Source organism: Devosia sp. (assembly GCF_017307495.1).
In the GTDB taxonomy this organism is placed as follows: domain Bacteria; phylum Pseudomonadota; class Alphaproteobacteria; order Rhizobiales; family Devosiaceae; genus Devosia_A.
This window is the reverse complement of sequence record NZ_JAFKHE010000026.1, coordinates 1-55061: the sequence shown is the minus strand read 5'-3', so window position 1 is coordinate 55061 and position 55061 is coordinate 1. Positions and strand designations below refer to the sequence as shown.

Annotated in this window: 63 protein-coding genes (1 of these 63 running past the window's edge); 40 read left to right on the top strand and 23 right to left on the bottom strand. The window is 67.8% G+C overall.

Features of this window, described 5'->3' with window-relative positions; all coding sequences use genetic code 11:
* The 7 genes from J0I99_RS16690 to J0I99_RS16660 form a co-directional block, all read right to left on the bottom strand.
* A protein-coding gene (locus J0I99_RS16690) for an ABC transporter substrate-binding protein (RefSeq protein WP_291398679.1) crosses the window boundary here: on the bottom strand, positions 1–17 show its start. It extends 892 nt beyond the left edge of the window; 17 of the gene's 909 nt are visible here — the first part of the coding sequence; its start codon is at positions 15–17; its stop codon lies off the left edge, out of view.
* Between the two features lie 98 nt (positions 18–115).
* Positions 116–1669 (bottom strand): aromatic amino acid ammonia-lyase, encoded by a 1554-nt coding sequence (locus tag J0I99_RS16685; protein WP_291398678.1) that lies wholly within the window; start codon positions 1667–1669, stop codon positions 116–118.
* 100 nt (positions 1670–1769) lie between these two features.
* A complete protein-coding gene (locus tag J0I99_RS16680; RefSeq protein WP_291398677.1) occupies positions 1770–3626 on the bottom strand; it encodes an extracellular solute-binding protein in 1857 nt (618 codons plus the stop codon).
* 18 nt (positions 3627–3644) lie between these two features.
* Positions 3645–5279: an ABC transporter ATP-binding protein gene (locus tag J0I99_RS16675; protein WP_291398722.1), complete on the bottom strand. Its 1635-nt coding sequence runs from the start codon at positions 5277–5279 to the stop codon at positions 3645–3647.
* Positions 5279–6454, bottom strand: coding sequence for an ABC transporter permease (locus J0I99_RS16670; protein ID WP_291398676.1), 1176 nt, complete (start codon positions 6452–6454; stop codon positions 5279–5281). Before J0I99_RS16670 ends, J0I99_RS16675 begins: the two co-directional genes overlap by 1 nt.
* On the bottom strand, positions 6454–7572 hold the full coding sequence (locus J0I99_RS16665; RefSeq protein WP_291398675.1) for a microcin C ABC transporter permease YejB: 1119 nt from the start codon (positions 7570–7572) through the stop codon (positions 6454–6456). Before J0I99_RS16665 ends, J0I99_RS16670 begins: the two co-directional genes overlap by 1 nt.
* A 303-nt stretch (positions 7573–7875) precedes the next feature.
* Positions 7876–8733, bottom strand: coding sequence for an NAD(P)-dependent oxidoreductase (locus tag J0I99_RS16660; protein WP_291398674.1), 858 nt, complete (start codon positions 8731–8733; stop codon positions 7876–7878).
* Positions 8734–8926: 193 nt separating this feature from the next.
* Here J0I99_RS16660 and J0I99_RS16655 point away from each other — a divergent pair, with 193 nt between their 5' ends.
* The 4 genes from J0I99_RS16655 (at position 8927) to J0I99_RS16640 (ending at position 11886) form a co-directional block, all read left to right on the top strand.
* Positions 8927–9340 (top strand): hypothetical protein, encoded by a 414-nt coding sequence (locus J0I99_RS16655; RefSeq protein ID WP_291398673.1) that lies wholly within the window; start codon positions 8927–8929, stop codon positions 9338–9340.
* A gap of 172 nt (positions 9341–9512) precedes the next feature.
* Positions 9513–9854 (top strand): hypothetical protein, encoded by a 342-nt coding sequence (locus tag J0I99_RS16650; protein ID WP_291398672.1) that lies wholly within the window; start codon positions 9513–9515, stop codon positions 9852–9854.
* 161 nt (positions 9855–10015) lie between these two features.
* A complete protein-coding gene (locus J0I99_RS16645; protein ID WP_291398671.1) occupies positions 10016–11023 on the top strand; it encodes an asparaginase in 1008 nt (335 codons plus the stop codon).
* Positions 11024–11094: 71 nt separating this feature from the next.
* Positions 11095–11886 carry a hypothetical protein gene (locus J0I99_RS16640; RefSeq protein WP_291392557.1) on the top strand — a complete coding sequence of 264 codons (792 nt, stop codon included), beginning with the start codon at positions 11095–11097 and terminating at the stop codon, positions 11884–11886.
* Between the two features lie 22 nt (positions 11887–11908).
* Here the strand turns inward: J0I99_RS16640 and J0I99_RS16635 are convergent, their stop codons facing one another.
* Both J0I99_RS16635 and J0I99_RS16630 read right to left on the bottom strand, forming a co-directional pair.
* Positions 11909–12103, bottom strand: a complete 195-nt coding sequence (locus J0I99_RS16635; RefSeq protein WP_291398670.1) for a type II toxin-antitoxin system HicA family toxin — start codon at positions 12101–12103, stop codon at positions 11909–11911.
* Position 12104: 1 nt separating this feature from the next.
* Complete coding sequence (locus tag J0I99_RS16630) at positions 12105–12353, bottom strand: DUF1902 domain-containing protein (RefSeq protein ID WP_291392555.1); 249 nt, start codon at positions 12351–12353, stop codon at positions 12105–12107.
* A 175-nt stretch (positions 12354–12528) separates the two neighbouring features.
* Here J0I99_RS16630 and J0I99_RS16625 point away from each other — a divergent pair, with 175 nt between their 5' ends.
* From J0I99_RS16625 to J0I99_RS16615, 3 genes are all read left to right on the top strand, one after another.
* Complete coding sequence (locus tag J0I99_RS16625) at positions 12529–13998, top strand: M81 family metallopeptidase (protein ID WP_291398669.1); 1470 nt, start codon at positions 12529–12531, stop codon at positions 13996–13998.
* A gap of 226 nt (positions 13999–14224) precedes the next feature.
* On the top strand, positions 14225–15721 hold the full coding sequence (locus tag J0I99_RS16620) for a helicase HerA-like C-terminal domain-containing protein (RefSeq protein ID WP_291392549.1): 1497 nt from the start codon (positions 14225–14227) through the stop codon (positions 15719–15721).
* Positions 15711–16277, top strand: a complete 567-nt coding sequence (locus J0I99_RS16615) for a hypothetical protein (RefSeq protein WP_291392547.1) — start codon at positions 15711–15713, stop codon at positions 16275–16277. The genes J0I99_RS16620 and J0I99_RS16615 overlap by 11 nt, the downstream gene beginning before the upstream one ends.
* 157 nt (positions 16278–16434) lie before the next feature.
* Here J0I99_RS16615 and J0I99_RS16610 read toward each other — a convergent pair whose 3' ends face one another.
* The 4 genes from J0I99_RS16610 to msrB form a co-directional block, all read right to left on the bottom strand.
* Positions 16435–16935, bottom strand: coding sequence for a response regulator (locus J0I99_RS16610; protein ID WP_291398668.1), 501 nt, complete (start codon positions 16933–16935; stop codon positions 16435–16437).
* Between the two features lie 219 nt (positions 16936–17154).
* A complete protein-coding gene (locus tag J0I99_RS16605) occupies positions 17155–17763 on the bottom strand; it encodes a superoxide dismutase (protein ID WP_291398667.1) in 609 nt (202 codons plus the stop codon).
* A 238-nt stretch (positions 17764–18001) separates the two neighbouring features.
* The gene (locus tag J0I99_RS16600) at positions 18002–20095 is read right to left on the bottom strand and encodes a S9 family peptidase (protein ID WP_291398666.1); all 2094 of its coding nucleotides are present in this window, start codon (positions 20093–20095) and stop codon (positions 18002–18004) included.
* 170 nt (positions 20096–20265) lie between these two features.
* Positions 20266–20667, bottom strand: a complete 402-nt coding sequence (gene msrB / locus J0I99_RS16595) for a peptide-methionine (R)-S-oxide reductase MsrB (protein ID WP_291393043.1) — start codon at positions 20665–20667, stop codon at positions 20266–20268.
* Positions 20668–20840: 173 nt separating this feature from the next.
* Between msrB and mbhE the strand changes: the two genes are divergently transcribed.
* The 11 genes from mbhE to J0I99_RS16540 all read left to right on the top strand — a co-directional run bounded on the left by mbhE (position 20841) and on the right by J0I99_RS16540 (position 29487).
* Entirely contained in the window at positions 20841–23198 is a 2358-nt protein-coding gene (mbhE, locus tag J0I99_RS16590; protein ID WP_291398665.1) for a hydrogen gas-evolving membrane-bound hydrogenase subunit E, read from the top strand.
* Positions 23195–23617 (top strand): Na+/H+ antiporter subunit B, encoded by a 423-nt coding sequence (locus J0I99_RS16585; protein WP_291398664.1) that lies wholly within the window; start codon positions 23195–23197, stop codon positions 23615–23617. The genes mbhE and J0I99_RS16585 overlap by 4 nt, the downstream gene beginning before the upstream one ends.
* The gene (locus tag J0I99_RS16580) at positions 23617–23994 is read left to right on the top strand and encodes a Na+/H+ antiporter subunit C (RefSeq protein ID WP_291393049.1); all 378 of its coding nucleotides are present in this window, start codon (positions 23617–23619) and stop codon (positions 23992–23994) included. Before J0I99_RS16585 ends, J0I99_RS16580 begins: the two co-directional genes overlap by 1 nt.
* Entirely contained in the window at positions 23994–25571 is a 1578-nt protein-coding gene (locus tag J0I99_RS16575; protein ID WP_291398663.1) for a proton-conducting transporter membrane subunit, read from the top strand. The genes J0I99_RS16580 and J0I99_RS16575 overlap by 1 nt, the downstream gene beginning before the upstream one ends.
* Positions 25568–26047, top strand: a complete 480-nt coding sequence (locus J0I99_RS16570; RefSeq protein WP_291398662.1) for a Na+/H+ antiporter subunit E — start codon at positions 25568–25570, stop codon at positions 26045–26047. The genes J0I99_RS16575 and J0I99_RS16570 overlap by 4 nt, the downstream gene beginning before the upstream one ends.
* Positions 26044–26349 carry a monovalent cation/H+ antiporter complex subunit F gene (locus J0I99_RS16565; protein WP_291398661.1) on the top strand — a complete coding sequence of 102 codons (306 nt, stop codon included), beginning with the start codon at positions 26044–26046 and terminating at the stop codon, positions 26347–26349. Before J0I99_RS16570 ends, J0I99_RS16565 begins: the two co-directional genes overlap by 4 nt.
* Positions 26346–26675 carry a monovalent cation/H(+) antiporter subunit G gene (gene mnhG, locus J0I99_RS16560; RefSeq protein WP_291398660.1) on the top strand — a complete coding sequence of 110 codons (330 nt, stop codon included), beginning with the start codon at positions 26346–26348 and terminating at the stop codon, positions 26673–26675. Before J0I99_RS16565 ends, mnhG begins: the two co-directional genes overlap by 4 nt.
* A gap of 151 nt (positions 26676–26826) precedes the next feature.
* Entirely contained in the window at positions 26827–27249 is a 423-nt protein-coding gene (locus tag J0I99_RS16555) for a MucR family transcriptional regulator (RefSeq protein ID WP_291393059.1), read from the top strand.
* Positions 27250–27449: 200 nt separating this feature from the next.
* On the top strand, positions 27450–27800 hold the full coding sequence (locus tag J0I99_RS16550; protein ID WP_291398659.1) for a helix-turn-helix domain-containing protein: 351 nt from the start codon (positions 27450–27452) through the stop codon (positions 27798–27800).
* On the top strand, positions 27787–28551 hold the full coding sequence (locus tag J0I99_RS16545; protein ID WP_291398658.1) for a DUF6456 domain-containing protein: 765 nt from the start codon (positions 27787–27789) through the stop codon (positions 28549–28551). The genes J0I99_RS16550 and J0I99_RS16545 overlap by 14 nt, the downstream gene beginning before the upstream one ends.
* Positions 28552–28644: 93 nt before the next feature.
* A complete protein-coding gene (locus tag J0I99_RS16540) occupies positions 28645–29487 on the top strand; it encodes an AraC family transcriptional regulator (RefSeq protein WP_291398657.1) in 843 nt (280 codons plus the stop codon).
* 71 nt (positions 29488–29558) lie between these two features.
* Here the strand turns inward: J0I99_RS16540 and J0I99_RS16535 are convergent, their stop codons facing one another.
* Together J0I99_RS16535 and J0I99_RS16530 are read right to left on the bottom strand one after the other, a co-directional pair.
* On the bottom strand, positions 29559–29981 hold the full coding sequence (locus J0I99_RS16535; protein ID WP_291398656.1) for a SufE family protein: 423 nt from the start codon (positions 29979–29981) through the stop codon (positions 29559–29561).
* A gap of 32 nt (positions 29982–30013) precedes the next feature.
* Positions 30014–30340 carry an NIPSNAP family protein gene (locus J0I99_RS16530; RefSeq protein WP_291398655.1) on the bottom strand — a complete coding sequence of 109 codons (327 nt, stop codon included), beginning with the start codon at positions 30338–30340 and terminating at the stop codon, positions 30014–30016.
* A 94-nt stretch (positions 30341–30434) separates the two neighbouring features.
* Here J0I99_RS16530 and J0I99_RS16525 point away from each other — a divergent pair, with 94 nt between their 5' ends.
* Positions 30435–30587, top strand: coding sequence for a hypothetical protein (locus J0I99_RS16525; RefSeq protein WP_291393071.1), 153 nt, complete (start codon positions 30435–30437; stop codon positions 30585–30587).
* A gap of 74 nt (positions 30588–30661) precedes the next feature.
* On the opposite strand, the gene J0I99_RS16520 is transcribed toward J0I99_RS16525, so the two are convergent.
* Entirely contained in the window at positions 30662–31315 is a 654-nt protein-coding gene (locus tag J0I99_RS16520) for an outer membrane beta-barrel protein (RefSeq protein ID WP_291393074.1), read from the bottom strand.
* Positions 31316–31559: 244 nt separating this feature from the next.
* A complete protein-coding gene (locus J0I99_RS16515) occupies positions 31560–31856 on the bottom strand; it encodes a hypothetical protein (protein ID WP_291398654.1) in 297 nt (98 codons plus the stop codon).
* 387 nt (positions 31857–32243) lie between these two features.
* Between J0I99_RS16515 and J0I99_RS16510 the strand changes: the two genes are divergently transcribed.
* Genes J0I99_RS16510 through J0I99_RS16500 form a run of 3 tightly spaced genes read left to right on the top strand, consistent with a single transcriptional unit; the run spans position 32244 to position 35670 of the window.
* The gene (locus J0I99_RS16510) at positions 32244–34022 is read left to right on the top strand and encodes a PAS domain-containing sensor histidine kinase (RefSeq protein ID WP_291398653.1); all 1779 of its coding nucleotides are present in this window, start codon (positions 32244–32246) and stop codon (positions 34020–34022) included.
* A complete protein-coding gene (locus J0I99_RS16505; RefSeq protein WP_291398652.1) occupies positions 34019–35335 on the top strand; it encodes a peptidoglycan-binding protein in 1317 nt (438 codons plus the stop codon). The genes J0I99_RS16510 and J0I99_RS16505 overlap by 4 nt, the downstream gene beginning before the upstream one ends.
* A 5-nt stretch (positions 35336–35340) precedes the next feature.
* Positions 35341–35670 (top strand): DUF1491 family protein, encoded by a 330-nt coding sequence (locus tag J0I99_RS16500; RefSeq protein WP_291398651.1) that lies wholly within the window; start codon positions 35341–35343, stop codon positions 35668–35670.
* Positions 35671–35714: 44 nt separating this feature from the next.
* Here the strand turns inward: J0I99_RS16500 and J0I99_RS16495 are convergent, their stop codons facing one another.
* The gene (locus tag J0I99_RS16495) at positions 35715–36857 is read right to left on the bottom strand and encodes a DUF2336 domain-containing protein (RefSeq protein ID WP_291398650.1); all 1143 of its coding nucleotides are present in this window, start codon (positions 36855–36857) and stop codon (positions 35715–35717) included.
* 486 nt (positions 36858–37343) lie between these two features.
* Between J0I99_RS16495 and J0I99_RS16490 the strand changes: the two genes are divergently transcribed.
* Positions 37344–38150: a hypothetical protein gene (locus tag J0I99_RS16490; protein ID WP_291398649.1), complete on the top strand. Its 807-nt coding sequence runs from the start codon at positions 37344–37346 to the stop codon at positions 38148–38150.
* 6 nt (positions 38151–38156) lie between these two features.
* Here J0I99_RS16490 and J0I99_RS16485 read toward each other — a convergent pair whose 3' ends face one another.
* Genes J0I99_RS16485 through J0I99_RS16475 form a run of 3 tightly spaced genes read right to left on the bottom strand, consistent with a single transcriptional unit; the run spans position 38157 to position 41458 of the window.
* Entirely contained in the window at positions 38157–38705 is a 549-nt protein-coding gene (locus tag J0I99_RS16485; protein ID WP_291393367.1) for a hypothetical protein, read from the bottom strand.
* Complete coding sequence (locus J0I99_RS16480) at positions 38702–39280, bottom strand: DUF1214 domain-containing protein (RefSeq protein ID WP_291393368.1); 579 nt, start codon at positions 39278–39280, stop codon at positions 38702–38704. Before J0I99_RS16480 ends, J0I99_RS16485 begins: the two co-directional genes overlap by 4 nt.
* Positions 39281–39283: 3 nt before the next feature.
* Positions 39284–41458 (bottom strand): transglycosylase domain-containing protein, encoded by a 2175-nt coding sequence (locus J0I99_RS16475; RefSeq protein ID WP_291398648.1) that lies wholly within the window; start codon positions 41456–41458, stop codon positions 39284–39286.
* Between the two features lie 150 nt (positions 41459–41608).
* On the opposite strand from J0I99_RS16475, the gene J0I99_RS16470 reads away from it, so the two are divergent.
* The 9 genes from J0I99_RS16470 (at position 41609) to J0I99_RS16430 (ending at position 50461) form a co-directional block, all read left to right on the top strand.
* The gene (locus J0I99_RS16470; RefSeq protein WP_291393371.1) at positions 41609–42064 is read left to right on the top strand and encodes a YcgN family cysteine cluster protein; all 456 of its coding nucleotides are present in this window, start codon (positions 41609–41611) and stop codon (positions 42062–42064) included.
* Between the two features lie 184 nt (positions 42065–42248).
* A complete protein-coding gene (locus tag J0I99_RS16465; RefSeq protein ID WP_291398647.1) occupies positions 42249–43184 on the top strand; it encodes a hypothetical protein in 936 nt (311 codons plus the stop codon).
* The gene (locus J0I99_RS16460) at positions 43181–43975 is read left to right on the top strand and encodes a hypothetical protein (protein WP_291398646.1); all 795 of its coding nucleotides are present in this window, start codon (positions 43181–43183) and stop codon (positions 43973–43975) included. The genes J0I99_RS16465 and J0I99_RS16460 overlap by 4 nt, the downstream gene beginning before the upstream one ends.
* Positions 43976–44396: 421 nt before the next feature.
* Positions 44397–44774 carry a DUF2147 domain-containing protein gene (locus J0I99_RS16455; protein WP_291393376.1) on the top strand — a complete coding sequence of 126 codons (378 nt, stop codon included), beginning with the start codon at positions 44397–44399 and terminating at the stop codon, positions 44772–44774.
* A gap of 242 nt (positions 44775–45016) precedes the next feature.
* Positions 45017–46525, top strand: coding sequence for a globin-coupled sensor protein (locus J0I99_RS16450; protein WP_291398645.1), 1509 nt, complete (start codon positions 45017–45019; stop codon positions 46523–46525).
* A 114-nt stretch (positions 46526–46639) separates the two neighbouring features.
* Positions 46640–47050: a GNAT family N-acetyltransferase gene (locus J0I99_RS16445; protein WP_291393380.1), complete on the top strand. Its 411-nt coding sequence runs from the start codon at positions 46640–46642 to the stop codon at positions 47048–47050.
* A 491-nt stretch (positions 47051–47541) separates the two neighbouring features.
* Positions 47542–47898: a hypothetical protein gene (locus J0I99_RS16440; RefSeq protein WP_291398644.1), complete on the top strand. Its 357-nt coding sequence runs from the start codon at positions 47542–47544 to the stop codon at positions 47896–47898.
* Positions 47885–49126: a terminase family protein gene (locus tag J0I99_RS16435; protein WP_291398643.1), complete on the top strand. Its 1242-nt coding sequence runs from the start codon at positions 47885–47887 to the stop codon at positions 49124–49126. The genes J0I99_RS16440 and J0I99_RS16435 overlap by 14 nt, the downstream gene beginning before the upstream one ends.
* A gap of 186 nt (positions 49127–49312) precedes the next feature.
* Positions 49313–50461, top strand: coding sequence for a phage portal protein (locus J0I99_RS16430; RefSeq protein WP_291398642.1), 1149 nt, complete (start codon positions 49313–49315; stop codon positions 50459–50461).
* Here J0I99_RS16430 and J0I99_RS16425 read toward each other — a convergent pair.
* On the bottom strand, positions 50458–50721 hold the full coding sequence (locus J0I99_RS16425) for a DUF2442 domain-containing protein (RefSeq protein WP_291398641.1): 264 nt from the start codon (positions 50719–50721) through the stop codon (positions 50458–50460). The genes J0I99_RS16430 and J0I99_RS16425 overlap by 4 nt on opposite strands.
* Positions 50702–50938 (bottom strand): DUF4160 domain-containing protein, encoded by a 237-nt coding sequence (locus J0I99_RS16420; RefSeq protein ID WP_291398640.1) that lies wholly within the window; start codon positions 50936–50938, stop codon positions 50702–50704. The genes J0I99_RS16425 and J0I99_RS16420 overlap by 20 nt, the downstream gene beginning before the upstream one ends.
* A gap of 100 nt (positions 50939–51038) precedes the next feature.
* Between J0I99_RS16420 and J0I99_RS16415 the strand changes: the two genes are divergently transcribed.
* The 8 genes from J0I99_RS16415 to J0I99_RS16380 form a co-directional block, all read left to right on the top strand.
* Entirely contained in the window at positions 51039–51227 is a 189-nt protein-coding gene (locus tag J0I99_RS16415) for a hypothetical protein (protein WP_291398639.1), read from the top strand.
* Positions 51228–51231: 4 nt separating this feature from the next.
* Positions 51232–51369 (top strand): hypothetical protein, encoded by a 138-nt coding sequence (locus tag J0I99_RS16410; protein WP_291389990.1) that lies wholly within the window; start codon positions 51232–51234, stop codon positions 51367–51369.
* Positions 51369–51857 (top strand): HK97 family phage prohead protease, encoded by a 489-nt coding sequence (locus tag J0I99_RS16405; RefSeq protein ID WP_291389989.1) that lies wholly within the window; start codon positions 51369–51371, stop codon positions 51855–51857. Before J0I99_RS16410 ends, J0I99_RS16405 begins: the two co-directional genes overlap by 1 nt.
* A gap of 10 nt (positions 51858–51867) precedes the next feature.
* Positions 51868–53094 carry a phage major capsid protein gene (locus tag J0I99_RS16400; RefSeq protein WP_291398638.1) on the top strand — a complete coding sequence of 409 codons (1227 nt, stop codon included), beginning with the start codon at positions 51868–51870 and terminating at the stop codon, positions 53092–53094.
* A 177-nt stretch (positions 53095–53271) separates the two neighbouring features.
* Complete coding sequence (locus J0I99_RS16395) at positions 53272–53823, top strand: head-tail connector protein (RefSeq protein ID WP_291398637.1); 552 nt, start codon at positions 53272–53274, stop codon at positions 53821–53823.
* Positions 53820–54161, top strand: a complete 342-nt coding sequence (locus J0I99_RS16390) for a phage head closure protein (protein WP_291398636.1) — start codon at positions 53820–53822, stop codon at positions 54159–54161. Before J0I99_RS16395 ends, J0I99_RS16390 begins: the two co-directional genes overlap by 4 nt.
* Before the next feature lie 163 nt (positions 54162–54324).
* Positions 54325–54717 carry a DUF3168 domain-containing protein gene (locus J0I99_RS16385; protein ID WP_291398635.1) on the top strand — a complete coding sequence of 131 codons (393 nt, stop codon included), beginning with the start codon at positions 54325–54327 and terminating at the stop codon, positions 54715–54717.
* Positions 54718–54876: 159 nt separating this feature from the next.
* Positions 54877–55061 (top strand): phage major tail protein, TP901-1 family (locus J0I99_RS16380; RefSeq protein WP_291398634.1); only part of this gene is annotated, 185 nt, incomplete at its 3' end.

The following is a 55061-nucleotide window of genomic DNA, read 5'->3' as shown; positions in this document are numbered from 1 at the left end:
AGTGTCTTCGAAAGCATGATGGTCTCCTTATTGGTACCGGCCGTCTGTCAGGTCCCTGGGCCGGAATTGGCGCCAAACCTATACGGAGCCCGACGAAAAGTCATACTTCGCGATACTACGCGACCGGCCCCAGCGCGAAAAACTCGTCCAACCACGGAATAGGGGCGAGGGAAATCAGTTCCGACATGCTGCGCTCCGAGCCGAGGTCGCTCTCGATGATCTCGACCTCGACCGACAGGGGCCGGTCGATCTCGTAGTAGGCGGCATGCTGGCGGACCTTCTGGTAGATCAACGCCGGTACTCCGCTCGGCTGGTCGCCGAGGATGTCCATGGCCTGCGCCGACAACAGCCCCTCGAGCGCCGCGAGCCGTCGCAAGGCGCGCACCTGTCGCTCGAAGCGCTCGACCACCAGCGGCAGGAACGCCGCCTCGTCCTCGATGCCGGCGGCGACGACCATCGACTGCGCCGAGATCGAACCGGACATCGAGAGCACGCGGGCGAAGAGCTCACCCGCCAGCTTGATGATCGGCCCGAACCCGGTGGCGATGGCGCCCGGCGGCACGAGGTTGATCGGCAGGTCGCGGCGTGCGCCGTTCGACAGCAGCACGCAGCGGTTGAACGAGTTGCGGGCCGCATGCGCGAGGGCGAGCTGGGCGGTCTGCAGGTAGATCGTCACGTCGAGCGGCAACGACCCGCCCGAGGTCAGCACCTGGCCCTCGACCACGACCGGGTTGTCGTCGGTGCGGCCGGTGGCGGCGAGGATGGTCTCGCCGGCGACCCGCAGCGCGTCAAAGGTGGCGCCGAACACCTGCGGCATCATCCGGAGGCTGAGCGGATCCTGGATATGGGTGGCATCCGGCCAGTCCCAGCCCATGGCGTTGCGGTAGAGCCACGCGCCGATCTCGGCTTCGCGCTCGGTGCCGACATGCGCGACGGCCTTCCACGGGTCGCGCGAGGCGCCGAGCGCCCCGGCAGTCGTGAGGCTGGTCGCCAGCAGCATGCGAATGGCCGATGCCGCCGACCGCACGGCCTCGGCGGCGGCGGCGAAGCCGACGGCATTGACGCTGATCGAGGCGAGGCTGTCGCGCGGCGCCATGCGGCAGGGCTTGAGGCCGGCCTCGGCAAGCGCCGCCTCGGCCGACATGCGCCGGCTCTGGTAGACGGCCTCGCCGACCCCGGTCAGCACCGCGCCGATCTGGCCCATGAGGCCGATGTCGGCCGTGCCGATCGATCCGGTGCGCCGCACGACCGGCACCACGTCCTTGTCGAGCAGGTCGAGGTAGGCATCGACAAGCTCGCGCGAGCAGCCGACCCGGCCGGTCAGCGCCGTGTTGACGCGGATCGCCATGGCGTTGCGCACGACCGAATTGGGAAAGGGCGCGCCGGTGCCGAAATGGTGGGCCCGCACGAGGCCGAGGTTGAACGTCTCGAGCTGCTCGGGCGACCACTCCACATCCTTCATGGCGCCGACGCCGGTGGTGGCGCCATAGACCGGCTCGCCGCGCGCGATCTTGTCCTCCACCGCCTTGCGGGCGATGTCGACCCGCTGCATCGCGGCAGGGTCCGCCGACAGCGACACGGCGCGCAGGCCGATCCGCGCCAGGTCCGCGAAGGTCAGGGGCTTGCCGCGCAGGGTGAGGGTGTCGGAGCGGACGTCAGCGTGCTGCATGCACCGGGATTACCGGCTCAGGCGGCGGGGTGCAATGTCGGTTGTGAACAGCCCCTCACCCTGGCCCTCTCCCCGGCGGGGAGAGGGGCAGTCCGATGCGTCAGTTCTTCGCCGCGCCGGTCTTGGCGGCCTTGGCCTCGTCGTACCACCACACCGTGGGGAAGCCGATCGAGAACTCGGGCAACTGGTCGGGGTGGCTGAAGCGGTCCCAGCGGGCGATGCGGGACTTGCGCAAGGTGTATGTGGGGGTGACGTAGTGGTGGGCGAGCAGGACCCGGTCGAGCGCGTGCGTCGCCGCCACCAGCGTGGCGCGATCGTCGGCGAAGATGACCTTGTCGATCAGTGCGTCGACGCCCTTGTCCTTGATGCCGGCATAGTTCGAGCTGTCGTCCTGGTCGGCGGCGGCCGAGCTCCACATGAAGCGCTGCTCGTTGCCGGGCGACAGGCTCTGCGACCAGCCCGTGTAGATGACGTCGAAATCGCGCTTGCGGACGCGCTCGATGTACTGGGCCGAGTCGACCGTTCGGATGGTGGCGTTCATCCCCAGCCGCTTGAGGTTGGTGACGAAGGCGGTGGCGATCGGCTGGATCACCGGGCCGTTGAGCAGGATCTCGAAGGTCACCGGCTGCCCGGCGGGGTCCAGCAACTGCGTGCCCTGGAGCGTGTAGCCGGCCTTGGTCAGGATCTCGTTGGCGGTGCGGAGGCTGGCGCGCAGCTTGGTCGGATCGCCGTTGACCGGGTTCTTGTACTCGGTGGTGAACACGCTCGGCGGCACCAGGTCCTTCACCGAGTTGAGGATGTCGAGCTCCTCGCCCTGCGGCAGGCCCGAGGAGGCGAGTTCGGTGCCGTAGAAGAACGAGTTGATGCGGTCGTACTGGCCGAAGAAGCGCAGCTTGTCGAGTTCCTCGAAGTCGAAGGCGTAGAGCATGGCCTCGCGCAGCGCTTCGTTCTGGAACAGCGGGCGGCGCAGGTTGGGGACGAAGCCGACCATGACGCCGTTGTCGCGATAGGGGTTCTCGAACAGCTCCTTGACCACCCGCCCGTCCTTGACGGCGGGAAAGTCGTAGTTGTTCTGCCAGCGGATGGCGACGTTTTCGTCCCACCAGTCGAACTCGTCGGCCTTGAAGGCCTCGAACTCGGCGGTGTCGTCGCGGTAGTACTCGTACTTGAGCGTCTGGATATTGTTCTGCCCGACGTTGAACGGCTCCTTGAGGCCCCAGTAGTTCGGGTCGCGCTCGTAGGTGATGGAGACGCCGGCGTTGAAGCTCACCAGCTTGTACGGGCCGGAGCCCATGGGCGGCTCGAGCGTCGAGCGTGCGATGTCGCGCGGCTTGCCGTCGGGTCCGGTGCCCTCCCACCAGTGCTGCGGCAGGATCAGCAGCTGGCCCATGATGTTGGGCAACTCGCGGTTGCCGGTCTGGTCGAAGCTGAAGGTGACCTCGCCCGGCGCCGTGACCTCGGCCTTGGTGACGTTGGCGTAGTAGTTGGCGTAGTTGGGGTTGAGCTCGACCAGCTTGTGGAACGACCACACCACGTCCTCGGCCGTCACCGGCTGGCCATCCGCCCACCTGGCGCGCGGATTCATGCGGAAGCTCACCGAGGAATAGTCATCCGGCCAGCTCAGCGCCTCGGCGAGCTGGCCATAGGAGGTCGAGGTCTCGTCGAGCGAGGGCGTCATCAGCGTCTCGTACACGAGCCCGAGGCCGTCGGCGGGTTCCCCCGCGGGCAGGATCGGGTTGAAGGTGTCGAAGCCGCCCATGGAGCTCAGCCGCACCTCGCCGCCGGCCGGCGCATCCGGGTTCACGTAGTCGAACTGCTTGTAGCCCTCGGGGTACTTGAGCTTTTCCATCAGCGTGCTGCCGTGGTGCCAGACTTTTGGCGCGGCGTCCTGCGCCGCCGCGGGGGCGACGGCGAGCAGCGCGGCGAGGATGAGGGCGGCAAGGCGGGTCGGCAGCATGGTGGGCCTCGTGCGGCGTTATTCCGGGGAGCTTAGCGTGCCGGCAGGCGGCGTCAAATCGGTGGTGAAGGCAGCCGCGAGCAGGGCGCGGGTATAGTCCGACTGCGGCGCGGCGAAGATGTCGCGCGCCGTGCCGTGCTCGACCACCTTGCCATCGCGCATCACCAGCACGTGGTTGGCGAGGGCGCGCACCACGCGCAGGTCGTGCGAGATGAACATGTAGGTGAGCCCGTGCCGGCGCTGCAGCTCGCGCAGCAGGTCCACCACCTGGGCCTGCACGCTGACGTCGAGCGCCGAGGTCGGCTCGTCGAGGACGACGAACTTGGGCTCGAGCACCATGGCCCGGGCAATGGCGACGCGCTGGCGCTGACCGCCCGAGAATTCGTGCGGGTAGCGATGCCGGTCGGCAGGCTCGAGGCCGACTTCGCGCAGGGCCTGCACGACGCGGGCATCGCGTTCGGCCGGGGTGAGCGCGGGTTCATGTACGCCCAGTCCCTCGGCGACGATATCGGCGACCGACATGCGCGGGCTGAGCGAGCCGTAGGGGTCCTGGAACACCATCTGCAGGTTCTTGCGCAGCGGGCGGATGCGGCCGGCCGGCAGCCCGTCGATCGGTTGGCCCAGATAGGCGATGCGGCCCTCGGACCTCACGAGGCGCAGCACGGCGCGGCCGAGCGTGGTCTTGCCCGAGCCGGATTCGCCGACGACGCCGAGGGTCTCGCCGCGCCGGATGGTGAGGTCGACGTCGTCGACGGCCTTGATGTGCCCGACGGTGCGGCGGAACAGCCCGCGCCGGATCGGGAACCAGACGCGCAGGTGCTCCGCCACCATGACCGGCTCGGCCGCGGCAACGGCCGGCAGCGGCTCGCCGCGCGGCTCGGCGGCAAGGAGCTTCCTGGTGTAGGCATGCTGCGCGGCTGTGAAGATGGTTTCGGTCGGACCAGATTCGACGATCTTGCCCTCGGTCATCACGTGCACGGTCTCGGCCATCTTGCGCACGATGCCGAGGTGGTGGGTGATGAAGAGGATGGCGAGGCCGCGCTTTTTCTGCAGCGATTGCAGGAGGTCGAGCACCTGGGCCTGCACGGTGACGTCGAGGGCGGTGGTCGGCTCGTCCGCGATCAAGAGGTCCGGCTCGTTGGCGAGCGCCATGGCGATCATCACGCGCTGGCGCTGGCCGCCCGAGAGCTGGTGCGGGAAATCATCGAGGCGCGACTGAGGGTTCTGGATGCCGACCTCGGTGAGGAGCTCGATGGTTCGTGCCTTGGCGGCGGTGCGGCTCATGCCGCGATGGACGATCAGGGCTTCCGAGACCTGCCGCTCGACCGTGTGCAGCGGGTTGAGCGAACTCATCGGCTCCTGGAAGATCATCGAGATGCCGTTGCCGCGCACCTTGCGGATGGCCTCCTCGCTCGCGCCGAGCAGGTCCTCGCCCTTGAAGCGGATGCTGCCGTTTGGGTGCGAGGCGGGCGGGTAGGCAAGGAGCCTCAGCACCGACAGCGCCGTCACCGACTTGCCCGAGCCGCTCTCGCCCACCAGCGCGACGGTCTGGCCGGGCGCGATGGTGAAGCTGACCCCGCGCACGGCATGCACCACGCGTTCCTCGGTGGTGAAGTCGACATGCAGGTCCTCGACCTCGAGCAGCGGCGACATCATGCCCGTCCCGCGAAGGTTCGGCGCGGATCGAAGGCGTCGCGCACGCCCTCGCCGATGAAGACGAAGAGCAGCAGGATGAGCGCGATCACCGCGAAGCTGGTCAGGCTGAGCCAGGGGGCGAAGAGGTACTCCTTGCCCTGGTTGAGCAATTCGCCCAGCGAGGGCGAGCCAGCCGGCAGGCCGAGCCCTAGGAAGTCGAGCGAGGTCAGCGTCGACACCGACCCACCCGCGATGAACGGCATGAAGGTCAGCGTCGCGACCATGGCGTTGGGGAGCAGGTGCCGCAGCATGATCTGCGTGTTGCTCACCCCCAGCGCCCGCGCCGCCGCTACGTATTCGAGGTTGCGAGCGCGCAGGAACTCGGCCCTCACGATGCCGACGAGACTGGTCCAGCTCATCAGGATCAGGACGAACAGCAGCACCCAGAAGCCGGGCACCAGCACGCTCGAGATGATCAGCAGCACGTAGAGCGTCGGCATCGAGCCCCAGACGTCGAGCAGGCGCTGGCCGATCAGGTCGGTCCAGCCGCCGAAATAGCCCTGCACGGCGCCGACGATGACGCCGATGACCGAGGACGCGATGGTCAGCAGCAGCCCGAAGATCACCGAGACGCGGAAGCCGTAGAAGAGGCGGGCCACCACGTCGCGGCCCTGGTCGTCGGTGCCGAGCCAGTGCAGATTGCCGATATCCCGGCAGGCCGGATCGTCGGGCCCGAGCGGATAGCGCGAGCAGCGCACCTCGTCGGTGAGCATCCATGATGGCGGGGCGGGGGCGCTGGTGCCCAGCGACTCGTCCACGGTGGCGTCGCCATAGCGGATCGGCGGCCACAGCATCCAGCCGTTGGTGCTGATCTCGTCGGCGATGAACGGGTCGCGATAGATGGTCTGGGCGAGGAAGCCACCGAACTTTGTCTCCGGATAGTCGACGAGGGCCGGCACCAGCAGTTCGCCCTTGTAGGAGGCGAGCAGCGGCCGGTCGTTGGCGATGAAGTCCGAGGCAAGCGCCAGGCCGAACAGGATCACGAACAGCCACAGCGACCATACGGCGCGCCTGTTGGCGCTGAAGGTCCTGATGCGGCGCTGGTTGATCGGGGAAAGGAGCGGCGCCGAGCGCGCCGCATCGGCGGGCGCGAAGGCGAGATAGCGCGAACCGCGGAGCGTTGCTGCTTGCATCAGACGGCCCGGCTCTCGAAATCGATGCGCGGGTCGATCCACATGTACATGAGGTCGGAGACGAGGTTGATGACCAACCCGAGCAGCGAGAAGATGTAAAGCGTGGCGAAGACCACCGAATAGTCTCGGTTGAGCACCGAGACGTAGCCGAGATAGCCCAGCCCATCGAGCGAGAAGATCGCCTCGATCAGCAGCGAGCCGCCGAAGAAGGCGCCAACGAACGCGGCGGGAAAGCTCGCGATGACCAGCAGCATGGCGTTGCGGAAGACGTGGCCGTAGAGCACGCCGCGTTCGCTGAGTCCCTTGGCGCGGGCGGTGACCACGTACTGCTTGCGGATCTCGTCGAGGAACGAGTTCTTGACCAAGAGCGTCGAGGTGGCGAAGGCGCCGACCGCCAATGCGGTGATCGGCAGCGTGATGTGCCACAGGTAATCGAGAACCTGCTGGTACCAGGGCAGGCTGGCCCAGTTCTCCGACACGATGCCGCGAATCGGGAAGATGTTCCAGAAGCTGCCGCCGGCGAACAGCACGATCAGCAGCACGCCGAGCAGGAAGGACGGGATCGAGTAGCCGACAATCACCACGACAGAGGTCCACAGGTCGAACCGCGTGCCGTCCTTGACCGCCTTGCGGATGCCGAGCGGGATGGAGATGCCGTAGCCGAGCAGCGTCATCCACACGCCAAGCGTGATCGAGACCGGCAGCTTCTCCTTGATCAGGTCGATGACCGAGATGTCACGGAAGTAGCTGTTGCCGAAATCGAAGCGGATGTAGTTCCACAGCATGGTGAAGAAGCGCTCGACCGGCGGCTTGTCGAAGCCGAACTGCTTTTCGATCCGGGCCAGGATCTCGGGGCGCAGCCCGCGCCCGCCGCGATAGCCGCCGGTGCCCTGCGCGCCGGTCTCGGTGGTGGATTTCACCACGTTCTGCCCGGCGAAATCGCCCTGGCTGCTGCCCGAAATCGCCTGGGTCGCCGAGACGTTCTGCCCGCTCAGTTGTGCGATCATCTGCTCGACCGGCCCGCCCGGCGCGAACTGGGCGATGACGAAAGTCAGGAGCATGATGCCGAACAGGGTCGGGATCATCAGGAGGATGCGGCGGAGGATGTAGGCGCCCAATGGCGTCTCCAGGGATCCGGGAGTCAGTCAGCAGCGAGCAAAGCAGCACTGTTGGCCGGATTGCGGCAAATCACCAAGCCTTGATGTCACGGCGCGGTGGCGCGGTCCAGCGCGACCGGGCTCCGACGGGGAGAAGGGGCCGTGGCCTCGTGCATCGGCCGTGACTTACCGAGTCGTTCTCGCGCAAGCGGGAGCCTCGGTTTTCGGCGTGCGCGGCCAAACGGAGATCCCCGCTTTCGCGGGGGATGACCCCGTGACCTGGGCAGCCCAGGGTGAGAGCCCCTCAGTGGCCCGGTTCGTTGGTCAGACGTGGTTCCGCCAGCTGTGCTGCGGGTTGTAGTCGAGCATGCGGCGCGCCTTGTCGATGGAGAGCAGCGTGCCATTCTGGCTGAGCTCGCGCTTGTGCGGCACGTTGGGGAATACCTCGGCCATCAGGGACATGTTGGAGCGGCTCATCACCGTGTCATGGTTGGCGATGATGAACGGCTCGAAGCCCTTGAACTCGGCCTCGATGCCGCGGCGCACCGCCTGCGCGCCGTCGCGCGCGTCGATATAGCCCCAGAGGTTCCACTTGCGCAGGCCGGGGTCGGCATCGAAGCCCGGAAAGGCCTTGTAGTCCTCGACGTCCATGACGTTGGAAAAGCGCAGGCCAACCATCTTGAGGCTCGGATCCCAGCGGCAGTACTGCGCCGCCATGGTCTCGTCGAGGAGCTTGCCCAGCGAGTAGGCCGTTTCGGGGCGCGGGAAGTACTCCTCGTCCACCGGCACATAGGGCGGGGGCGTTTCGAATGGCAGTCCGAGCACCGTTTCGCTCGAAGCGAAGACGACGTTCTTGATCCCGGCGAGGCGGCAGGCCTCGAACACGTTGTAGCTGGTCGGCACGTTGTTCGCGACGGTGCGGCTGTTGGCGAACAGGCCCGGCGCCGGGATCGCGGCGAGGTGGACGACGGCGTCGAACGGCCCCCTCTTTTCGTCGATGCCGCCAAGGATGGCCTGCGCCACCTGGCCGAAATCGGTGAGGTCGATCCGCACGCTGGGGCAGATGGCGTCGCGTGGCGGCACCTGGTCGACATTGAGCACCGAGTAGCCGTTCGCGACGAGGTCCTTCAGCACTGCGCGGCCCAGCTTGCCGCTGCCGCCCGTCACCAGAACCTTTGCCATCTGGCACCTCCCGAAATCTGATTTGCCTGACCCTAGCATGGCCTGGGGGCATGCTGTCACGAGCCTGAACGCCCCCGTCAGGGCCGGTTCAAGGCCAGGGGACTATGTGCAGTCGCCAGCGTCAGGGAGGCCAAGTGCCTCCACGTCCGAACGCAGCACCGGCGCCGCGAGCGCCCATCATCAGGAGACAGAAATGAACAAGCAGGCCCTTGCCGCTTTCGCCTTCGCTATCCTGACCACCGCCTCCGCTTTGCCGGCCACCGCCCAATCCGGGCCGCCCTGTACCGCCGGCCCGCAATGCCCGACCCACGAAACCGGCAGCGGCGAGAGCTGCGGCGACCAGCTGGGCTACATGAAGCGGGTCTATCCGGCCGAGGTGCTCGGCGTCGACAACCACTACCGCGTCTGGGTCACCGAACTCTGCCCCTCCGACACGCTGATGCGCTCCGATGGCAATGCGGCGTACCTGCGGAGTTCCATCGCGAAGAACCGCGTGCTCGTCGAGGTCCTGGGCCGGAAGGGGTTTCATGCCGACGACGTCGTCGCCGTGCGCATGATGGGCGACGATACCGTCAACCTCTACGTCCATCACTTCGGCAAGCTCTGACCGCAGATCGCACGGCGAAAGGGCGGGGACCCCGGTTCCCGCCTTTCGCATTTTCGCCGCGACAGTGCCGCGCCGATGAACGCTGCCTGAACAGGGGCCTCAGTGGGGGTTCAATCGGAGGGCGGCATGGTGGGCACAACAGATCGACACCGGGCCCCGAAAGGATGCCAAGATGAACAAGAACCAAGAAAAGCTGCTGGTCGCCACCCTCGCGGGCCTGATCATCGCGGGCGTCGCCGCTTTCGCCGTCCAGCCCGCCCTGGCCGCCGGCTACGAGGTTGGCAGCCCGGCCCGGATCGTCGGCGTCAAGCACTGGGACGTGCTGAACGCCCGCAAGTGGCCTGCCTCCTATTCGCAGAAGGTCGGCGCGTTCGAGCCCAGGACCTCGGTCTGGGTCGAGCGCTGCATCGTCTCGCCCCAGGGCGGCGCCGACTGGTGCCTCGTCGAGCAGCAGCACACCCGGGGCTGGGTCAACGCCAGGTTCCTCGAGATGGCCTACGACTGGGACATCTGACCGATTTCCGGCGCGTCGCCTCCAACGGCGCGGCGGCTCCTCCCGACTACGCCTCCCATGCACCGACTTGCCTTTTGACTGACCTCCACAGATTGACTTCGCGGCCCGGCGGCGTTCCAAGAGAACCCCCGGGCCTCTTTCTTTTCGCGAGCAGTTCTGTCGTGGACGCCAACCCCATCCTCATCGAGCAGACGCGCGGCAGCTACGTGGAGAACCGCCACCGCGCCGCCTTCGTGATCGCGGACGCCCAGGGCAACATCATTGCCTCGGCCGGCGACATCGCGCGCCCGGTGTTCCCGCGCTCGGCGATCAAGTCGATGCAGGCCCTCGCCATGGTCACCTCCGGCGCCATCGACCGGTTCCACATCAGCAACGAAGAACTGGCGCTAGCCTGCGCCTCGCATCACGGCGAGGACGTGCATGTGCTGGGGGTGACGCAGTTCCTCGACCATGTCGGGCTGGCGCCCATGGACCTCGAATGCGGCGCCCACCAACCGACCAACGCCCGCGCCCGCGAGGCGCTGCGACGTGCCGGCGAGGAGCCGACGGCGCTGCACAACAACTGCTCGGGCAAGCATTCGGGGATGCTCAGCGTGGCGCGCGCGCTCGGGGTCGATACGCACGGCTACGTCGAGCGCAACCATCCGGTGCAGCAATCGGTACGCCGCGCCATCGAGGCCGTGGTCGGCGAACACCTGAGCGAGGACCTGTGCGGCACCGATGGCTGCTCGATCCCCACCTGGGCGGCGCCCCTGACCGCGTTCGCCCGCGGTTTTGCCCGCATGGCGACGGGGCAGGGCCTGCCCGACGATCTCGCGACCGCCGCGCACCGCATCTTCGATGCCGCGACCACCCACCCGATGCTCGTCGCCGGGACCGGCCACCTCGATACGCTGGTCATGGCGGCCTTTGCCGGCCGCGTGATGCAGAAGGGCGGGGCCGAGGGCGTGCAGTGCGGCGCGATCCGCGACAAGGGCTGGGGCTACGCACTGAAGGTCGACGACGGCAACATGCTGGCCAGCCAGACGCTGGTCGCCAACCTCTTGCTGCAGTTCGCCGATCCGGATGACAACCAGCGCGCGGTGCTGGGGAAGTTCGCGCGCCCTGCGATCAAGAACGTGCGCGGCTTCGAGGTCGGCGAAATGCGGCTTGCCGTGCCGCAGCTCTAGCCCAAGGAACCACGCCCGAGCCGCGTCTCATGCACATCGGCGGGCCGGCGCCCGCGAAACTGGAGGAAATCTTGCGTCTTGCTGCCCTGTCGTTCGCCCTCGCGGCGATATGCCTGCCCGCCGTCGCGGGCGAACCCTATCAGCCGATCAAGCTGAAGCCGGCCGAGACGGTGACGCCGTCGCAGGACCTGATCGACTGGGCGACCGCCTTCCTCGATGCGGTCGAGAAGGGCAATGGCGACGCCATCGGCGCGGGCATCGCCGACAAGATCGTGACCGTGGATGGCGGGCTCGAACTCGCCATTTCGCGCCACAAGGAGACGCTCGGTCCGTTCAAGACGACCGAAGAGAAGCTCACCCAGCTCGGCTACAACACCGGCGGCGACCTACCCGTGACAGCGGACGGAAGCGACGTCGGCCGCTTCGCCATCGGGGCGGCGCGCGAATTCATCGTCGAGTCGATGACCGCCCGCCAGGCCTGGGGCACCGACCCGATGATGCCGAAGGGCACTGTGTGCACCTACGCCTACCGCAGCTTCGATGCCAAGGCGGTCAAGAAGCTCGCCGACAAGCTCAAGATCCAGAGCTCGAGCCTGTTCTATGTCGACGCAGCGACCGAGGTGCTCGCCACGCCCGACGCCAAGGGGACAGTGGCGGCGACGCTGCAGCCCGATCTGCTCTACGCGCTCGACTACGATACCGACGCGCCGGGGCGCTGGATCGCGGTGCACCTGCCAGAGGGGGGCGCGGGCTTTGTCAACTTCGACAAGGTCGAGCTACAGAAGCCCTATGCCTCGGGGGTCTGCTTCCTCAAGACCAAGGGCGGCTGGCAGATGGTCGGGCAGGCGTCGACCTCCTTGTAGCGTCGGGGCTGCCCACGACGCACTAGAGGTGAAGCTCGCTGCCGGCGTCCTTCAGGATGCCGTTGGCGGTGTGCCTGACCATCAGATTGCGAGGGACTATCAGCGTGACGCCAGCGTCATTGACCCACTTCTCGTGGGAGCCCTTGGCGTTTGAGATGTAGCGAAAGCCCAGCCGGCGCAGTTCCTTGGCAACGGCACCGTAGTAGCCTTGAACCACCTCAACTGGCCTTGGCCAGCGGCTTCTCAAACAGGATGGCCGGCACAAGCTCGCGCATCGGCTTGTTGACCAGATCATCCGCCGACAGGTGATTGCTCACGATCAACTCCGGGGCAACCTCCATCACGATTGCCTCCAGTTCCTCAATGGTGGATGCCTCGACATGCAGTCCAACGATGTCGCTGTCGGTGTAGTAGACCCGCGATGTCGGATCCCACTTGGCGCGTACGTAGAACGCTCGCTTGGCCATGATGCATCCCTTGTGTGTGGTCAACATAGTCTCGGGGTGACGAGAAGACTAGCGAAGTGACTGATATTCTCGTCATCGCTTGTTGCGGAGCATGCGTTCCTTCCCATGGAACAGCCACGCGTTGACCGACGCGGGGGCGATTCCTAGGCTTGCCCCGCATCGGAGGAAATCGCACATGCGCCTGTTCATCGCCACCCTGGGCACCGAGACGAACACCTTCGCCTCGTTTCCGACCGGGATCGACGACTTCAAGGCCTGCATGTGGAACGAGGGCGCGATCGAAACGCTGCCCTCGTCGCCCTGGTCGGCGCCGAGCCAGATCTGGCTGAAGCGGGGCAAGGCACTCGGCTGGGACGTGGTGCAGAGCCTGTTCGCCTTCGCCAACCCGGCCGGCCCAACGGTGAAGGCCGACTACGAGGCCATGCGCGACCGCATCCTCGCCGACCTCGCCGCGGCCGGCGAGGTCGACGCTGTGCTGCTCTACCTGCACGGCGCGATGGTCGCCTTCGGCTACGACGACTGCGAGGGCGACCTCGTCTCGCGCATCCGGGCCCAGGTTGGCGAGCGCACCAAGATCGGCGTGGAGCTCGACCTGCACGGGCATGTCGACAACACCATCGTCGACGCCGCCGACCTGATCGTCATCTACAAGACGTACCCGCATATCGACCACGCCGAGCGCGCCGAGGACCTGTTCGACCTGATGGTGCGGCTGCTGAAGGGCGAGATCGACCCCAAGATGGCGCTGTTCGACTGCAAGACCATGGGCCTGTTCCCGACCACGATGGAAGGGCCGATGATCGAGTTCTCTGCCGCCATCATCGAGGCGGAGGGCAAGGACGGCATCCTGTCGCTGTCGCTGAACCACGGCTTCCCGTGGGCCGACGTGCCGCTCGCCGGCGCCAAGATGCTGGCCATCGCCGACGGCGACATGCGGGTCGCCGAGGCCGCGGCAGAAAAGTACGGCAAGTGGTTCTACCGCATCCGCCGCGAGGCGACGCTGCCCTTCACCTCGTTCGAGGAGGCCATCGCCGAGGCGCGGATCAAGGGCGACAAGCCGCTGCTGATCGCCGACACAGCCGACCAGATCGGCTCCGGCGCGCCCGGCGACACCACGCATGTGTTGAGGGCCTTCATCGACAATGGCATCCGCAACGCGGTCGTCGCGCCGCTGTGGGACCCGATGGCGGTCGGCATCTGCTTCCAGGTCGGAGTGGGCGCGAAGCTGCGGCTGAGGATCGGCGGCAAGTTCGAGCCCTTTTCCGGCCCGCCGCTCGACGCCGAGGCCGAGGTGCTGTTCCTCAAGCGCAATGCGTACCAGGATCACCTGCCCGGCGAGCGCATCGATATCGGCGATGTCGCGGTGGTGCGGGTCGAGGGCGTCGAGGTGCTGCTGACGACGCTGCGCACGAACCTCTATTCGCTCAGCCTCTTCTCGCTGCATGGCATCAGCTTCGACGACAAGCAGGTCGTCTCGATCAAGAACCTCTACAAGCACAAGGACCTGTTCGTCACCAACACGCGCAAGCAACTGTTCGTCGCGACGCCCGGCACGAGCAATCCGGACTGGAAGCAGCTCCCGTTCAAGCGCCTGCCGCGCCCGATGTGGCCGCTCGACGAGGATCCGCTCGGGCTGGAGGGGTAACCCGCACCGTCGTCATTCCCGCGAAAGCGGGAACCTAGTGCCGAGCCATCCACCTTCGCGAGTGCAGAAACGCCCCACTGGGTTCCCGCTTTCGCGGGAATGACGGCGGGGTGATGTCGGACGCAAGCGAGCCGGCCGTGCACCCGCCACCGCTTTCATTTGGCACCCCATGCCGCCCCCGCTATAGAGTTGGGTTCATCGGCGAACCCGAATCCAGCGAGACGTCATGCTCCTTCCCGACAAGGTCTATCTCGGCAACAGCACGCGGCCGGAATACCTGGCGCTCAAGTACGGCAACCGGCACGGGCTGGTGACCGGCGCCACCGGCACCGGCAAGACGGTCACGCTGCAGGTAATCGCCGAGGGCTTCTCGGCCGCCGGCGTGCCGGTGTTTGCCGCCGACATCAAGGGCGACCTGTCCGGCATTGCCGCCATGGGCAAGATGCTCGACTGGCAGACCAAGCGCGCGGCCGACATCGGCTTCACCGACTACGCGGCGAACAAGTTCCCCACCATCTTCTGGGACCTGTTCGGCAAGCAGGGCCATCCGGTGCGAACGACCGTCTCGGAGATGGGGCCATTGCTGCTGAGCCGCATTCTCGACCTCAACGATACCCAGGAAGGCGTGCTGAACATCGCCTTCAAGTATGCCGACGACAACGGCCTGCTGATTCTCGACCTCAAGGACCTGCGGGCGCTGCTGGTCGAGATCGCCAACGATGCTTCGGCGATTTCGGTGAAGTACGGCAACGTCGCCTCGGCCACGGTCGGTGCCGTGCAGCGTGCGCTGCTGGTGCTCGAGCAGCAGGGCGGCGACCAGTTCTTCGGCGAGAAGGCGCTCGACATCCGCGATTTCATGCGCACCACGGTCGATGGCAAGGGCTATGTCTCGGTGCTGGCGGCGGACGAGCTGATGCGGGCTCCGCGGCTCTACGCCACGTTCCTGCTCTGGCTGCTGTCCGAACTGTTCGAAGTGCTGCCCGAGGTTGGCGATCCGGACAAGCCGCGGCTGGTGTTCTTCTTCGACGAGGCACACCTGTTGTTCGACGATGCCCCCAAGGCGCTGGTCGACAAGGTCGAGCAGGTGGTCAAGCTCGTGCGTTCCAAGGGCGTCGGCGTCTATTTCGTCACCCAGAACCCCATCGACATCCCTGACGCCGTGCTGGCGCAGCTTTCCAACCGCGTCCAGCACGCGCTGCGCGCCTATACGCCCAAGGAGCAGAAGGCGGTGAAGATGGCCGCCGAGTCGTTCCGGCCCAACCCGGACTTCTCCACCGAGGAGGTGATTACCCAGCTCGGCATCGGCGAGGCGCTGGTTTCCGTGCTCGAGGACAAGGGTATCCCCTCCATCGTCGGCCGGACGCTGATCCGGCCGCCTTCGGGCCAGGTCGGTCCGCTGACCCCGGAGGAGCGGCAGGCGGTGATCGCCAGTTCGCCCGTGGCCGGCCAGTACGACACCCTGGTCGATCGTGAATCCGCCTACGAGGTGCTGACCCGCAAGGCCGGCGAGCGCCAGGCCGCCGAGGCGGCGCAGAAGCAGGCGGACGCCGATGCCAAGGCCGCGGCGGCGCAGGAGAAGGCGGACCGCGCTGCCCAGCCGCGTCGGTCGACGCGGCAGACGCCGGTCGAGGCGGCCATCACCTCCATGGCCCGCTCGGCGGCATCCAGCCTCGGGCGGGCGCTGGTGCGCGGCATTCTGGGTGGCCTGACCCGTGGCCGGTAATCCCCCGACGACGCATCCGACGCTTGCGGTGTTCGCCTCGGACAAGGGGCCTGGCGATGCCGAGCGCGCGCCGATCATGACGCAGGCCGGGACGATCCTGGCGCGCCATGGCGCACGGCTGGTGTGCCTTGCGGAAGAGACGCTGGACGCCATCCCGCTGATCACCAGCGCGCGGGCCGCGGGCGGCGAGGTGCTGATCGTCGCCGACGCCAACTTCCAGGCACCGCCGGCGCTGAGCGAGGTGCCGGTCGAGCGGATCGACGATCCCGAGGCGCGGATCAGGCGCGTCGGCGAACTGGCGCAGGTGTTCGTCGGCCTGCCGGGGTCGCTGGCTTCGGCGGCGGCGCTCTATCGCACCTGGGTGCGGGTGGGTGGCGGCGACAGCGGCAAGCCGGTCGTGCTGCTCAACCACCATCGCGCCTTCGAGGCCATGCGCGGCCTGGCGACGGACGTGCTGAGCCATTCGGTGAGCCACTCCGAACGCGTGGTGGTGTTCACCGACAACGTCGAGGACCTGTGGAACAAGGTCGGCTGGGCGCTGAGCGTGGCGGTGTGAGGCTGCGCTGATCGCCACCCCTCATCCGGCGCTACGCGCCACCTTGTCCCCGACGGGGAGAAGGATCCCGCGACGCTGGTGATGGGCCACTATACCTCTCCCCGACGGGGAGAGTGTGGATCGCGCACAGCGCGAGACGGGTGAGGGGAGTCTGGCCTCAGTGCTGCGGTAGCGGCCGCTCGCGGGTCCAGAGCGGGATGACGTTGCCGTATTGCGAGAAGTCGGGGCGGCGGAGCGTACCGGTGCCGATGGCGCGTGCCGGCGGCGCGGCGCGACGGGCGAGGCGCGAGCGGACGCGCTCGACCAGGTACTTCGGCGACATCGGCTTGACGATCACTTCGTCGATTCCCGCCGCGATGCAAAGGTTCTTGGTCTCCGGCGAGACTTCGCTGGCGAGCGCGATCACCTGGTAGTCGCGGTACGGGATGGCGTCGTCGGCCCTCAGGTCGCGCGTCACGCGGTCGGCCCGGGCGCCGGCGCTGTCGAAATCGGTGACCACGACGTCGACGGGGGCGAGCCGCATGTAGGTGACGAGCGCGACCTCGGAGTCGAAAGGGCGGACGCGATAGCTCGGCACCGACGCCAGCACCATGCTCAGGATCGAGCCCAGCGCCGGATTGGCGACGAGGACGGCGATGGTGCGGGACGGCTCGGCCACGGTGGTTCCCCGGCGCTATGGTTAACTAATCGTTACCATTGTGTGACGGCGCCGGGAAGGTGGAATGGGTGGCGGGGTGGTTGAATCGCGGCGGTGGTGCGCGGGGCCACCCCCTTCCCGGCCTCCCCCACAAGGGGGGGCCTGCGAGCAGGTTGGCACGCGCCGGGAATAGAAAAAGGCCCGCCGGGGCGGGCCTTTGAAAGGGCGGTGGAGACGGCCTTACCTGGCTTCTTCGAACAGGAACTCGACGTGTTCCCAGTTCACCAGGTTGTCGAACCAGGCCTCGAGGTATTTCGGGCGCGCGTTGCGGTAGTCGATGTAATAGGAGTGCTCCCACACGTCGACGCCGAGCAGCGGCTTGGCATTGCCGTGCACCAGCGGCGACTCGCCGTTGGCGGTCTTGGTGACCTGCAGCTTGCCGTCCTTGAGCGACAGCCAGGCCCAGCCAGAACCGAACTGGGTAGTGCCGGCCGCGATGAAATCGGCGCGGAACTTGTCGAAGCCGCCGAGGTCGGAGTCGATCGCCTTGAGCAGCGCGGCCGGGACCTTGCTGGCGCCGCCGCCACCGTTGGGCTTCATCCAGTTCCAGAAGTGCACGTGGTTGTAGTGCTGGCCCAGGTTGTTGAACAGGCCGGGATCCTTGCCGAACACTTCCTTGACCTGGTCCTCGAGTTCGAGAACCTCGAGGCCCTTGCCCTCGGCGAGCTTGGTTGCGTTGGTGACATAGGCCTGGTGGTGCTTGTCGTGGTGGTACTCGAGCGTTTCCTTGCTCATGTACGGGCCGAGCGCGTCATAGGCGTAGGGCAGCGGGGGGAGTTCGTATGCCATTCTGGATGCCTCCATTGGGTCTTATGCGAAATGCGGCTGGGCTCGCTTGGATATAGGCCCTTTGGCTTTGCTCAACAATTCCCGGATTCTGACGATTTAGTCCAATCCGACGCAGGAAGGCGCAAAGCCCGTGCTGTCCCTCCCCCTCGAGGGCAGGGGTTGGGGTGGGACCAGCGGCGATCGCCGCACCACCCCCCTCGATCCCTCCCCTCAAGGGGGGGAGGCGACGGCTGACCGGTCAGTCGATCGTATCAAGCCCCACGCACGCCAGGGCAAAGGCATAGCTCACGGCGGTTTCCTTGAGCTGGTCGAAGCGGCCCGAGGCGCCGGCGTGGCCGGCGTCCATGTGGGTCTTCAAATAGAGCGGGTTGCTGTCGGTCTTGGTGGCGCGCAGCCTGGCCACCCACTTGGCCGGCTCCCAGTAGGTGACGCGCGGATCGGTGAGCCCGGCGAGCGCAAAGATCGGCGGATAGTCCTTGGGCTCGACCTGCTCATAGGGCGCGTAGCCGGCGATGCGCTCGTAGGCGGCCTTGTCGCCGATCGGGTTGCCCCATTCGGGCCATTCGGGCGGGGTGAGCGGCAGCGAGGCGTCGAGCATGGTGTTGAGCACGTCGACGAACGGCACTTCGGCGATGACGCCGGCCCACAGGTCGGGGCGCATGTTGGTGACGGCGCCCATCAGCAGGCCGCCCGCCGACCCGCCCTCGGCAACGATGCGCCGTTTCGACGTGTAGCCGAGCGCGATCAGCGTTTCGGCGGCGGCGATGAAATCGGTGAAGGTGTTCACCTTGTGCTCGCGCCGGCCGTTCCGGTACCAGGCGTAGCCCTTCTCCATGCCGCCGCGGACATGGGCGGTGGCGTGGACGAAACCACGGTCGACGAGGCTGAGCTTGCTCACCGAAAAGCTCGCCGGCATGGCCATGCCATAGGCGCCATAGCCGTAGAGCAGCGCCGGAGCGGAGCCGTCGAGCTTGAGGCCCTTGCGATAGAGCAGGGTGACCGGCACGCGCTCGCCATCCGCGGCCTCGGCGAAGATGCGGCGCGTCTCGTAGTCCTCCGGGTTGTGGCCGGAGGGGACCTCCTGCTCCTTGAGCAGGGTGCGCGCGCGCGTGACGAGGTCGAGGTCGTAGGTCCGTGACGGGGTCGTCGGCGAGGAATAGGTGAAGCGGATGGTGGTCGTGTCGAACTCGAAGCCGGCCGACATGCCGAGCGAATAGGCCTCCTCGTCGAACTTCACCGTCCACTCGTCGCCATCGTCGAGATTGCGCACGACGATGCGCGGCAGGCCCTCGAAGCGCTCGAGGCGGACGAGGTGGTGCTGTAGCAGGATGATGTCGAGGATGAGGACACCCGGCCGGTGCGGCACGAGGTCGACCCAGTTCTCGGCCGCCGGGTTTTCGGCGGCGACGGTGACGATCTTGAAGTCCTCGGCGCCATTGGCGTTGGTGAGGATGTAGAAGGTGCCGTCGCGATCCTCGAGGTCATACTCGCGATCGGTGACACGGGGGGCGACGAGGTGCGGCGCGCCGCCCTTCTCGGCATCGATCAGCCAGAACTCGGAGGTCTGGTGGTCATGCGCGTCGATGACGATGTACTTGCGGTTGAGCGTCTCGTCGACGCCGACGAAAAAGCCCGGATCGTCTTCCTCGTAGACGATCTCGTCGTCGGCCTGCGGCGTGCCGAGCACGTGGCGGCGGACGCGGAACGGGCGGTGGTTGTCGTCGTACTCGGAATAGTAGATGGCCGAGGAATCGGCCGACCAGACGCCGCCCCCGGCGATGTTCTCGATCACTTCGCCGGTGTCCTTGCCGGTCGTCAGGTCGCGGATGTGGAGCGTGTAGTATTCGCTGCCGGCGCGGTCGGCGCTCCAGGCGAAGAGCTTGTGCGAGGGCGAGTGGTCGCCGCCGCCGAAGCCGAAATAGTCGTCGCCGGCCTCGATATTGCAGTCGAGCAGGATCTGCTCGGCGCCCCCGTCGCGCGGCGTGCGCACGAGGATGGGGTACTGCTTGCCCTCCTCCATGCGCGAGTTGTAGGCCCAAGGCCCGTCGGCCGACGGGATGCCCGACTCGTCTTCCTTGATGCGGCCCTTGATCTCCTCGAAGATCGTCTCGCGCAGGTCTGCGTGCGGGGTTTCGAAGGCTTCCTCGAAATAGGCGTTCTCGGCCTCGAGATAGGCGCGGATGTCGGCGGGGAGCGCCTCGGGCTCCTGCATCACCTGCTGCCAGTTGTCGGCGCGCAGCCAGTGATAGGGGTCCTGCCGGGTGATGCCGTGGGTGGTCGTGGCATGCTGGCGGCGTTCGGCGACGGGCGGGGTGGTAATGGGACTGGTCATGCCGGGGTTCTAGCGGAGGGCAAGGGCGGTGTCATGCCGACTGCCACCGGCGTTATTGCCGCGGAAGCGGGAGCCCAGTGGGGCTTCGCAGCGCTGCTGGAGGCCGATAGCGCGCACTGGGGTCCCCGCTTCCGCGGGGATGACGCCGGTGGGTCTGGCTGGGTCTGGTATCAGGCCTCGGGCTTGAAGGCGAGGCTGGTGCCGTTCATGCAGAAGCGCTGGCCGGTGGGGTTGGGGCCGTCGGGAAAGATGTGGCCGAGGTGGGCGCCGCAACTGGCGCAATGCGCCTCGACCCTGACCATGCCGTGCGAGCGGTCGATCGACTGATCGACGGCGCCGTCGAGCGGCTTGAAGAAGCTCGGCCAGCCCGAGCCGGACTCATATTTGGTGTCCGACGAGAACAGCGGCGCGTTGCAGGCGGCGCAGTAGTACATGCCGTCGCGCTTTTCGGTGTTGTACAGGTGCGACCAGGCCGGCTCGGTGCCGTGCTCCCGCGCGATGCGGTAGAGCTCCGGCGAGAGCAGCGCGCGCCACTCGTCGTCCGACTTCTGAACCTTGAGGGTCTCGCTCATGTTGGGATCTCCGTTACGGGCCCAGATATGGCGATTTTGTCGGCCGACCGCAAATCCTGCGGCACTCACAAAGCTGTGGTGGGCAGCCGGAGGCGGACCGGTTTGCCTTGCGGGAGCCAAGTGGGCGTTTAAGCTGACGCGGAACTCGAGTCCCGTGGAAGAGGCGCATCCGGGTGGAGGCCAGGCCTGACATTGCCGTTGCGCTGGTGGTGCTGCTGCCCTTTGTTGCGGCAGCGCTGTTTCCGCTCGTCCATCGGCTTGTCGGCGATGTCGCCGGTTGGGTGGCGGCGCTGGTGCCGCTGGCGGGGTTCGCGGCGCTCTGGCCGCTGGTCGGCAGCGTGTCGGACGGGGTTCCGGTGCGGGTCGCCTGGCCCTGGGCGCCCTCCTGGGGCCTGGAGCTGAGCTTCCTCGTCGACGGTCTGAGCCTGACCTTTGCGCTGACCATCGCCGGCGTCGGAGCCCTCGTGCTGCTCTATTCCGGTGCGTATCTCAAGGGTCATCGGCAGGGACTGTTCCTCGGCTTCCTGCTCGCCTTCATGGGGGCGATGCAGGGGCTGGTGCTGGCCGACAACCTGGTGGCGCTCTACCTGTTCTGGGAACTGACCTCGGTCGCCTCGTTCCTGCTGATCGGTTTCGACCATACGCGGCAGGCGGCGCGGCGCGCGGCGATACAGGCGCTGGTGGTGACCGGGATCGGCGGGCTTTGCCTGCTGGCGGCCGGAGTGACGATCCGTGCCGTGACCGGCAGCTGGGACCTGAGCGCGGCGGGAAGCCTCGCGGGCGAGGCCTATCCGCTGCTGGTCGGGCTGGTGCTTGCCGCTGCCTTCACCAAGTCGGCGCAGGTCCCGTTCCACTTCTGGCTGCCCAACGCCATGGAAGCGCCGACCCCGGTCTCGGCCTACCTGCATTCGGCGACCATGGTGCAGGGCGGGGTCTACCTCGTGGCGCGCATGACCCCGCACCTGGGGGGCGAGCCGATCTGGAACACGACGCTGATGGCGTTCGGCGGCGCCACGCTGCTCTGGGGCGCGGTGATGGCGCTGCGCCAGACCGATCTGAAGCAGATGCTGGCGCAGACGACGCTCGCCTCGCTCGGCCTGCTGATGCTGCTGCTGGGGGCCGGCACCGAGCTCGCGATCACCGGGGCGGTGCTCTACTTCCTCGCGCACGCGCTCTACAAGGCCGGGCTGTTCCTTGTCGTCGGCGCCATCGACCATGGCACGGGCACGCGCGACATTACCGCGCTCGGCGGATTGCGCGACCACATGACGGTGACCTTCATCGGCACCATCATGGCATCGGCGGCGATGCTCGGGCTGCCGCCGCTGCTCGGGTTCTTCGCCAAGGAGGAGATGTACGCCGCCCTCGCCCTCGGGCAGGTGCAGCCGCTTGTTGCGCTGGCGGCGCTGGTGCTGGGCAACGCGCTGCTCGGCGCGATCGGCCTGGCGGTGCTGATCAAGCCGTTCATGGGCGAAGTGCTGCCGACGCCGATTCGCCCGCATGAGGCGCCCATGGCGATGCTGGCCGGGCCGCTCGTGCTCGGCGCGCTGGGGATCGTCGCCGGATTGATGCCGGCACAGCTAGGGGAACTGCTGGCGGCCCCGGCGACCTCGGCCGTCCTCGGCGACGCGGTCGACACGCACCTGAAGCTCGGGGTCGACCTGATGGGCTGGCCGTTCTGGCTCTCGGTCGCCACCTGGGGGCTGGCCGCCGCGGCGTACCTGCGCCTCGATGCCGGACGAGCCCTGCTGCGGCGGCTCGACGGAAAGCTGGGCTGGAGCTTCGACCGCGGGTTCGACGCGGTCTATTTCGGCCTCGTCCGGCTTGCCGGCCGGGTGACGCGGCTGCTGCATCACGGGCGGCTCGAGCTCTACCTCCTGGTTGTCTTTGCCATGCTGGCCGTCGCCGCTATCGGCCCGCTCTGGGCGATGGGAGGCCTGCCGGCCTGGCCTCGGACGGCGGACTTGCGATTCTACGAATGGGGCGTGGTCGCGCTGGCGGTTGCCGGCATCGTGACGGTCGTGCTGGCGCGTAGCCGGCTGTTCGCCATCCTTGCGCTCGGCGTGCAGGGGCTGGCCGTGGCGCTGCTGTACCTGCTTGTCGGCGCCCCGGACCTGGGCTTCACCCAGTTCATGGTGGAGACCCTGTCGGTGGTGATCCTGGCGCTGGTCATGACCCGGCTCGACCTCGACGCCGCCGACGGGCGCCCGTTCGAGGACTGGGCGCGCGACGGGGGCGTGGCGCTGCTCGGCGGCATCGCGGTGACCGGCCTGCTCTGGGCCGTGCTGGATCGTCCCCTCGACCTGCGGCTGTCGGATTTCTTCAATGCCCACGCGGCGCCGGTGGCGCACGGCCGCAACGTCGTCAACGTCATCCTCGTCGACTTCCGCGGGCTGGACACGCTGGGCGAGATCTCGGTGGTGATGACCGCCGGCATCGCCATCCTCGCCCTGATCCGGAGTGCGCGCCGCCGGCCGACGGTGGCTGACCCCAAGCCGGCCGCGCAGCGACGGCGGAAGGCGACGGCATGAACACGCTGATCTTCCGGACCGTCGCGCCGCTGCTCACCGCCGTCATGCTGGTGTTCTCCGTGTTCGTGCTGCTGCGCGGCCACAACGAGCCGGGCGGCGGCTTCATCGGCGGACTGATCGCGGCCTCGGCGCTCGCCATCTACGGCATGGCCATGGGAGCGGAGGCGGCGCGCCACGCGCTTCGGGTGCACCCGATCGCCGTCGCCGGGTTCGGGCTGGCGCTGGCGGGGCTGGCCGGGATGCTGTCGCTGGCGTTCGACCTGCCGTTCATGACCGGCCTGTGGGCGATGTTCGAGATCGACCGGGTCGAGGTGGCGATTTCGACGCCGATGGTGTTCGACATCGGGGTCTACCTCGTGGTGTTCGGCACCATCGCCGCGGTGGCGCTGGCGCTCGAGGCGGACGAGGGGGCCGGCTGATGGATCACGTCGTCGCCGCGCTTGCCGGCCTGTTCGTCTTCGCCGGACTCTACCTGCTGCTGTCGCGCGCCCTGATCCGGATGCTGCTCGGCCTGACGCTGCTCGGCAACGGCGTCAACCTCGTCATCCTGTCGGCCGGACGGCTGGGCCGGATCGTGCCGCCGATCGCGCCGGGCGATGCCAAGGTCCCGCTGGCCGGCGCCGCCAACCCGCTGCCGCAGGCGCTGATTCTCACCGCCATCGTCATCGGCTTTGCCATGTTCGCTTTCCTGCTGGTGCTCGCCTATCGCGCCTACCAGTCGCTCGAGGCCGACGATACCGACCGGATGCGGCTCGCCGAGCCGCCCGACCGGCCCCAGCCGCCGATGAGCTACTGATGCCCGGAGTGATGCAGGACGTCGCAACGCACCCATTGGACTGGCTGGTGATCCTGCCGGTGGTGCTGTCGCTGATCGGCGCAGCGCTGCTGCTGATGCTGCGTGAGGCGCGCGAGGCCCAGTACTGGCTGGCGCTGGCGCTGGTGGCGGTGGTGCTGGCCACGGACCTCGCCCTCGTGCTGCGGGTGAGCGAGATCGGTCCGGTGTCGATGACCATGGGCCGCTGGCTGCCGCCTTTCGGGATCAGCTTCACTGCCGATATCGCCAGCGCGGTGTTCGCGCTGGCAGCGGCCGGGGTGACGCTGGCCGTGCTGGTCTACCTGCGCCACGACATGCCCGACCGGGCGCGGCGCGACGGCGCCTATCCGCTGGTGCTGCTGCTGCTCGCCGGGGTCAGCGGCGCCTTCCTCACCGGCGACCTGTTCAACCTCTATGTCTGGTTCGAGGTGATGCTGATCTCGAGCTTCGGGCTGATGGTGCTGGGCGGCCGCAGCATCCAGCTCGACGGCGCGGTGAAGTACGGCTTCCTCAACTTCCTCGCGACGACGATCTTCCTGCTCGCGCTCGGCCTGCTCTACGGCACGCTCGGCACGCTCAACATGGCCGACATCATCGCCCGCGCGGCGCAGGCCGAACCGGCCGTGATGGCCTCGATCGCGGCACTGCTGCTGCTCGCCTTCGGCATGAAGGCGGCGGCCTTCCCGGTCAACGCCTGGCTACCGGCGAGCTACCATGCGCCGCCGGCCGCCATCTCGGCGCTGATGGCCGGATTGCTGACCAAGGTCGGCGTCTATGCGCTGCTGCGCGTGCTCGCCATGCTGCTGCCCGCCAGCCGCGAGGTGCTCGACCCGATCCTGATGGCGGTGGCGGTGGCCACGCTCATCCTCGGCCCGCTGGGGGCGATCGCGGAGACCAACCTGCGGCGGGCGCTCGGCTTCCTCGTCATCGGCGGGATCGGGGCGAGCCTCGCCGGCCTCGCGATCGGCGACGAGGCGGGGCTCGCCGGCGCGGCCACCTACGTGCTGCATGCCATGCTGACGATTACGGCGCTGTACCTGCTGGCCGGGCTGATCGAGACAATCACCGGCGAAATGGATACGCGCCGGATGGGCGGGCTCTATGCCGCCGCTTCGCTGCCCTCGGCCCTGTTCTTCGTGCTGATGCTGGCCGTGTCGGGCGTGCCGCCGTTCCTCGGCTTCTGGCCCAAGCTGCTGCTGGTCGAGGGCGGCATCGAAGCCTGGCGCGCGGGGGCTGGCGGCTGGGCGCTGGCGGCATGGATTGCGGTACTGGCCAATGCCCTGCTGACGCTGATCGCGGGCAGCCGGCTCTGGGCCCACATCTTCTGGCGGCCCGGGCATGAGGACGCCACGACCGAGGCACCGAACGCGGACCTGAAGCGGCTCGACCGGGCCGGGCTCTGGCTGGGGCTCGGGTCGACCGGCGTGCTGACCGCGGCCGTGCTGCTGCTCGGGCTCTGGCCCGAGCCGCTGCTCGGTTTCGGCAAGGCGGCCGCTGCCGCCCTGCTGCATCCGGCCGACTATATCGCGGCTACCGGTCTTGAAGGAGCGGCCCCATGAGCGTGATCATGCTGACCATTGTGCTGGCGCTGGGCTGGGCCGCCGCCACCGGCAGCTTTTCGGCCCCCAACCTGCTGCTCGGGGCGCTGGTGAGCGGCGCGAGCCTCTTCGTGGTGCGGCAGTTCGTGTCGACGCCTCGGCTGCTGCCCCGAACGATGCGGATCGTACGACTGGCCCGGACGTTCGTCGTCGAGCTGGTGCTTAGCGCCCTGCGCGTCGCGCGGCTGGTCATCCGGCCGGACGTCAACGCGCATATCCGGCCCGCGATCGTCGCCTTTCCACTGAGCGCGAAGACGGATGCCGAGATCACCCTGCTTGCCAACCTCATCACGCTGACGCCGGGCACGCTGAGCGTCGACGTATCCGAGGACCGGCGCTTCCTCTACATCCATGCCATCGACCTCGCCGACCGGGAGGCGTTCCTCGCCGAAATCGCCAACGGCTTCGAACGGCAGGTCATGGAGGCGTTCCGATGAGCGGGGGGCAGGTACTGCAGCTGGCGGCCCTCGTCGCCATCGGCCTGCTGCTGGTGGCCATGTTCCTGGCGCTGATTCGCCTGGTCCGAGGCCCCAATCTCGGCGACCGGGTCCTGGCACTCGACCTCATCACGGTGCTGGGCGCCGGCTTCATCGGGGCGATTGCCGTGCTGACCGGGTTCTGGCTGTACATAGACATCGCCATCGCGCTGGCGCTGGTGAGTTTCCTGTCGACCGTTGCCCTGGCCCGCTACCTGTTTGTGCGCGCCGGGCGGAAAGGGGAAGGGGCAGGCCGGCCATGATCGTGGATATCGCCGGCTATCTCGCCGCGCTGCTCGTCGTTATCGGCGCCGGCTTCAGCCTTGTCGCCGCCATCGGCGTGCTGCGCCTGCCGGACCTTTATACGCGCCTGCACGCCGCCTCCAAAGCCGGCGCGATCGGGGCCGGGCTGATCTTCGTCGGCGTCGGGGTGGCATCGCTCGATGGGTCGGTGATCCTGCGCGCGCTGCTGGGGATGGGGTTCCTCCTGCTCTCGACTCCGCTGTCGGCGCATCTGCTGGCGCGTGCGGCATATCGCGGCGGCGAGGCGCCGACGCCGGCGACGACTATCGACGATCTGTCCCGGTAACGTGCGGCAATTTGTGACTATTTCCGGTCATCAATAGTTATTCACATCGGGCGGCGTTGCTATTGCTTTCGCAGTGCAGCGGTTCTACAGAACCAATGTCCGGCCAGGATGCCACCTCCTTTGCCCGACGTATCGCAGAAAAGGACCCGAAATGAACGATCTCATCAGCGGCAATGCCGTGGCTGACAACGATCTCATCGATCTGAGCGCCGATATCGTCTCCGCCTATGTTAGCCACAACGCCCTGAGCGTCAGCGACCTGCCCAAGCTGATTGCAGATGTGCACGCTGCCCTCAAGAACCTGCACTCCCCCGTCGCGTCGGAGCCGGTCGAGGAACTGAAGCCGGCGGTGCCGGTGCGCAAGTCCGTCGCTCCCGATTTCATCATCTGCCTCGAAGACGGCAAGAAGTTCAAGTCGCTGAAGCGCCACCTGCGCACGCACTACAACCTCTCGCCCGAAGAGTATCGCGAGAAGTGGGGCCTGCCGGCCGACTACCCGATGGTTGCCCCGAACTACTCGGCGACCCGCTCGCGCCTCGCCAAGGACAACGGCCTGGGCCGCAAGGCCGCCTGAGCTTTCCACAGCCGAGCCGATAGCATGGCCGCTCCGCAAGGGGCGGCCATCTGCGTTTCCGGCTCCCGCCTGCCGACTTATCCCCGCGCCTGTCATTGCCCGATATAGGAATATCGTCCTATATTGTGGAGACGGCAATGCAGAGCATGGTGGCAGAGGCGGGCAGGGCCCCCGCATCGAGACGGCGACCCGCGGGCAGGGTGTTGCGGTTCGACCCGGCCCGCGCCGATTCGCGCGGCTGGCGGCTGCTGGAACTGGTCGCGACAGCTCGCCACCTGCGGGCCCAGGATCTGCTGGGACCGGACCGTGGCCGGGCCGAGGTTGCGCTGGCGCGGCAACTGGCCATGTACCTGATGCACACGCACTACTGCCGGATCTACTCGGCGGTGGGACGGTTCTTCGGCCGGGACCGCACCACCGTCTCGCATGCCTGTGCGGTGATCGAGGATTTGCGCGAGGAGCCGGCCTTCGACCAGCTGGTTGGCGAGATCGAGGAGCGGTTGAGCAGCGAGGCGGCGCTGGAGCGGGAGGCAGCCCATGTCGCGGCCTAGCAGGACGACGCTGCGTTTCGTGCGCGCGCTGCTGGGCGTCGCCGAGGCGAGACGGGGCGGGGAGACGTTCTCGGTGGCTGCCGACGAGACGAGCATCGCGGTGGCTGTGGCCGAAGTCCGCGCACTGGTCGCGCATGGCGCCATCGACGGCGATGCCGAGGCATGCCGGGCCAATGCCGGCACGACGCAGTGGCTGAAGCGGCAGTTGCTCGAGGCCGACGCGTTTGCGGCCCAGCACCGGATCGAGGCGCCGGGACCGGATGGAGCCGTGCTGAACCTCGCCGAAAGTCCGCTGGCGCGACTGGCGACCGCCGGAGCGGACGGCGTCGCCTTCCTCCGGCCTCACCAGGTCGAGGCCGGGGAGCGGGTGCGGCGGCTGGTGGAGCGGGCACAACTGCAGCCCCGGCTGACCATGAGCTACGCGGCCGCGCACACGGCGGGCGGCAGGCCGGCGGGCCAGGCCGCCGAGATCGGCGAGATGGCCGCCGACGCGCGCAAGGCGCTGGGCCGGCTGCATCGCGACCTGCCGCGCGACTGCGCCGAGGTGGTGCTCGACGTCTGCGGCTTCGGCAAGGGCCTGCAGCAGGTCGAGGCCGAACGCGGCTGGCCGCGGCGCAGCGCCAAGCTGGTGCTGCGCATCGGGCTCGACCGGCTGGCGGAAGTGTATGGATTGAGCGAGGTGGCAACCGGCGCCGAGGTCACGCGGCGCCGGGCCTGGATGGACGGGGCGCGGCTGGCGATGTTCGGGTGAGGGGCAGCGGCCCCGTCGGCGGCCGGCGGACGTGTAAGCCACCGGCACCGGCCGCGCCGCAGGCAGGCGTCAACTGCCCGGCGCGAGCGTGCGGTGACCTTGCGCGACGCGCGCACGATGGCATTATCCCCCGCGGGGGATGCTGCAGTGCTGATTTCTGGGTTCGGACAGTTCATTTTCTGGGAGAGAGGCAGCCTCTACATCGGTTCGTCAGTCTCTCCGAGCGAACTGCATAGCCACCACGCCATCCAGCTCTCGCTGGGGCTCCAGGGCAAGGTCCAGTTCAAGACGACGATGGCGGCGGATTGGATGGAATACGACGGCGCGATCATTCCGCCGGACATGCTTCACACCTTCCAGGCGCCCGGCAGGCTGCTTGCGCATATCTTCACCGAGCCCGAGTCGCAGTTGGGTCGGCAGATCCTCAAGCGCTTCGGAAGCGGCGGTATCGTCGGGCTGTCGCGTGACGAGGCCCGGGCTCTCGCAGCGCCGCTCAGGGCAGCCTACCTCGACAGTGCGCCGGAGGATCACCTCATCCGGATTGCGCGGCAGACCCCCGCGCGCCTGGTCGGCGCCGAGGAACCGCCAGACCGTGTCGATCCGCGCATTCAGCGGGCATTCGCGGAGATCGACCGCCGTCTGGACGAGCCGTTCACGCTCGGAGAAATTGCGGCACAGGTGGGGTTGTCGGAGGGACGCCTCCGACACCTGTTCGTGGCGCAGACGGGCTTGGCGTTTCGGCCCTATGTGCTGTGGGCCAGGCTGAACCGGGCGCTTGCGCTCGGCTACTCCGGCATGTCGTGGACGGAGGCCGCGCACGCCGCGAACTTCTCGGACTCGGCACATCTCACGCGCACCTGCCGACGAATGTTCGGCATCGCACCGAGTTCGATCAGGGATGCCGGCCGAGGTCTTTCCGACGTTGCGACCGCATAGCCGCATCGGGCTCGATCGGCTGGCGAAGCGTATCGTGTGAGCGCGGTCGAGTCGGCGCGGACCCGCCAAGGTCACGCCGCTGCCAGCGCCTGCGCTTCGCCGCGGATGCGGTTGACCATGGCGACGAGGCCGTTGGAGCGCTGGGTGGTGAGGTGCTCGCGCAGGCCGAGCTCGTCGAAGACGGCGATGGCGTCGGTCTCGGCGATTTCCCGGGCCGGGCGGCCGGAATAGAGGGCGAGCAGCACGGCGACGAGGCCGCGCACGATCATGGCGTCGGATTCGCCGCGATAGATCAGGTGGGCGCCGTCGTGGTTCGACACGAGCCAGACCTGCGACACGCAGCCGTGCACCTTGTTCTCGGCGTTCTTCTCATCCTCGGCGAGCGGCGGCAGGGCCTGGCCGAGCTCGATGATGTAGCGATACCGGTCTTCCCAGTCGTCGAGGTAGGAGAGGTTTTCGGCGATTTCGGCGAAGGCGGCGGGATGGTCGGTCATGGGGGATAGATAGGCGCTTTGGCCGCCTGAGCCTAGAGCGGTCGGGAGAAGGCGGTCGGCTTGAGGAACTGGCTCGAGACATTGGCGAGGATGGGCCCGTCGGTCTCGGAGGCATCGCGGGCGGCGATCCACTCGGGGTCGGTGACGAATGCGCCCCAGCGGGCCTCGCGATCGGCCATCGAGGCCCAGCGGATCATGTAGGTGAGGTCGTTGTTGGAGTCGCCGACGACGGTGGTCCAGAAGCCGGCCTGCTCGATGCCGTGCCTGTCCCAGATGCGCAGCGTCGCGTCCTCGAAGCGCTTGATCAGCGCCGGCAGCCGGCCCGGCAGGCAACGGTAGATGCGCAGTTCGTAGATCATCGGCTTCCCTCTCGATTTGTCGGGAGAGAAACCATTGTCACCGCCCACTGGCAAGCCGCCCGAAAGGCGGAGGTCACAGAGAGAGTGAGCCGTAGTGCGGAGCAACGCACTGCGGCTCGGTTCCAGGGATCGGTGCCGGAGCAGCGTCGAGGAAGTGACGCGACCGCTGGGCCAACACATCCTGCGCGGCTGGGAACTGAAGCAGTTCGACGTGTTCAGCTACTCGACGGCGGCTCCGTCGGTCTGATGGATGGCAGGATCCCCGACCAAACGGGGTAACACGCCGGCGGCTTTTTGCCAGGGCAGGGCAGGTGTTGGCAGTCAGAGCCGCCAGTTCAGGCCGACTGAAATCTGATGTGTCGTGAAGGCAGCATCATAAGGGCTGACCGGATCATCATCGGGATAGTATGGCCGCGGGCCGTAATCGCTGTAGCGATAGAGCAAGTCGACCGAGAGATTCTCGGTTGCCGCGTACTCCAATCCCGCGCCGGCAGTCCATCCGACATGCGTGTTGGCGCTCGGGCCGTACACGGAATCGGCAGTCGCGCCAGCGACGGCAAGGCCGGCGGTAAGATAAGGCAGGAACGCGCCGCCGTCGAACCCGAGCCGGCCGCGGAGCGAGCCGGTCCAGTCGACATCGAAGGAAGCTGTGCCGACTTCGAAGCCGGCATCGGTCCAGGCAACGTCACCCACCACCCCGGCGACGACACCATCCGTCACGACAAGATTCGCGCCCACGACGGCACCGAGCAACCCACCGGAGAAGTCGGTGGTGTAGATAGAGCCGCCCGTCTCCCAATAACTACCGGCGCTCCAACCCCCAAAAACACCGATGAACGGGCCAGACCAATCCCGCGAGACATCGACGATCCCGACCTCTTTGGGTTTGTCCATGATCAGGTCCGCCGAGAGGCTGGACGATGCGTACTGTGTGGCGACGATGCCAACCAGCAGGGCGACTGTAAGGCTCTTCACTTCTGCCTCCAATGGAAGGCCCGCATCCCATCAGGCCGGAAAGCGGGCGGCTCCTCGATGTCCCGCCACGAGCGGCGCCCCCAAGACGATCCGCGGTGGCCATAGTAGCTGGAGTTGGTGCGGCGGGAAGTGGGAACACGGGTCTTTTCAAGAATAGAAGTGAGCCGCAGTGCGGGGCAGCGCACTGCGGCTCGGGACCAGGGATCGTGCTGGAGCAGCGTCGGGGAAGTGACGCGAACCCTGGTTAGCCCATCCGGTCCGGGCGCGGTCGGGGGAGCGGGACCGGAATGTTCGAATTGTCCTGCATGGGCACGCCGATGGACGGGAGCTTGTTGCCGGCAAGCACGGTGAGCGCCGCCTTGCCGCCGGCGCATTCGAGGCTGGTGCAGTCGCCGGAGAGAATCTGCGCCACGATGGCCTTCTGGCCGGCCTCGAGCGCCTGCTGCGAGGCGTTGGCGACGTCCTTGCCCAGGTCGTGGTTCCTGGGCGCGATGATGAGAAACATCACCGTCAACCAGAATGCGGACCGCAGCAGGAACATCGAACACCTCTCCCGATCGGCAGACCCGCTGCCGTTGTCGAGGTGATCCTGGGCCCGGCCGCTTAAGTGCGATTTCGGGATTTCGATAAAATGCGATGCAAATTGCGCCGACCCGCCTTCTCCGGCAAGTGGTGAAGGCAAGCGGCCCCCGGTTTGGACCGGTTCGTCCAGATGCACGGCAACCGGCCTCCGGGCGCAACCAAACGTTTACGCTAACCCCAGAAAGCCCCGGCACAAGCCGGTGGATGGCGTGTGCAACGGCCCCCGGGCACCTTCCCCTTAAAGCGGCATTAGGCGTTGGAGTGGAAGCTTCGGCCAACAACAAGAAGGATGGCGGGGCGGTTGGTTCGAGTTATGCGTAGCCTCTGGTCATGGTTGAACGATGCCTTGCGCACCAGCCCGGTGCGCGGCGCCGGAGGCCGTCCTGACGTGCTCCGTCGCGAGGCTATCGCGACCAGCGCGCGCTGGATCCTGGTGGCCGGCCTCGTCGGCATGCCGGCCGCGCTGTATGCGCTCACCCAGCTTCTGTTGCTGCCCTTCGTGCTTGCCGTCATCGGCACCGCCGCCGGCGTGCTTGCGCTCGCGCTGTGCCAGCGCGGCCAGTACGAGCGGGCCGCGGCGGCCCAGGTCTATGCCACGCTGCTGGCCGGCCTGCTGCTGACCGTCGTCGACCCGGCCATCGCCGATTTCGGGCTCGCCGTCGCCGTGCTCGCACCCGTCCACGCGTCGCTGCTGACGCGAACCCCGGTCAAGAAGCGGGCCTGGGCCATCCTCGTCGTCGTGGTGGCCTGCGGCGTGCTGGCCCACCTGGGCGTGCTGGCCTGGCCCGAGACGTTCGGTTTTGCCTACGCGCTGATCGCCGGCGCGGTGTTCACGGTCACCGCGGTGATCGTCGCCCTGTCGGCCAACCGGCTGAACAGCGTGTTCGAGGTCTACGAGAAGGCCCAGATCAACGCCTTCCGCCATCTGATCGAGCATGTACAGGATGCGGTGATGCGTTTTGCCGGCGACGGCACCGTGCTGTTCACCTCGCGCTCGGCCGAAAAGCTGTTCGGCTGCCGGCGGTTCGAGCTGAGCGGCAACGGCCTCGTCGAGCGCATCCATGTGATGGACCGGCCGGCCTACCTCACTGCCTTCGCCGAGGCCAACCAGGACGGGCAGACGCGCCGCGTCGAGATTCGCATGCGCCGCGACGAGCCGGGCCCGTCGGCAGCGCCGCCGCGCTTCGTCTGGGTCGAGGCGTCGCTGACCCCCGTGATCGACGAGGATGATCCGGGCACCCGCAACGAAGTCGTCGTGCTGCTGCGCGATGTCACCGAGCGGCACGACTACATGAACGAGCTGCAGCGCGCCCGGAAGATCGCCGAGGAGGCCTCGAGCGCCAAGTCGCGCTTCCTGGCCACCATCGGGCACGAGTTGCGCACGCCGCTCAACGCCATTGTCGGCTTCTCCGAGATGATGACCTCGGGCGTGGTGGGCGAACTCAGCCCGCAGCACCAGGAATACGCCACGCTCATCCAGCAGAGCGGCCATCACCTGATCGAGGTGGTCAAGATGCTGCTCGACATGAGCCGGCTCGAGGCCGGCAGGTTCGAGCTGACCACCGAGCCGATCGCCCCCGAGTCGCTGGTCGAGCCGTGCCTCAAGATGGTCGATGCCATGGCGCGCGAGAAATCGGTGCGGCTGATGACCGATATTCCGCGCAGCCTGCCCCTGCTGATCGCCGACGAACGCGCCTGCCGGCAGATTCTCATCAACCTGCTGTCGAACGCAGTGAAGTTCTCCAACGAGCACTCGGTGGTGACCCTCGCCATGAAGCGGCAGGGCCGGCACTTGGCCATCTCGGTGGCCGACCATGGCATCGGCATGGGCGAGGAATCGGTGCAGCGCATCGGCGAGCCGTTCTTCCAGGCCCAGGATGGACTGGCCCGGCGCTACGAAGGCACGGGGCTCGGGCTCTCGATCGTCAAGGGCCTCGTCGAACTGCATGACGGGACGCTGCATGCGTCGTCGTCGCCCGGGGAGGGGACAGTGATGACTGTCCTGCTGCCGATAAACGGTCCGGAAACCAAGGTGGGGGAAACTGGCGCCGTCACGCCCCTTCATCGGGACCCGGTCACGCAGCATATGCCCCAATGGCACGACGAAAGAAAAAGAGCTCTATGACGGCAGCAACTCTTGCGCACCTGCCCCTGCAGGTCGGCGGCGTCGCTTTGGCCCAGGCGGGCCGCGTGGCGCTCTGGGTCGTACAGCGCTACATGCGCGCACCCCTCACCAATTCGGCGATCGCGGCACTGGTCGTGACTTCGGCCATGGCCGGTTCCAACGCGCTGTTCGGCCAGCGCCACGAGCATCCGGCGCCCCTGTTCGCGCCGGTCGAGAACGTCACCACCGGCTCGATCGATTCGGAGCTGGTGATTCCGAAGACCCGGCCCAAGACCTTCACGGTCAGCGCCCCGGCCAAGATCGCGGCGGTGGACGATGCGCCTGCGCCGGCGAGCACCGGCGAGCCGGTGGGCAACAAGGACGTGTTCGAGATCCAGCGCAAGCTCGAGCAGATGCAACTGTTCTCCGGTACGGTCGACGGCTACTACGGCCCGCGCACCGCCCAGGCGATCCGCAAGTTCGAGGAGCAAAGCGGGCTGAAGCCGACCGGGGAACTCACCCGCGAGACCATCGGCCTGATCCTGGCGGCACCGCTGGCCGCGACGAGGCCCGCCCAGCCGGTTGCGCCTATCGTCGCGCCCAAGGCCGTGCCCGAGGCCGACGCACTGCCCGCCGTCACGCTGCCCAAGGCCGAGGCGGCTCCGGTCGAGCAGGAGCTGATGCCCGCCAGGGCGCAGCAGCCGCTTGCCGCGAACGTGAAGCCGTTGGTGCCCGACGCTGCGACGAGCCTCAAGGCGGCAGCCAGGACCACGACGGCCAAGCTGCTCGGCCGCCCGGTGCCTGCGACGCCCGGGCAGGCGCTCGAGATGGCTGCCGATACGGCGGGCGACGCCATCAATACGATCATCGACGGCGTACAGTCGGTGGCGATGAACGCCCCGCCCAGGCAGCCGTTCGCCGCCGAGGACAGGGTCGCGAGCACCGCCGAACCAGCTGCGCCGGTCGCGCTTGTTCCCAACTCGGTGTCGGCCAGGGCCCAGCAGGTTGCCGCACTGCCCGACAACCCGCAGGTCGGCGTGCCCTTGAAGATCGAGGAAGAGGCACCCAAGCCCGGTGAGTCGATCGCAGTGCTCGACACCGATGCGACACCCGACCAGGTGAAGCCGGTGTCGGTGACCGATCCGGTGGTGGTCGCCAAGGTGCAGCGCGGGCTCGCGAGCCTCGGCTTCCTGCATGGTCCGGCTGACGGCGTGGCCGGCGAAGCCACCGCCAAGGCGATCCGCAACTTCGAGGTCTATTTCAACTACAAGGTGACCGGCCAGATCACGCCGGAGCTGCTCGACTTGCTCGTCGACAGCGGAGCTGTCATCTAGCGGGCATGTTCCGCACCGACCTGTGGGTCTCGGCCTTCGTGCGCCGCCACAACGACATCGGCCACCTGTGCGTGGTGACGCGCCGCGGCGACCCGCTCGCCGGGCAGATCTTCGTCGAGGTCGATCACCTCAACGGCGAGGTGTCGCTCTATACGCCCGCTCCGGCGACCAGTCGCATGGACGAGACGGAAGCACGGCTGTTCCAACTGCGCTTCGACCATGTCGAGCCGGGCAAGGTCAGCGAACGCATCGCGCGGGAGCAGGACTTCGACCCGGACCTGTGGGTGGTTACGCTGGAGATGCGGAGCGGGGACCTGGGGCTGGAGATCGTCTAGCCGCCCACGGCGGTGGCCAGCCGGTGACTTGGCCAGAGGCGGGACTAACTCGCCCTTGCTCCGATGCGGGCTAGGGCTTCGATCGCCTGGTCGACGACGGGGTCGCGCTCGCGCGTCTGCGGCGGCGGCACGCGGCGGCGGTCGGGATCGAACGGCTTGTATTCGGGCTTGGTCAGCTCGAGCAGGTTCACCTCGCCGCGCCAGGCGCTCATCAGGAACGCGGTGGCATCTACGCTGACCGTCTCGAACAGGCTGGAGAACTGCGCCAGTGCCTTCGAGCGGTCCTCGTCATGCGAGGTGGCGTGGATCAGGACCTTGAGGCCTTCGTGGGCGCTGCAGCCGAAGGCGCGCAGGACCACGAACAAGGCCGCGCCCGACGTGTCGTGCGCGATCTGTCCGCAGCGCACTTCGTCGAGGCCGGTGATCTGATGCAGGAGGCGGGTGACCTCGGGTCGGCGGTTCTCCGAGAACAGCTTCATCAGCGCCCGCGTCAGTTCGCCGGTGGCGACCGAAAGCTGCTCGAGCGTGCGCTTGATCGGGGCGGCTGGCGTCTCGCGCCTGGCGAAGGCGTTGATCACCTTGATGCGGTCGGGCTCGCCCAGATCGAAGAAGGCGGGAGCAAGCAGCGCGGCATCGAAATCCTCGCGCGCCGCGAGCGACCAGGCGACCTGGTGATCCATCTGGGCAGAGCGGGCGAGGGCGCTGAGATAGGGGCCGCGCGGCATGATCGCGGTGTTGGTGGCGAGTGCCCGGTAGACCTTGCGGCTGTTCATCTGGAACAGCCGGCCAAGCACCGCGTTCGACAGGTCGCCGCGGCGGGCCAGCGCGGCGCCGAGGGTAACGTCGCCGGCCGACAGCACCTTGAGCATGGTGGCTTCCGACAGGCGGGGAGCGGACACCAGGTAGTCGGGCAGGTCGTCGCCGAGGTGGCGTACGACGAGTTCCTCGAGTTCGGGCGACAGGTCCTCGGACCGGCCGAGAGTCGCTGCCGCCTTGGCGCGGGCCGTCGGCGACGCGGAGGGGAACAGGCGCTGCGCCAGCGCCACGAACTGTTCCATTTCGGCACTGGTCGGCCGACCGCGCCGCGCGAAGGCGTCGCAGGCTGCACACAGCAGCGTATTCGTCCGGTCGACGCCGCCCGTCTCGATGAGCAGCTGGAACGTCTCGTAAGGCTGGAAACCGATCATAATTCGCCCTGCAAGGCCCGGGAGATTCGGGCCTCAACCACAGGTTCGACTATTTCCGGAAATCGTTAGCGAACTGTTAACCTTGACGAACTCTTAATGGCCGCTGTCGGGACAATGCGTCGCCCCCGATTTGCCGGCGGATGGGCCCCGGCAATGTTCGCCCACCCGCCGGAGGCAAGGTTGGGAAAGCTGGTTCAACTCCCCAAGCGCCGACGCATCTCGAAAGCGCGCTCCCAATCGGCGGGCCCGGGCGAAATCGTGCTGTTCACGGGCGTACGCTACGAGCGCCAGGATTCACCGGACAAACCGGTTGGCGCCGCCAGCGGTGGCAAGCGCCGCCGTGGCTAGGCCGAGATCGGTGAGATGCCGCACCAGCCCCTCACCCCGGCCCTCTCCCCAAAGGGGAGAGGGCGCGATGCGGCACGGCCGGTGGTTCGGGCGTTCCCTCTCCCCTATGGGGAGAGGGCTAGGGTGAGGGGAAGTCCGGTGCGCCTGTTGACGTTCATCATGGCCATCGCTGCTGTGCCGGCTCTGCTGTCGCTCTCCGTATCCGGGCATGAGCTCGGCGATTTCGGCCGGGTGAAGCCGGGCGTGGTCAACGACGAGCTGATCCCCCAGCTCGATCGCTGGGGCCGAAAGCTCGCGGGCCAGCCGGTGTCGGACTTCAACATCACCGACCAGGAACGGGAGATGCACGATCGCATCTATCGCTTCCTCATCGCGCGCCACGTCAAGGACTGGGCCTTCGACTACGAGCAGATCGTGATGGTCGCCGGCCGGTCGAGCACGCGCCCGGGACGGGACGACCTCTACTACCGGTGGCTGACGCGCGAGCCCTATGCGTCCTCGCGGGTGCGCTACAACACCATCAGCGACGATGTCGGGGCCGACGTACTTTCGATGCCCTCGACCTTCGCCGCCATCTGCGCTGTCATCGTGGTCGACCGCCAGCGCGCCGTCGCAGCCGGGGAACTCGACGACGTCGAGGCGAGCATGATCGTGCAGATGCGGACGCGGAAAGCCGAGAACGACCTCTATGTCGCCCGCTTCGTCCGGGCGCTGCGCTATCGCTACGAGTCCTACAGCTATGCGCTCGACCACTTCCTCGTCGAGACGCCGCACGCCGAAGCGGTGACGGTCGACGGCCGGCTCAGCGACTACGCGATCTGGCTGGACCGGGCCGAGGCAGGCGATTTCTGTGTCGAGGGCGACGGATCGTGGCGCGATCAGACCGAGGCGCTACCCGGCCGCGTGCTGCTCGATGCGCCCAGCGAAGGCGAATACCGCAAGTAGGCCAGCCTAGGTCGGGATGTTCCCGCACCGGAGGCCGGCGAGGGCCTTCTCGTAGCGCGCGCGCATTTCGGGATGCGGCGGCGCGAGGCGCACCACGACGACGAGGTCGTCTTCCTGGGCCTCCACGATCAGCAGGCCTTCGGCCACGTCGAGCTTCTGCTCGGCGAGGAGACGGGTCTGGGCCGGGTTGAACAGGCCCAGGTCGAGCAGCGTGCCGATGCCATCGCGATTGGTGGTGGAATAGATGATGGTGCCGTTGCGGCCATAGACGGCGATGGACCAGAACGCCTGCGGCAGGGTGCCGCTGACCGTTCCCGGGCCGTTCCTGAGGTCGATCTTGCACACCGCATAGGCGAGTTCCGGATCGAGCCGCAGCGGGTTCGGGGCGCCGGCCCTGGCGGCCGGCAGCACGATTGCGGCCTTGTCGGCGCCCAGCGCCGAGACGCGGTCCCAGGCTGCGGTGGCCGACAGCATGGGCAGGCTGAGGATGACCACGATATGGATGATGCCGCCCAGCACGACGCCGGCGAGGATCCAGAGCGCGCTGCGGATCATGCGCAGGCCTCCCGGATGATGGCGGGGAGGGCCGCGACTTCCGAGCCGACGCCCGAGAGGCTGGAGGTGTCGTAGAGGCTGAGCACGAGGTTGAACGGACCTTCGCCGGTGATCTCGAGCCAGTTCTGCGGCGCGAGCGTCCTGGACACGTAAAGCGCCGCCGAGCCATCGCCGGCGCGGCTGAGGCGGGCGCTGTGGAAATCGGCAGGACCGTCAGGCCGCGTGATCGGCGCCCCGTCTTCGGGGGAGACGGGGACCAGCGTCCAGAACCGGGCCGCGGGCGTCTTGCCGTCGATCCGGTATCGGCAGTTGCGGTCCAGCCGGCGGTTGTCGCTGTCGATGGTGGCGACGAACTGGATGCCTTCGGTGGCGCCGAGCTCGAGGGCGCCGGAGCGGGCGATGAAGGCGCGGGTATAGGGGTCGGGCGACGGCACGCCGACATTCTTCCAGGCCTGCCAGGGGCCGATCTGGATGGCGCCGAACATGCGGCCGTCGCTCAGCGCGTACCAGCTGAGGCCGAAGCCGAGGACCAGCGCGACCGCCAGCATCGCTCCGAGGTGAAGGAGAAAACGCAAGGGCTAGAGGCTCTTGGCTGGTGTGGCGGGGGCAGGGGCGACGGCGAGGGAGGCTTCGCTGGACGAGCCGCCCAGGGCGGATTTCAGCATGTCGGCGACCGCGAGCAGCTTGTCGGCGGCGCCGGGCTTGAGGCCGGGCGGACGCTCGACGGCGGGCAGGGCGGGCTGGCCCTCGGCGGGCGCGGCATTGGCAATGACGAATGGAGCGGGCTGGAAGTCGACCCCTTCCACCGGCTTTATCTCGATGTTCGTATGGGCATAGGCCATGAACTTCTGCCAGGCTGTGGTGGGCAGCGTGCCGCCGGTCAACTTGTTGGTCGCCTGGTAGTCGTCGTTGCCGAACCAGACCGCCGCGACGTAGTTGCCGGTGAAGCCGCAGAACCAGGCGTCGCGGTAGGACGAGGTGGTGCCGGTCTTGCCCACGGCGGGCACGCCATCGATCAGCGCGCGGCGGCCGGTGCCGTTCTCGACCACGGCGCGCATCATGCGATTCATGTACCGGACCGTCTGGTCGGAGACGACCCGCTCGCGATTGGCGTCGGGCTCGGCCTCGAAGATCGGATCCCCGCGCAGCGTGGTGATGCGGGTGATGCCGAAGGCGGGGGTCTTGTAGCCGTGGTTAGCGAACACCGCGTAGGACGAGGCCATGTCGATGACGCTGACCGAGGCGGCGCCGAGCGCCAGCGAGCGGGTGACCGGGAAATCGTTGGTGAGCCCGATCTTGTGCGCGAAGTCGGCGATCGGCTGGCGGCCGGTCTTGATCGAGAGGTTGACCGGCACCGTGTTGATCGACTGCTGGAACGCCGAGATCAGGCTGATCCGGCCGACCGAGTTGCGCGAGTAGTTCTGCGGGCACCAGTTGCCGATGCACTGCGTCGCACCCGAGACGATGGTGTCCGGATCGTATTCCGGGATCATCTCGAAGGCGGTGGCGTAGTCGAACAGCTTGAAGGCCGACCCGGGCTGGCGGTTGGGAACGATGGCGCGGTTGAACTGGCTCTTGCCGTAGTCCATGCCGCCCACCATGGCCCGGATGGCGCCGTTGGGCTCGAGCACCACCATGGCGGCCTGCGAGACCTTGTAGGCCTCGCCCTGCTCGCGCACCACCGAGGTCACCGCATCCTCGGCGTAGGATTGCAGCACCGGGTCGACCGTGGTGCGCACGACGTAGGTGTTCGAGGTCGAGCCGGAGGCCTCGATGATCGCCTTGGCCTGGTCGAAGGCATAGTCGAGGAAATAGTTGGGCGAGTTCGCCTCGGCCGACCGGTCGATCGGCGTGGCCGGATTGCGCCGCGCGGCGGTGACCTGCCCCTCGGTCAGAAAGCCGGCATCGACGAGGTTGCTGAGCACGAGGTTGGCCCGGGCGCGCGCCGCCGCGATGTCGACGTGCGGCGCATACTTGGTCGGCGCCTTGAACAGGCCGGCCAGCATCGCCGCCTCGGCGAGGTTCACGTCGGTGATCTTCTTGCCGAAATAGAACTCGGCCGCCGCCGCGGCGCCGAAATTGCCGCCGCCCATGTAGGCGCGGTCGAAATAGAGCTTGAGGATCTCGTCCTTGCTGTAGTGCCACTCCAGCCAGACGGCGAGGAAGGCTTCCTTGATTTTGCGCTCGAGCGTGCGCTCGGAGGAAAGGAACAGGTTCTTGGCGAGCTGCTGGGTGATGGACGAGCCGCCCTGGGTCGAATTCTCGCCCTGGGCGTTCGACATCAGCGCGCGCAGCGTGCCGATCGGGTCGATGCCCCAGTGGTCGTAGAAGCGCCGGTCCTCGGTGGCGAGCGCCGCCTTGACAAAATAGTCCGGCAGCTTGTCGAGCGGATAGGAATCGTCCGAGCGGATGCCGCGCCGGCCGATCTCGTTGCCGTAGCGATCGAGGAAGGTGACGGCGATGTCCTCGGCCTTGTTGAAATGGCCGGTCGCGGTGGCATCGAATGCCGGCAGCGCCAGTCCGGCCATCAGCACGCAGCCGATGGCGAAGAAGCTCAGTCCGTCGGACAGGATTTCGACGAACAGGCGCCTGATACCGTAGACACGGAAGCGCGAGAAGAAATCCTGCATGTTGGTGTAGCCGCGGCCCAGCGACTGGAAGAAGTCGTAGAGCGCCGAGTCGAGCCAGGCATCCGCCGCCAGCATGCGGGTCTTCTTGCGCCGCTTTTCCTTGTGGTAGAACGGATCCTGCACCGAAAACTCCGCCCCCGTGCCGGCAAGCGCCCGCGGGGCGCTGGCTTTGACCTTGAATCTCCCCAATTCGGAGTGCATTGGCAAGGCAGTCGCTCGAATATGATCACAGTGCCGTTTGCGCAAGCGCATTGAGGCCGCACGGGAAATCGCATGCCCTTCTGGGAAGAAAAGACGCTCGAGGAAATGACGGCAGCCGAGTGGGAGTCGCTCTGCGACGGCTGCGGGCGCTGCTGCCTGATGAAGCTCGAGGACGAGGATACCGGCGACATCTACGTCTCCGATGTGCGCTGCCGCCTGCTCGACGGCGAAAGCTGCCGGTGCACCGACTATCCCAACCGGCTCAAGGTCGTGCCCGACTGCATCAAGCTGACGCCCGAGAACGTGCGCACCATCGAGTGGATCCCGGTGACCTGCGCCTACCGCCGCATTGCCGAGGGCAAGGGCCTGGCCTGGTGGCATCCGCTGGTTTCGGGCGATCCCGACACGGTGGTCGCCGTGGGTGTTTCGGTGCGGGGACGCACGGTGCCGGAGCAATCGGTGAAGCCGGGCGAGTGGGAAGAGCACGTCGCGGACTGGCCCAACTGGGAACCGCCCGAGGAGATCTAGAGCATTTCCCTGTCTGCCTGAAACGCTGCCGCTTTCCCACCTGTGTGGGGGCAGCAGCGTGCCTTTCGGCGATGACCGCGGCTCAATTCGGCCGTGAAACGTACGGGGCGGGGTGGTGTTTGTCCGAATGGCGCCGGTAGAGGCTCCTCGCGTACCCTGAGCCGGACGATGCGGAGGCTCGGCCATGGGCGAGGAACCGGACGCGGACAACGGCGCTGCCCCCGGCGGCGTGAACCCGGCGGAGCAGGGCGGCACCCCTGCCGAGGGCGGCGCAACCGACGCGCGGGTCGACGCGCTCCAGGCCAAGATCGACCAGTTGCAGGCGGGCCTCGCCGCGCGCGCCGATCCGGCGCCGCAGGACCCGCACCCGGCAGGGCGCATCGGAACGGCCGTGCTCGCCCTCAACGCCTTCATGTCGAGCGGCTGGTTCTTCATGCTGGTCGGCATAGCGCTGCTCTGGGCCGCCTACGGCACCATGGGGGAAACGCACACGTCCTTCACCTTCGTCCTGGTGGTCGTCGGCATCGCGATCCTGCTCTACGGCACCGGCACCCAGAGCGCCGGCGAGGCGGCGAGCGACAAGGTGAAGATCTATCTCGCCGGAGGCGCGGGCGTGCTGGCGTTCCTCGTCGGCTACGGGATCGTGGAGAAATCGCCGGCCATTAAGGCGGCGTTCCAGGTCGAGAAGAAGTACTTCCGCTATGTCGTGGCAGGGGCAGACGACGGCGTGACCGACCTTTCGAACTACGTCGCCCTGGCCGACATCAACGGCGACCAGGTGCCGGCCATGCGCCGGGGCAACTACATCGAGGTCCTCGTGCCGTATTTCGACAAGCTGCTGGACGGCAAGGGTCCCGTGACCATCAGCGGCCGGCTCCTGCTGTATCGCGTGAGCGACGTGCAAAAGCAGATGGCCACCAAGAGGGAACCGATCGCGATCACCATCGAACCGGGCACGAACTGGGTCGTCGAGGACGGGAGTTACGACTTCCCGCGTTATAGCGGCTCGGCCCTGGTCTCGGTCCGCATGCCTGAAAACCTCGATTCCTCGGGGTCCGACCTGGCCCAGTTGCCAGATGCGGCGACGCTGCCGCCTGCCATGAACGGGGTTCCGCAATGAGGCGCGCCTTGCTTGCCCTGGCCGCAACCGGCTGCCTGCTGGCGCCTGCCACGGCGCAGGATGCTCCGCCTTCCAGCGACGCGAAGGGATGTGATCCGTTCAACGAAGCGGTGTTTGCATCGCCCGCCGCCGTGCCCGATGCCCTGCTGGCCGCCCCGCAGGCGACCGATTGCCTGATGGGGACGCTGGCGACGCTGAGCCAGCGCAACGCCGGCGCCCAGCTCTCGCCCGCGGACCAGGGCGCACTGGTGCGCGCCAGCGGCGCCCTCGACAAGCTGATCGCCGGGGGAGGCATGGACGCGATCAACCGCATGCGGGCGGTCGACAGCGTCGGGATTGTCGACCTGCTGTCGTGGGGCGCGACCAGCGCGGACTACGACACCCGCGCCAATGCCACGAACCTGCTCACCAACATCATCGACAACACGACCGTCTGCGTGGTGATGGACCACCTGGCCGACCCCACGCTGACCACCACGGACGATGGCATCAAGGGGCGCGCCAACCTGCTGGCGACCGTGTCGGTGGTGGCGCCGTGGGCGACCAAGTCGAACTACCAGAACATGTGGGCACTCAGCGCCTTCCTGGGCAAGCAGGTCGATGCGGGCAGCGCCCCGACGACGCAGAAGCTGCTGCAGAACTTCGGCGCCCGGCTGGCTTTCCAGAACTCCCTGCCGCCGAGCAAGGCGAACAAGAACTTCGAAAGCCCCGGGCTGCTGCAGAGCTGCCAGGACTACACGCCGCGCTGGGCGACCTCCGGCGATTTCGTGCTGCAATACCCGCGGCAATAGGTCATTCACGGCCATCTGAATGCGCCGCCCGCCCGGCGTGACGGTCCGCGGCCAGCCGGGCCAATTTCGGCCCCAGCCAGGCTGATGGGGCACGGGCGCCGCCGGCGCGATCGCCCCGGTTCAAGCAAGCAGGGAATGGGCCTGAAGCGGCCGCCGTCGCACGGCGTGGCCCGGTCACAGACTCGTGATCCGAACTTTATCCCCGGCTGGCGCGTTCGGGCAGGGCGAGAATGTGGCGAACTGAATGCAGGCTGAACAAGGGGATGGCAAGTATGTCAGCCTGGTTGCCATATCGGGGCCCGCGGCCGGCCACATAGATGAACGGCAGCTGAACGACGCCTTTATTCAAGATTCAGCCAAAGTCCCCATCTATCCGGCCAACACACGACCGACCCGTACTGTTTTCCGGAGACGCATGACAATGCACCTCGCGACCAAAATTGCTTCCGCCGTGCTTGCGACCATGCTCGCTACGGCACCCGTATACGCCGTTGCTGCCGACCCCACTGGCACCTGGCAGGCCGATGACGGCAAGAGCCGCTACAAGGTCACCAGTTGCGGCGACCACGCCCTGTGCGCACGCCTGATCTGGCTACGCGACAAGAATGACGTGAACAGGCAGTACCTGAACCAGGTCATCGTACAGGGCACGCAGTCCGCCGAGAACAAGTGGACCGGCACCGTCAAGCATGCCGGGGACGTCTATTCCGGTACGATGATCATGACCGGCAAGGACAGCCTCAAGGTGAATGGCTGCCAAGGCGTGTTCTGCCAGACCGTCAATCTCAGCCGCGTCTAAGGCGCTGCTTGGCATAGGCAGCCCCCAAGAACTGCCGAACTCCGAGGCCCGCGTCTCCGCCGACGCGGGCCTTTTTTGCGCGCACGCCGCGGCACCGGCGAGCGGCCGGTGGCGCGCACCGACCCCCGACGCCGGATAAGGCGCCGCGGTGAGGTTTCCTTAAGCATGCGCCGCGTAAATCGGTGGTAACGTCGATCATGAGGCCGGGAGCGCCACGTCGACGCGCTAAACCGGGGCCAATATTGACCAAATTCGCCGACACCACTTCCGAGCTGCAGGAGCGGCTCGATTTCGTTCGCTTCGACGAGGCTGCCCTCGCCGAGCTGCGCTCGCTCAGACCGGTGGTCGAGCGGCACCTGCCGGACGCCCTGGCGGCGTTCTACGACCGGCTGGCACAGGTGCCCGAGATGATGGCCATGTTCTCGGGGCGGCCGCAGATGGACCGCGCCTCGGACAAGCAGATCGGCCACTGGCAGGCCATCGCCAGGGGGCAGCTCGACGCGGACTACCTGGCCTCCTCGCGCAAGGTCGGCGAGCGCCATGCCCGCATCGGGCTCGAGCCGCGCTGGTACATGGGCGGCTACGGGCTGATCCTCGAGCACCTGCTGACCGGGGTGCTGGCCGAGGAGCTGGCCCCGGCGGCGCCGACGCGCAGGCTGTTCGCCAAGCCGGCGCCGCAGGTCGATGCGGCGGCGCTGTCGCGCAAGGTCTCGGCCCTGGTGAAGGCGGTGCTGCTCGACATGGAACTGGCGGTGACGGTGTATTTCGACCGGCTCACAGAGGCGGCGGCGGAGCGTGACCGGCTGGCCTCAGAGCGCATCCGGCATGCGGTGGCGGCGGCCGGCGACGTGCTCAAGAGCCTTGCCGAAGGCGACCTGACGGCGCGCATCACCGTGGACCTGGACGACGAGTTCGAGGCAATCCGGCACGACACCAATGCCGTGGCCGACCGGCTGGAGCAGATCATCACCCAGCTGCGCGGCACCTCCGGCTCGCTGCGCACGGCGACCGCCGATATCCTGGCCGGCGCCAACGACCTCTCCGACCGCGCCACGCGGCAGGCCGCCACCATCGAGCAGACCTCGGCGGCGATGGAGCAGCTGATGGGCACGGTGTCGGCCAATGTCGAGAGCGCGCGCGCCGCGACCGGCAGCGCCCGCGCCATGTCGGAGACGGCGGAGGCCGGAACGCACGTGATGACGCGCGCCAACGAGGCGATGGAGCGGATCACGACGTCGTCGGACAAGATCGCCAAGATCATCGGGCTGATCGACGACATCGCCTTCCAGACCAACCTGCTGGCGCTCAACGCCTCGGTCGAGGCAGCGCGCGCCGGCGAGGCCGGCAAGGGCTTCGCCGTCGTCGCCGTGGAAGTGCGACGCCTGGCGCAGAGCGCGGCGACCGCCTCGAGCGACATCAAGGCGCTGATCGAGCAATCCGGCCGCGACGTCAGCGACGGCACGGCGCTGGTCGCCGAGGCGACCGGCAAGCTCGGCGCCATCCTCAAGTCGGTGCGCGAGAACGAGTTGCTGCTCGAGCAGATCGCCACCGCCAGCGCCTCGCAGGGCGAGGGCATCGCCGAGATCACCGTCGCGGTGCGGCAGATGGACGAGATGACCCAGCACAACGCCGCGCTGGTCGAACAGATCAACGGCGCCCTCAGCCAGACCGAACAGCAGGCCGCCGAACTCGACATGGTGGTGGACGTGTTCACCGTCTCGGAGGACGGCGCGGTGCGACGGGCAGCGTGAGCTGGGGAGGTTCGGTCCGGGGCTCCCGTCCTCGCAGGGCCTCGGCTATGCCTGTGCCGGGCTGGCGAGTCCCGAAGATGAGAGCGGAGCCGCGCTTCGCCCAAGGAGAGTGACGTGACGGACTATCGGCTCAACGCGCGCATCCCCACCGTCGAGGAGTTCTGCGAGCTGCGGGCGCGCAACGGGCTTTCGCCCAAGACGGCGGAGGCGGCGGCGCGCGGGCTGCCCAATTCCATCCATGCCGTGGTGATCGAGCACGAGGGCCGGGCGATCGGCATGGGCCGGGTGATCGGCGACGGCGGCACGGTCTACCAGATCACCGACATCGCGGTGATGGCGGAACATCGCGGCCGGGGGCTGGGCAAGCGCATCGTTGCGGCACTGGTCGACTGGCTCAAGGCGAACGCGCCGAAATCGGCCTATGTGAGCCTCATCGCCGACGGGCCGGCCAAGGACCTCTACGCGCAGTATGGGTTCAAGGAAACGGCGCCGGAATCGGTCGGCATGGCGATGTGGATCGTGTGAGGACGCGGGCGCTGGTAGGGAGATCGCTGGGTCCCCGGGTCTGCGCCCGGGGATGACGGTGGATGGGGAAGGTACGGACGCGGCCATGGGTACTGTTGCCATGGCGGCGAGAAGCCGTGATCCGCGGGCGGCGCGGGTGGAGAAATGGGTCCCTGCTTGCGCAGGGATGACAACCGCGCAGACTCATTAGTTGAGTGAAATCAACGCGTTGTAATTTTCTTTGCTGCCTCGATCCCCGCGTGACGGCGGTCTGGTATTGTTTGGCTACGGTCGGAGAAGTGGGGCTGAAGTTGCCCCTGCCGCCGGGCGGCTGCGTTCGCAAAGACGCGGCCACTGACAACCTGACAGCAAGCGACGGATGGAGCCAGGACACCGGGTGTTCGGGGCGCTTTCTCTTGTTGCGGAGAGACGGCGGGAGGACGACGCGCTTGCACGACGAGGGACAGCTTCGTGACTGGGCGGCCATCCGACGTGACGTCGAGATAGGCGACATGACCTACAACGCCATCTGTCGGCGCCATCGCGTGTCGCGCGGAGAGCTGCTCCGGCGCATTCGTGACAATCGCTGGTCGGTGGCCGAGCGCGACGATCTGGCGAGCCGGCGGATCATGATCGACGGGCTGTTCTGGGCGCTGGAGCGCCAGATCGACAAACTCGGGGAGGCGGACTTGGGCGAGGATGTGAGCAGGGAGGCGACGGTGCTGCACCGGCTCGCCACGACGCTGGAGAAGTTGATCGAGATCGATGGGCGGGCAACCGGCCGAAAGCTCAACGCCCGCGAGAGTCGCGAGATGACCGAACTGAGGACGAAGATCGCTGAGCGGCTCGACGAACTTGGGATTCGCTAGGCAACTGATCGCGTCCATTTCGGACGACGAGTTCGAGTGGTTCCGGCAACACTGGCGCCTGCTCGGACGTCGCAGCCAGAAGCCGCCAGCCGGAGACTGGACGACCTGGCTGCTGATCGGCGGGCGCGGGTCGGGGAAAACCCGCGCCGGGGCGGAGTGGGTGAGACAGCTGGCGGCTGAAGGCGTCGCGCCAATCGCGCTGGTGAGCGAGACAATCACCGAGGCCGTCAGCGTCATGGTGAGGGGGCCGAGCGGCATCCTTGCGGTCTCCAGGGAGGAGGAGCGTCCGATCCTCAGGGACAACATGCTGATCTGGACAACGGGGGCCGAGGCGTTGCTCCTCGGAGCTTCGGACCCGGATCGGTTTCGGGGCCCGCAGTTTGCAGCTGCCTGGTGCGATGAGTTGGGCAAGTGGCCGCACGCGGAAGCCGCCTGGGACATGCTGCAATTCGGACTGCGGCTGGGCGAGCGCCCGCGACAACTGGTGACGACGACGCCGCGACCGACCAAGCTGCTCAAGCGCCTGATGGCGGAGCCGGGCACGGTGACCGTGCGGATGACCACCCGAGAGAATGAGCGCTGGCTCGCCAGCGCCTTCCTGAAGGCGATCGTCGCCCGCTACGAGCATACCGTGCTCGGTCGGCAGGAGCTCGAGGGCGAACTGATCGAGGATCGGCCGGATGCGTTGTGGCGGCGCGAGATGTTCCGGCGCGACGAGGGGGCGGAACTGGGGCGGATCGTGGTGGCTGTCGATCCGCCGGCGACGGGGCGCAAGAGTTCGGATGCCTGCGGCATCGTCGTGGCCGGGCGGAGCGGGAACGGGGCGGTGGTACTGGCCGACATGAGCTTCGGGCCGGCGCGGCCCGAGCAATGGGCGCGGGCCGCCGTGGCGGCGTTCCACGAATTCGGCGCCGACTGCATCGTGGCCGAGACCAACCAGGGCGGCGACATGGTGAAGGCCATGATCGCCCAGCAGGATGCCGACGTGCCGGTGCGCGGCGTGCATGCCAGCCGCGGCAAGTGGGTCCGGGCCGAGCCGGTGGCGGCACTCTATGCCAACGGGCGCGTGGTGCACCGCGACGGGCTCACGGCGCTCGAGGACGAGATGTGCGCGTTCGGCGCGGACGGGATGGCGGACGGACACTCGCCGGACCGCGTGGATGCGCTGGTGTGGGCGCTGACCGAACTGATGCTGGGCGGCGGAGAGCCGCGGGTGCGGGGGATTTGAGGGCGCGGTGGCCGGCACCCCTCACCCGTCTCGGCCCCGGCTTTCGCCGAGGCCGATCCACCCTCTCCCCGACGGGGAGAGGAACAGGGGTGACCACCGCGGCGGCGGTATTCTTCTCCCCGTCGGGGAGAAGGTGGCGCGTAGCGCCGGATGAGGGGTTGGCGCCCCAATGCTTGAGGGACAACGATGCCCAACTGGTTCGCCCGCCTTGGCGGGTTGATGTCGGCTGCCGAGCGTAAGTCGGGCGGGCCGCAGAGTCTGATGACGTTGACGCAGCTGGGCGAGGCGAGCTGGAGCCGGCGGGGGTTCGTGAGCCTCGCCAATGCCGGCTTCGTGCGCAACCCGGTGGTGCATCGCTGCGTGCGGATGATCGCCGAGGCGGCGACGCGCGTGCCGCTGGTGGCCGAGGAGGGCGGCAGGCGGCAGAGCGAGCATCCGGTGCTGCGGCTGCTGGCGCGGCCGAATGCGCGGCAATCGGGGAGCGAGCTGCTCGAGGGCGTCTATGCCTACCTGCAGACGGCGGGCAACGCCTACCTGGCGGCGACGCTGATCGAGGGCGAGGTGCGTGAGTTGTATGCGCTGCGGCCGGACCGGGTGCGCGTCGTGCCGGGGCGCGACGGCTATCCGGCGGCCTATGGCTATACGGCGGGCGGGCGGACGCAGGAGCTGAAGCTCGACAGCAAGCCGGTGGCGGCGGTGCTGCACATGGCGCTGTTCCATCCGCTCGACGACCACTACGGGCTCGCTCCGCTCGAGGCGGCGGCGCAGAGCCTCGATATCCACAATGCGGCGGCCGAGTGGAACAAGGCGCTGCTCGACAATGCCGCCCGGCCGAGCGGGGCGCTGGTCTATTCGGGCGGTTCGGGCACGCTGACCGAGGCGCAGTTCACGCGGCTGAAGACGGAGCTGGAGCAGGGCTTTTCGGGCGCACGCAACGCCGGGCGGCCGCTGGTGCTGGAGGGCGGGCTCGACTGGAAGGCGATGGCGCTGACCCCGGCCGAGATGGACTTCATGGAACTGAAGCATGCGGCGGCGCGCGAGATCGCGCTGGCTTTCGGGGTGCCGCCCATGCTGCTGGGGATACCGGGCGACAATACCTACGCCAACTACGCCGAGGCCAACCGGGCCTTCTGGCGCGGCACGGTGGTGCCGCTGGTGCGGCGGGTGGCCGACGACCTGGGCTTCTGGCTGGCGCCCGGGTTCGGCGGCGTGACGCTCGTGCCCGATCTCGACGGGGTCGAGGCGCTGGCCGAGGATCGCGCGGCGCTGTGGGCGCGCGTGGGCGGCGCGGATTTCCTCAGCGACGAGGAGAAACGGGCGATGCTGGGGGTCTAGGCGGCGCGCTTGCTGCGGCCGCGACCAGCAAGCAGGCCGAGAACGGAAATATCTTCGTCGAGGTCGGGCCAGTGAATGCCTTCGCCGTGGCCGATGAAGCGCCAGTTGAGGCGGGCCGCGGGTGAGCCGTCGCGGAGGCGGGGGAACCACGCCAGGGGAACCGAGAGTTCGCGGCCGTCGTCTAGCGTCACCTGCAGCATGGTGGCCGAGAACGAAACTTCGGTCGCAAGCGGCTCGGTATCAATCGTCAAGGTGCTCATGCCAGGCCTTCAGGAACAGGTCTCGATGTTCGAGGACAAGGGCGCGGACCTCTCCGAGCTCGTGTGCCTTGAAGCGCCTGGATGATGCCACCTCGACGGGCTCAAGCCAATACTTGGCAAGCTTGTCGCCCCATTCCACGTGGATGTGCGGCGGTTCGTCGTTCTCGCGGCTGTAAAAATAGAAGCGGTACCCGGCGGTTCTAAGGACTGTCGGCATCATCGTCTCCACTGCGACTGCCGAGTTTCACTAAGCACGAGATCCGTGCCTGGCAGGGCTGCTGACAACTTATCCAAGACTATTTTCTGTGGAGTCGACCATGGACGAGCTCACCAAATCGGTCGTGACGCGGGGGGATCTGGCGCATCTGGCGCTGTTCCTGTGGGCGAGCGGCGCGACGGGGCTGTTGGCATGGAGCCTCAAGGAGCTGGTGGCTGCCAATCGCCGCTTCAACGACTTCGTCAAGGAGATCGCGACGTTGAATCAGTTGTTCCGGAACAGGGAATAAGCCGATGGGGGACAAGCAGGTTTCCAAGGACCGCCAGGTGGCGGGCGAGGTCTTCCGGCAGTTTGCCTGGAACCTTGCGGGCACGCTGGCCAAGCCCGCGCGGCGGCCGAGCCGGCCGAGGCCGGCGGGGGGCAAGCGCTGATGCAGGCGATCCCCATCGACGAGCGCGGGCGCTTTGCCGGCTATGCCAGCGTGTTCGAGCGGGCCGACGAGGCCGGCGACCTGGTGATGCCGGGCGCCTTCGCCAAGTCGCTGGCACGGCGCGGGGCGCACCAACTGAGGATGCTATTCCAGCACGACCCCAAGGAGCCGGTGGGCACCTGGGAGGTGGCGCGCGAGGACGGCTATGGCCTGTGGGTCGAGGGCCGGCTGGTGCCGGGCGTGCCGCGCGCCGATGCCTTGCGGCGCCTGATCGAAAGGCGCGCCATCGACGGACTGTCGATCGGCTTTCGCACCGAGCGGGCGACGCGCGAGGCGCGCGGCGGCTTGCGCCGGCTGTGGCAGATCGACCTGTGGGAGATCTCGATCGTGACGTTTCCGATGCTGGCCGATGCCCGCATCGCGCCGGGCGGAGCAGGGGCTCCCACCGGCCGGTCGCTGCGTGCGGCCATTTCGCTCCTGAAGCAATAGAGGACCACCGATGACCGATCTGACCGAACGTCTTGAGAACAAGGCGTCGACGGCGGCTGCCCCGGATTCCGAGGCGACGCTGGGCGAGCTGATGAGCGCCTTCGAGGAGTTCAAGCGTACCAATGACGGGCGCCTGAAGGAGCTCGAGAAGCGCGGGGCCGCCGATGCGCTGACCGAGGACAAGCTCGGCCGGCTCAACCAGGCGCTCGACGGCGCCAAGGCGGCGATGGACCGGCTGGCGCTCGAGCGCGCCCGCCCGGCGCTGGAAGCCGGCCGGCCGGAGCAGGGCGACGAGTACAAGGACGCATTCTCGGCCTATGTGAAGCGCGGCGAGGAGAAGGCGCTGTCGATCGGCTCGAACGCTGATGGCGGCTACCTCGTGCCGACCGAGACCGAGACGGAAATCCTCAGGCGCCTCGCGGCGGTGTCGCCGATCCGCGCCATCGCCTCGGTGCGCAATGTCAGCTCCTCGGTCTATCGCAAGCCGGTGACGCTGACCGGCCCGGCCGTCGGCTGGGTGGCCGAGACCGCGGCGCGGCCGCAGACCACGAGCCAGACCATCGACGCCATCGATTTTGCGACTGCCGAGCTCTATGCCATGCCGGCCGCGACCTCGGCCTTCCTCGACGATGCCGCGGTGGATGTCGGCCAGTGGATCGCCGACGAGGTGAACACCGCCTTCGCCGAGCAGGAGACGGCCGCCTTCGTTTCGGGCAACGGCACCAACAAGCCCAAGGGCTTCCTTGCCGAGGCGCAAGTGGCCGAAGCCAGCTGGGCCTGGGACAAGATCGGCTATCTCGCCACCGGCGTTTCGGGCGACTGGCCGGCGGGCGACGAGAGCGACGTGCTGGTCGACCTCGTCTATGCGCTCAAGGCCGGCTACCGGCAGAACGCCAGCTGGGTGATGAACCGCAAGACGCAAGGTTCGGTGCGCAAGCTCAAGGACGCCGAGGGCAACTACCTGTGGTCGCCCGGCGCGGCGGCGGGGGCGAAGGCGACACTGATGGGCTTCGAACTGGTCGAGGCCGAGGACATGCCCGATATCGGCGCCGGGACGACGCCGATCGCCTTCGGCGATTTCCGGCGCGGCTACCTGGTGGTCGACCGCATGGGCGTGAACGTGCTGCGCGACCCCTACTCGGCCAAGCCGTATGTGCTGTTCTACACGACCAAGCGCGTCGGCGGCGGGGTGCAGGACTTCGACGCGATCAAGCTGCTGAAGTTCAGCGCGAGCTGAGGGCAGGCATCGGGGTTGAAACCCCTCACCCGTCCCGGCTTTGCCGGTCCACCCTCTCCCCGACGGGCAGAGGAACAGAAGTGATCACCGATACTGAGGTATTCTTCTCCCCGTCGGGGAGAAGGTGGCGCGTAGCGCCGGATGAGGGGTCTTTCTCTTCTGTTTCAAGGACATCCGATGATTTCCTACCTTCTCGCGGGAGCCGCGGAGGAGCCGGTTTCGCTTGCCGAGGCGAAGGCCTTCCTCAGGCTCGATGCCGATGCCGAGGATGGGCTGGTGACGACGCTGATTGCGGCGGCACGGCTGCATGTCGAGGCGGTGACCGGGCGGGCGCTCGTCACCCAGAGCTGGCGGCTGGTGCTCGATGCCTGGCCGGCGGACGGCACGGTGACGGTGCCGGTGTCCCCGCTGATCGCCGTTGCGGCGATCCGCGTCTTCGACGAGCAGGACGACGAGCACGAGGTCGCGCTCGACGGGCTGCAGGTCGAGCCGGGGCGGGTGCTGCTGCCGGATCCGGCCGTGCTGCCGGTGCTGCGCCGACGCCTGGCGGTCGAGATCGACTATGACGCCGGCTACGGCGAGCCGGCCGCGGTGCCGGCGGACCTCAAGCGGGCGCTGCTGGCGCTGGTGGCGCATTGGTTCGAACAGCGCGATGTCGCGGTGGCCGAGGCGGTGGCGCCGGCCGGGTTCGACCGGCTGGTGGCCGGCTACCGGCAGGTGCGGCTGTGAGCGAGGCGGCGCCGGCGCTGGGCAGCCTGACCGACCGCGTAAGCTTCCAGCGCCGAGAAACCACCGGCGAGGACGAGGGCGGGCATGCGGTGTTCTTCGTGCCCGTGACCTCGCTCTGGGCCCGGGTGCGGGCGCTGAGTGCGCGGCAGGTGAATGACGCCGACGCGCGCGGCATGGCAGTCTCGCACAGCGTCGTGGTGCGGTACCGGACCGACGTGAAGGCCGGCGACCGCTTCGGCTATCGCGGGCGCTGGCTGAGCGTGGTGTCGGCCAGTGATCTGAACGGGCGGCGCGGGTGGCTGAGCTGCGCCTGCGTGGAGACGGGGGTGGTGGGATGACGCGATCGAGTTGGCGGCTACCCCCACCCACCGGCTTCGCCGGTCCCCCCTCCCCACGAGGGGGAGGGAAACGAAAGAACCGAAGCATGCAGTCGGGTCTCCCTCCCCTTGATGGGGAGGGGGAACCACGCGAAGCGTGGTGGGTGGGGTGGAGCCACGCGCCATGACCCATCCAATTGTCTTGCTGCAGAATGGGCTTGTCGCCGCGCTGCGCGATGACCCGGGCCTTGCCGGCGTCGGCATCTTCGATGCGCCGCCGCAAGCGGCCGTGCCGCCCTATGTGGCGATTGCCCGGCACGACCTGCTGTCGCGCGACGGCGATCTGGCGCCAGGGCACGAGCATCGCGTGACGCTGCATGTCTGGGCCGGGCAGCCGAGCCGGAGGGCGGCGCTGGCGATAGCCGAGCGGGTGCTGGCGGCGGCCGAGGTTCTTACCGCAGCAGGGCTCGTGGTGACCCATGTGCAGCACGAGCGCACCGACACGGCGATCGACGCCGAGACCGGGCAGGCCCGGGCGGCGGTGGCGCTGCGGTTCTACTCGGAGCCGGTGGCTTGACCCCTCACCCGTCTCGGCCTTCGGCCGATCCACCCTCTCCCCGACGGGGAGAGGAACACGCTGTGGCCCGATCGGGGCACCCTCTGTTCTTCTCCCCGTCGGGGAGAAGGTGGCGCGAAGCGCCGGATGAGGGGTTTCACACACCGACAGGAGAAACCCATGGCTGCGCAGAGCGGCAAGGACATGCTGTTGAAGCTCGACCAGAGCGGGTCGGGGAGTTTTGTCACCGTGGCGGGGCTGCGGTCGCGGAGCCTGGCGTTCAATGCGGCCTCGATCGACGTGACCGATGCCGAGAGCGCCGGGCGCTGGCGCGAGCTGTTGGCCGGCGGCGGGATCAAGCGGGC

Bases quoted from the DNA above. Each gene is read 5' to 3' on its own strand.
- J0I99_RS16655 (WP_291398673.1), top strand. From the start codon at position 8,927: ATGAACAAGCAGGCCCTTGCCGCTTTCGCCTTCGCTATCCTGACCACC.
- J0I99_RS16600 (WP_291398666.1), bottom strand. From the start codon at position 20,095: ATGACCAGTCCCATTACCACCCCGCCCGTCGCCGAACGCCGCCAGCAT.
- J0I99_RS16535 (WP_291398656.1), bottom strand. From the start codon at position 29,981: ATGACCGACCATCCCGCCGCCTTCGCCGAAATCGCCGAAAACCTCTCC.
- J0I99_RS16505 (WP_291398652.1), top strand. From the start codon at position 34,019: ATGACGGCAGCAACTCTTGCGCACCTGCCCCTGCAGGTCGGCGGCGTC.
- J0I99_RS16620 (WP_291392549.1), top strand. From the start codon at position 14,225: ATGCTCCTTCCCGACAAGGTCTATCTCGGCAACAGCACGCGGCCGGAA.
- J0I99_RS16455 (WP_291393376.1), top strand. From the start codon at position 44,397: ATGCACCTCGCGACCAAAATTGCTTCCGCCGTGCTTGCGACCATGCTC.
- J0I99_RS16625 (WP_291398669.1), top strand. From the start codon at position 12,529: ATGCGCCTGTTCATCGCCACCCTGGGCACCGAGACGAACACCTTCGCC.
- msrB (WP_291393043.1), bottom strand. From the start codon at position 20,667: ATGAGCGAGACCCTCAAGGTTCAGAAGTCGGACGACGAGTGGCGCGCG.
- J0I99_RS16675 (WP_291398722.1), bottom strand. From the start codon at position 5,279: ATGTCGCCGCTGCTCGAGGTCGAGGACCTGCATGTCGACTTCACCACC.
- J0I99_RS16570 (WP_291398662.1), top strand. From the start codon at position 25,568: ATGAGCGTGATCATGCTGACCATTGTGCTGGCGCTGGGCTGGGCCGCC.
- J0I99_RS16440 (WP_291398644.1), top strand. From the start codon at position 47,542: ATGACCTACAACGCCATCTGTCGGCGCCATCGCGTGTCGCGCGGAGAG.
- J0I99_RS16555 (WP_291393059.1), top strand. From the start codon at position 26,827: ATGAACGATCTCATCAGCGGCAATGCCGTGGCTGACAACGATCTCATC.
- J0I99_RS16545 (WP_291398658.1), top strand. From the start codon at position 27,787: ATGTCGCGGCCTAGCAGGACGACGCTGCGTTTCGTGCGCGCGCTGCTG.
- mnhG (WP_291398660.1), top strand. From the start codon at position 26,346: ATGATCGTGGATATCGCCGGCTATCTCGCCGCGCTGCTCGTCGTTATC.
- J0I99_RS16395 (WP_291398637.1), top strand. From the start codon at position 53,272: ATGATTTCCTACCTTCTCGCGGGAGCCGCGGAGGAGCCGGTTTCGCTT.
- J0I99_RS16485 (WP_291393367.1), bottom strand. From the start codon at position 38,705: ATGATCCGCAGCGCGCTCTGGATCCTCGCCGGCGTCGTGCTGGGCGGC.
- J0I99_RS16680 (WP_291398677.1), bottom strand. From the start codon at position 3,626: ATGCTGCCGACCCGCCTTGCCGCCCTCATCCTCGCCGCGCTGCTCGCC.
- J0I99_RS16660 (WP_291398674.1), bottom strand. From the start codon at position 8,733: ATGGCAAAGGTTCTGGTGACGGGCGGCAGCGGCAAGCTGGGCCGCGCA.
- J0I99_RS16385 (WP_291398635.1), top strand. From the start codon at position 54,325: ATGACCCATCCAATTGTCTTGCTGCAGAATGGGCTTGTCGCCGCGCTG.
- J0I99_RS16460 (WP_291398646.1), top strand. From the start codon at position 43,181: ATGAGGCGCGCCTTGCTTGCCCTGGCCGCAACCGGCTGCCTGCTGGCG.
- J0I99_RS16565 (WP_291398661.1), top strand. From the start codon at position 26,044: ATGAGCGGGGGGCAGGTACTGCAGCTGGCGGCCCTCGTCGCCATCGGC.
- J0I99_RS16515 (WP_291398654.1), bottom strand. From the start codon at position 31,856: ATGTTCCTGCTGCGGTCCGCATTCTGGTTGACGGTGATGTTTCTCATC.
- J0I99_RS16415 (WP_291398639.1), top strand. From the start codon at position 51,039: ATGGACGAGCTCACCAAATCGGTCGTGACGCGGGGGGATCTGGCGCAT.
- J0I99_RS16605 (WP_291398667.1), bottom strand. From the start codon at position 17,763: ATGGCATACGAACTCCCCCCGCTGCCCTACGCCTATGACGCGCTCGGC.
- J0I99_RS16670 (WP_291398676.1), bottom strand. From the start codon at position 6,454: ATGCAAGCAGCAACGCTCCGCGGTTCGCGCTATCTCGCCTTCGCGCCC.
- J0I99_RS16420 (WP_291398640.1), bottom strand. From the start codon at position 50,938: ATGCCGACAGTCCTTAGAACCGCCGGGTACCGCTTCTATTTTTACAGC.
- J0I99_RS16495 (WP_291398650.1), bottom strand. From the start codon at position 36,857: ATGATCGGTTTCCAGCCTTACGAGACGTTCCAGCTGCTCATCGAGACG.
- J0I99_RS16685 (WP_291398678.1), bottom strand. From the start codon at position 1,669: ATGCAGCACGCTGACGTCCGCTCCGACACCCTCACCCTGCGCGGCAAG.
- J0I99_RS16400 (WP_291398638.1), top strand. From the start codon at position 51,868: ATGACCGATCTGACCGAACGTCTTGAGAACAAGGCGTCGACGGCGGCT.
- J0I99_RS16465 (WP_291398647.1), top strand. From the start codon at position 42,249: ATGGGCGAGGAACCGGACGCGGACAACGGCGCTGCCCCCGGCGGCGTG.
- J0I99_RS16405 (WP_291389989.1), top strand. From the start codon at position 51,369: ATGCAGGCGATCCCCATCGACGAGCGCGGGCGCTTTGCCGGCTATGCC.
- J0I99_RS16585 (WP_291398664.1), top strand. From the start codon at position 23,195: ATGAACACGCTGATCTTCCGGACCGTCGCGCCGCTGCTCACCGCCGTC.
- J0I99_RS16580 (WP_291393049.1), top strand. From the start codon at position 23,617: ATGGATCACGTCGTCGCCGCGCTTGCCGGCCTGTTCGTCTTCGCCGGA.
- J0I99_RS16630 (WP_291392555.1), bottom strand. From the start codon at position 12,353: ATGGCCAAGCGAGCGTTCTACGTACGCGCCAAGTGGGATCCGACATCG.
- J0I99_RS16650 (WP_291398672.1), top strand. From the start codon at position 9,513: ATGAACAAGAACCAAGAAAAGCTGCTGGTCGCCACCCTCGCGGGCCTG.
- J0I99_RS16410 (WP_291389990.1), top strand. From the start codon at position 51,232: ATGGGGGACAAGCAGGTTTCCAAGGACCGCCAGGTGGCGGGCGAGGTC.
- J0I99_RS16500 (WP_291398651.1), top strand. From the start codon at position 35,341: ATGTTCCGCACCGACCTGTGGGTCTCGGCCTTCGTGCGCCGCCACAAC.
- J0I99_RS16575 (WP_291398663.1), top strand. From the start codon at position 23,994: ATGCCCGGAGTGATGCAGGACGTCGCAACGCACCCATTGGACTGGCTG.
- J0I99_RS16430 (WP_291398642.1), top strand. From the start codon at position 49,313: ATGCCCAACTGGTTCGCCCGCCTTGGCGGGTTGATGTCGGCTGCCGAG.
- J0I99_RS16530 (WP_291398655.1), bottom strand. From the start codon at position 30,340: ATGATCTACGAACTGCGCATCTACCGTTGCCTGCCGGGCCGGCTGCCG.
- J0I99_RS16425 (WP_291398641.1), bottom strand. From the start codon at position 50,721: ATGAGCACCTTGACGATTGATACCGAGCCGCTTGCGACCGAAGTTTCG.
- J0I99_RS16470 (WP_291393371.1), top strand. From the start codon at position 41,609: ATGCCCTTCTGGGAAGAAAAGACGCTCGAGGAAATGACGGCAGCCGAG.